Genomic DNA, 41,672 nt, shown 5'->3' on the forward strand with positions numbered 1-41,672 from the left:
GTTAGTATGTGTCATTGAGAGTTACCTTTTTTGTTTTGATTAAGATTCGATACCTTTATCAAAACGGGTAACTCTCACTTTTGCAAGTGGTGTGTAAGATTTGATCGGAGCTAATACAACTTAAGCTATTGTTTTTATGGTGCCGACACCAAGAATCGAACTCGGGACCTTCTGATTACAAAGCACATAACCATATATAAGTATATTTAATAATCAGTTGCTTGCAATGCTTGCCCAAACCAAAATCAACCTCAGAGTGCTTTATCTCACTGTTGTTTGTGGAAAAATTTGACACAAAATTGTCACATCACATTTTTTGTTATACAAAATCACTATTCAGAAAGTTGAGTTAGCTACAAAAATTGCAACCAAGGGATTATGAGACGCAACCACAAAACAATTTATTAATATATAACAATTAGTTACACCGATTTCTGCATTTAAAACCTATCTCACACAGCGTGAATTTGCATCATTTATGGCGCACCATGACACAAATTTGTCACAATATCTACAACTTTAGACTTATAACTCATTGCTCGATATACTGTAAAATCCTAGATCAATCTACATCCAATTCTACAAAAGAAAAATAAAGAATTCTAACTGATAATACCTGGGTCTAATGGGATATTTAAAATGAACCAAACGTTAGTCAAAAATAGTCCATCTTCGTTAATTGCGAAGCCATATTCTGTTTCAACGTCGAAATTAGGTGCCGTAACAAAATTATACACTGACAAATTTATATGCAATGAAAAAGCAATATTAAGAATACATAGTCAAATTTGTGAAAAACTTGGGACATTGCACCCAAGTTCTAATGGCTTGCAATACATTGTTAGTTTCACGGATAGGACTCACTTTGAGCATAATGACTTTCAATATTTAAACAATACCATTAATCATAGTGAAAAATGTACAGAGCGTTTGATACTTAACTGGGCCATCAGTCATAAAATAGGCGACATACCCAATGAATTATCTGTAATTGTCAGATTGTCTAATCCAGTAAATCCTTTACTGGTAATCCAAGCAGCTCTTTCTAAATCTCCTAGCGAACTAGATAATTTTGAATTTGAGCATGGATCATCAGTTTCAGTATCCATAACAGGTGCAACACAAATGTTCGCTGAAGAAATTTTCTCGATAATTGGGAAATGGATAGAAGGTTGCATACAACCGCAACCATTTATAACCTTCAATAGGTTTCTAAGAAAGCATCATGGAAAAATCGAATTTTTGAATTATTGGTTATTCCCAATACTCTGTATTACTGCGTATTTTCTCTTTTTGAAAGAACAGTCAATAGAAAATATGATTCCACTCTTACTGCTTGGCATTATAGGACATGAATATCTAAGAAGGCTTGCATCTTCTCTTAATTCAAGAGTAGATCGATGGAATAGAACTAGTTCTTCATTTAGCATATTTGATTTAACTGGTGGCGATGCAAATCAACAAACAAAGTTTATTGCAGATTCGAAAAATAGTACTATCAAACTAATAATAGCCAACACCATTTCGTTTATATTAAGCGTTCTTGCTGGTTATACTGTATTTTTACTAACCCAAGTATAAGGCTTTAGTCGATTCCGACCTTAATACATCTCAATTATAAAGAAATAGCATTTATAAAATGACTTGAGAAGTATCTTTTACTTGATGTAAATTGAAAAGAAACTGTTACCCGGGTGCGCCGGTCGGCCCGGCGCAAGGCCATGTCCGGACTTGACGGGCATGCTGGCCGATCCCGCGCTACTACCGTGTTTAAACCCCTTAGTCCATCCTGCTAAACAAATCTGACTTGCTTGTTCCTATTCTCTTTCATGCAATCAAAAGAGGTTGTTTATTACCCCTCAATCTATTATGCTTTATACCCCGGTTAAGGAAAAATAAATAATGTCTGATTTTAAAATACAACCAATCCCTCCTTTAACTCCTGAAGAAGCTGTGCGATATGTTGCGATTATCGATAAAGCTGTCGAAAATTTTCGCGGACAAGCTGATGAGCTTGAAAATGCTATTGGCATGCTAATGATTGGGCGCATCTATGGTTGGAGAGTATTAGTAATTGTTCATAATAAACGCACTATAAAGAAATATGAAACAATTCTTGATATAAACATACGCGAAATGTTTCCTCCTGAAGGTCCTCTTGCTCATAAGTCACTTGGTTACAAAATTGCTTCTAAACTTAGTAACTTCTGGAAGGCTGTGAGTGGTGATATAAAAATTGATAATCGCCGGGAGATCGGATCAGAATAAAGGGTAACAAATACCCTTGACAAGGATAATCAATACCCTTTATATTAAGGGGTATGAAAAATCCTTTTGCAATACCTGTTACCCAAGATAATGCCAGTGCTAATGCGCTGATGGCGGCGCCAGCCGCCAGCGCAGCATGCACTGGCGCTTTAGTGTGCGATGTTCAGGCACCATCAGATACCAATCACACTACTGATTACCCCCGTACGGTAATACGGGGGGAAAGTCCAATCGAAGAAAGAAATAAATCTCAAGCAGCTTTAACAGATTGGCTAAATATTTCATTTCCTTTTCGTCCTGAAAATAATAATCCAAAAGATTTTTTTATTGCTTTTAGCGAAGCAACTAGCTGTGTTTTTGGAGGCATGACTGATCAAGAGCGCGGATTACACGGTTGGAAACATTCCTTTAAATTTGATCATGGTTGCGTCATTTTTGCTTATGGCGGTCAAAACAATTCTGCTTTCTTATCGCTGTCCGGCGAAGGGTGCGCGTTTATTTCTAACTGGCAATCTTTTGCTTCATATCTTGAAAATAAGCTGCATGCGCGTATAACCCGCTGGGACGGGGCAGTTGATGACTTTCTCGGCAATCATTCAGTAGACCATGCTGTTGAACTTTATAAAAGTGGCGGCTTCAAGCAAGGCGGCAGAAATCCTAAACCACGGCAACATGGAAACTGGATTACTGCCGACGATTTGGGACGCACGTTTGAAGTTGGCAATCGCAAAAATGGCAAACTTATCCGGATTTATGAGAAAGGCAAACAACTTGGTGCTCCATCAAGCCCTTGGGTTCGGTGGGAAGTTGAATTTCATGCAAAAGATCGCGTAATCCCATTCGATGTTTTATTGCATCCGGGTGAATATGTGGCTGGTGCTTACCCTTGTATGTCTTGGGTATCTGGACGTGCTCTTCGTATCCATACCGTCAAAGAACAAGACCGCATAACTTACGAACGCTCTGTACAGGTTGCCTCAACCGCCTACGGCGCCCTTTTCAATGTAATGCTTCAACGTGAAGGTAGCGCTGAACGTGTTGTCGAGAGGCTGAAACGACAAGCCATACCAAAACGCCTTGCATTTACAGATTATTTTTTACGAACACAAGGTGATACCGATGAATTTTGAAGTTGACGATTTGGATTGGGCAATGGGTGAGCTGGCAAATCTTTTTGCAAATTCAAAGCGCACGGGAATTTACCCACACGAACTTGATTATTATCTCTTTCACAATGCTTGGGGCGCACTTTGCATACAACCTTTTAAGATTCGTTTCAGTTGTAGACAAAATTTATTTCAAATGCTAACCGAGCCATATTGGAAAACAGATGACGTCACCGGAACCGTCATAAAACTCACAAACTCATCAATTCGTTACGACCTATGAAAACCCTTTCTCTTGCTGAAGCTGCAGAACTTTTAAAGATGCACGCTGAAGAAGTGCGCAGACGTGCCAAAGCCGGAAAAATCCCGGGTGCAAAACTCGGCAAGAGTTGGGTATTTATTCTCGAAGACCTTGTCGAATACATCAGATCACATTATGCTGATACTTGGCAAGCGTTGCGAGTGGTTGCAAATAAGGAGGACAAATCATGCCACTCTACAAACGCGGTAAAACGTGGTGGATCTCATTCACCACATCGACAGGAGAGCGAATTAGATGCTCTGCTGCAACAAGTGATAAAACCCAAGCGCAAGAATACCACGATAAGCTAAAAGCTGAATCATGGCGAATATCTAAGCTGGGTGATAAGCCACAATTCACTTGGGATGAAGCTGCTTACAAATGGTTAATGGAAACATCGCATAAAGCCTCACATAAGCAAGACATCAACCAAGTTGCATGGGTACATCAGTTTTTTAAAGGTCGATCATTATGCGAATTAACGCGTGAAACCATCGCAGAATTAGGTGAAATAAAGTGTTCAGAAACATCTCCCTCTACTGCTAATCGTTATCTTGCGATGATACGTGCTATTTTGAGACGTGCCGCTAATGATTGGGAATGGATTGAGAAAGCGCCATTTATCCGACTCTACAAAGAGCCTAAACGTCGAATTCGTTGGATTAGTCCAGAGCAGGTAACTATTTTACTCAAAGAATTACCTGAGCATTTAGTAGATATAGTTAAGTTCTCTTTATCAACTGGTTTGCGTAAACGTAATGTAACGGACTTGGAATGGTCGCAGATTGATCTTCACCGTAAAGTTGCTTGGATTCATGCAGATCAAGCTAAAGGAAGAAAGAATATTCATGTTTCGCTGAATGATACAGCTCTTGAAGTATTAAACAAACAAATAGGTAAACACTCAGTCAGAGTTTTTACTTATCAGGGAAAACCTATCATTCAAACTAATACAAGAGCATGGCGTAAAGCTTTAATTAGGGCTGGTATTGAAAATTTCCGTTGGCATGATCTACGGCACACCTGGGCAAGTTGGTTAGCTCAAAAAGGTGTTCCGTTGAATGTAATTCAAGAGATGGGAGCCTGGGAATCAACTGAAATGGTAAAACGCTATGCTCACTTAGCTCCAGAGCAATTCAGGAAACATGCTATTGTTGTAGATGAACTCCTGAATGACACAATTGTGACACAATGTGAAAATCAGGAGTTTAAAAATGCTACTTAAGCTATTGTTTTTATGGTGCCGACACCAAGAATCGAACTCGGGACCTTCTGATTACAAATCAGCTGCTCTACCATCTGAGCTATGCCGGCTAGTTGTTAGGTTAAATGAGTGAGTTGCTTTATTTTACCAGACGCAATTTGGTTTTTGATTTTTTACCGGCTGCTTTATTTTTTGCCGCAGACAATCCTGCCTTATCATCTCTCTCAGTTTTTTTTTGTTGCTGCGTCATATCATGTTGCACTTCAGAAAATGCAATACCCTGGTTAACTTCTTTTGCAAAAATTCCTTTAACAGCATCAGTAGGAAAAATTATTTCTTTTGCAACACCACCAAACCTCGCTGAGAAGCTTATTATATCATTACCAATTACAAGATTGTGCACCGCTCCATGATCAATATTAAAAATGATTTCATCATTCTTAACACTATCAGCAGGTATGCTCATTTCAGGACTTACCTTAACAGACAATAATGGCGTATAACCGCATTCATTACACCATTCATAGATGGATCGAATCAGGTATGGCTTTGTCGATGGGAGTTTCATTTACGCATGACCTTTTCGGATGCAGACAACGCATCGATAAAAAGAGGTCTGCTAAATAATCGCTCAGAATATTTTAATAGTGCGGCAGCCTGTTTGGGCAATTTAATTCCGTAATGCTCAAGTCGCCACAATAACGGCGCAATAGCGACATCCAACATTGAAAATTCGTCACCCAGCATAAATTTTTGCTTCTCAAATATGGGAGCAATCAGCGTCAGGTTTTCTGCAATGGCAACACGTGCTTTCTCTATTGCTTTAGCATCTGCACTTTCAATTTCATCAATATAGCAAAACAGTTCCTGTTCAAAGCGATACAGCAACAATCTGGCGCGTGCACGCATTACCGGATCGGCTGGCATCAACTGCGGATGTGGAAAACGATCGTCAATATATTCATTAATGATATTGGATTCGTATAGAACCAGATCCCGCTCTACCAGAATCGGTGCTTTTCCATATGGACTCATTACTGCAAGATCTTCAGGCTTGTTATTTGGATCAACATCAATTACTTCAAAGTCCATATCCTTTTCGTGTAAAACGATGCGGCAGCGATGGCTATAAGGACAGGTAATTGTTGAGTACAAAGTCATCATAATTATATTTTCCCCATGCTTATACTTGAGATATGAAAAGCTTATCAATCAATGTATGTCTTTCCAATATTCTCGATACAAGGCATAGGTCAACCCCAGCATGCCAAACAGGAATATCATAACCATGATGCCCAAGCGCTTACGATCATTTGCGCCGGGTTCACCGAGATAAACCAGATAATTCACCAAATCAGCAACATACTGATCATATTCAGACACGGTCATCAAGCCCGGTTTAGCCAACTCCAAACTTTTTACTTCTTTACCATCAACGGTCTGCACAACAAGCTTTTGTTCACCCTGTAGTTCATAAAGCACGTGCGGCATGGCTGCACGATCAAAAACAAGATTATTCCAGCCTGGCACTGTTGTATCATCACGATAAAAAGCGCGCAGGTATGTATACAACCAATCCGCACCTCTTGAACGTGCAATCACCGACAAATCTGGTGGTGCCACACCAAACCATTCTTCACCTTCATTTTTACGCATGGCTGATAGCATCAACTCGCCTGCCTTTTGGTCTGTTAAAACCAATTTATCGAGTACTTCGGCTTCGCTATCCAAACCGATATCGCGATGACGGTTGTAGCGCATAAAACTAGCGCCATGGCATGTCAGGCAATAGTTTACAAAGGATTCGGCACCACGCTGTAATGCCTCATTATCTGTTGTATCAATAGGCGCCGCATCTAGTGGCATCCCAGGCTCTGCAGCGAACAAACTCATTGGAGCCATAAACAAGACAAGTAGAAATATTTTTATTTTATTCATTTGGTTACTCTTTTAGGCTCAGGTTTTGTTTTATCTATTTTGCTGTACCAAGGCATTAAAATAAAGAACGCAAAATAAATAACTGAAAAGATTTGCGCTAACAGGGTATATAGCGGTGTAGGCGATTGCGTGCCCAACCATCCTAGGACAAAAAAGCTGATAACAAAAAGCGTTAAAGCAAATTTAAAAATCGGGCCTTTATAACGAATGGATTTAACAGGACTCCTGTCAAGCCACGGCAAGAAACAGAAAACAGCAACACCGGCAACCATTAAAATCACACCCCACAATTTCGCATCAACCCAAAGGAAGTTTACTGTGACTGCTCGCAGCATTGAATAATAAGGGGTGAAATACCACACTGGCGCGATATGATCCGGTGTTTTTAATGTGTCAGCCGGAATGAAATTATTGTGTTCCAAGAAATACCCACCCATTTCCGGTGCAAAGAAAATGATTCCGCAAAACACAATCAAAAATATAACAACGCCAAAAATATCCTTCACGGTGTAATAAGGATGAAACGGGATCCCATCAACTGGTATTTTTGTTTGCGGATTTTTATTTTCTTTAATTTCGATACCGTCCGGGTTATTTGAACCGACTTCATGTAAAGCAATAATATGTACAAACACCAGAACCACAATTAAAACTGGCAGCGTCACAACATGGTAGGCAAAGAAGCGGTTAAGCGCCGCATCCGAAAGCATAAAGTCACCTAATATCCAGTTATGGAGTGTTTCACCAATAAAAGGAATGGCTTCAAACATACTTACAATCACTTGCGCGCCCCAGTATGACATTTGTCCCCAAGGCAAAATATAACCAGTGAATGCCAGACTCATCAAAACAAAAAATATGCCCATACCGATTAACCATAAAAGCTCGCGTGGTTTTCGATAAGAACCGTACATCATGCCACGAAACATGTGCAAATATACAACCACAAAGAACATGGATGCACCGGTAGAATGCATATAACGAATCAGCCAGCCGTAATCAACATCACGCATGATATATTCCACTGAAGCAAAAGCCAGACTTGAATCCGGCTTATAACTCATGGTAAGAAAAATACCAGTAACCAACTGATTTACAAGCACCAGGAGTGCCAATGAACCAAAGAAATACCAGAAATTAAAATTCTTTGGTGCGTAATATTCAGTAAAATGCTCTTTCCAGGTAGACACCAGCGGAAAGCGTTTGTCTATCCATTCAAGAAACGTATTGTTTTGCTTGTTCATTTATGCAGTTTCCTTGCTTTCTGCCCCAATTAAAAGGACGTTATCACTTAAATAAACATGAGGTGGAACTACCAAATTTGTTGGCGCAGGCACACTCTTGTAAACGCGGCCTGCCAGATCAAATTTAGAGCCATGGCAAGGACAGAAAAAACCACCTAACCAATCAGATCCCAGGTCTTCAGGCGCGATATCTTTCCTAAAAACTGGAGAACATCCCAAGTGCGTACAAATACCCTCCACAACCAGAATTTCAGATTTGATTGAACGCGTTCTGTTTTTTGCGTAATCAGGCTGCTGCTCTTTTTCTGAATTCGGATCAGCCAGTTGAGGTTCCAGTTTCTCAAGTGTAGCCAGCATTTGAGGTGTCCGGTCCAGAATCCACACTACACGCCCACGCCATTCAACCATGAGCAGCATACCCGGTTCAAGTTTGGATATATCAACTTCAACCGGTGCGCCTGCAGCCTTGGCACGCTCACTTGGCATCATGCTCAGAACAAAGGGCGCCACAATACCAACTCCCGCAACCCCACCTGCTACAGAAGTCGCAGCAACCAGGAACTTTCTTCTTCCACTCATCTCATTATTAATGCTGAAACTATCTGCCATATTTTAAAATTCCATCAATTATTTTTTTCATGCAATATCAGTTACATGTATATGCAAAACCGTTAAAAAACTTCTATCCGGCACTTTTTTCAGGAGTGTCATTCTCACTCAAAGTCTTAAAAAATGTACTCGATCCGCCAGATACTCTGATTCAATATAAAGCTGTCTGTCTTAGCCGTCTGTCTTAAGAAATTCGAGAAACGAAGCTCTAACAACTCAAGCATATGTTTTTTCTCAATAAACATATGGAATTAAAGTGTGTTTACGCGCGCGCTCTCGACACATTAAAACATCGCTTTTGATTTGTTATTATTTTTAGACAGCCCCTTGGATAAATGGGCCGCATTATACCATAAGCATGACAGGGATATACTAAAAAAACTTTTTCTAATAAAGTATCGTTCCATTTTAAATCGAAACAGCGAGGTGCTATACAGAGTCGGTATTGCCGTACACTGTCGCTCAACTTCAAAACAGGTACAACCCCCTTTTGCGGTACTCAGAACCGATAAATATGACAGAATAACTTATATAAAATTACCGAATCTTGCCATGACACTGTTTATATTTCTTGCCTGAGCCGCATGGGCAAGGCTGGTTGCGTCCAATCTTGTCTCCCTGACGCACAAAGGGCTGCAATGCTGTCTCGTCAGAATCCTTACCGCCATCCATACCGCCAGACACATTATCGTGATGATATTCCACTTTATCAGGTGACTTGAGTGTTTCCGTGACAGCCTCAACCTGCTGCTCATTTTTAATTTGAACGGTTAATAATATTCTGGTTACTTCCGCCTTTATTTCTTCGAGCATATTGGTAAACAGCTCAAATGCCTCACGCTTATATTCCTGCTTTGGATTTTTTTGGGCGTAACCACGCAAGTGTATGCCTTGCCGCAAGTGGTCCAATGCTGCCAGATGTTCACGCCAATGCGCATCAATAATCTGCAACATCAGCGCACGCTCATATTGATGCATAATATCAGCACCGATCTGATCCACCTTACCTTGATAGTGCTGCGCCGCGATTTCTATGATTCGATCACATAACGTTTCTTCGTGCAAATCCGATTCTTCGTCCAGCCACTTCTGAACGGGCAAATGCAGTTGATATTCGGACGCCAACGCTTTCTCCAATCCTGGCACATCCCATTGTTCTTCGACGCTTTGCGGTGGGATATGCAGATTAAAAAGACTGGTCAACACGCTCTCACGAACAGCAGTAATGGTTTCTGTAATATCATGTTCCGCTTCCAACAATTCATTACGCTGCTGATATATAACGTTACGCTGATCATTAGCCACATCATCATAATCCAGCAGCTGTTTCCGTATATCAAAATTTCGCGCCTCAACCTTTCGCTGCGCGTTTTCTATCGCACGTGTAACCCAAGGATGCTCAATGGCTTCTCCCTCAGGCATTTTAAGACGCGTCATGATATTGGCAACACGATCAGACGCAAAAATGCGCAGCAGAGGATCCTCCAGTGAAAGATAAAAACGGCTTGATCCGGCATCACCCTGCCTGCCCGAACGGCCACGCAACTGATTATCTACACGACGCGACTCATGGCGCTCTGTACCAATGATATGCAACCCCCCTTTTTGCAGGACTTCATCATGCATCACCTGCCATTTTTCGAGGATCGTCTTGATACGTTTTTCTTTTTCGGCATCGCTCAATTTTTCATCACGCCGCATGCCTTCAATTTCTGGCTCAGGATTACCACCCAACACAATATCCGTACCCCGCCCGGCCATATTGGTCGCAATGGTGACCATTTTTGGGCGTCCAGCCTGAACAATAATATTGGCCTCGCTAGCATGCTGTTTGGCGTTCAGTACCTGGTGCGGTAGTTTTGCACGATCCAGCAACTTAGATAACAAGACGTTGTTTTCAATAGATGTCGTACCTACGAGGACAGGCTGACCCTTCTCATAACACTCTCTGATTCCTTCGATAATGGCGTTATTTTTTTCATCCATGGTACGAAAAACCTGATCCATACGATCATCACGTATCATAGGACGATGCGTTGGAACAATCACAGTCTCTAGACCGTAAATTTGCTGAAATTCTGCAGCTTCGGTATCCGCCGTGCCAGTCATGCCCGCCAATTTATGATACATGCGGAAATAGTTCTGAAAAGTAATTGAAGCCAGAGTCTGGTTCTCCTTCTGAATGGCAACACCCTCTTTTGCTTCAACCGCTTGATGCAACCCATCAGACCAGCGTCGACCGGCCATCAGACGCCCCGTAAATTCATCGACAATGACAACTTCGCCGTCTTGTAACACGTAATGCTGATCCAGGAAATACAGAGCATGCGCACGCAGACCTGCAGTCAAATGATGAATCAAACTCACATTTGCCGGATCATACAGACTGGTACCCGATTTGAGCAAACCCGCTTCCGCCAGAAGCTTCTCAGCATGCTCAAAACCTTCTTCACTCAATGTCACCTGATGCGCTTTTTCATCAACACTATAATCACCCGGGCTGTCTTCTTTTTCCTGGCGGGTTAATTTTGGTATTAGTTTGTTGATACGAACATAGATCTCCGTATCACCCTCAGCCTGGCCCGAAATAATAAGCGGCGTTCGCGCCTCGTCAATCAAAATAGAATCCACCTCATCCACGATCGCAAAGTTGAGATGGCGCTGTACGCGCTCAGCCTGATGTGTCACCATATTGTCACGCAAATAATCAAAGCCGTATTCATTATTGGTGCCATAGGTAATATCTGCTGCATAAGCAGCCTGTTTATCTTCACGCGGCATTTGACCGTAGATGACGCCGACACTGATCCCCAAAAATTCATAGATCTTGCCCATCCAACCAGCGTCACGCTTTGCCAAATAATCATTGACAGTCACTACATGAACACCATGACCTGACAAAGCATTCAGATATGCAGGCAAAGTCGCCATGAGCGTTTTACCTTCACCTGTACGCATTTCCGAAATCTTACCATCATGCAAAACCATTCCGCCAATCAACTGCACATCAAAATGGCGCATGTTGAGTACGCGTTTACCCACCTCGCGCACCACAGCGAATGCCTCAGGCAGTATTGCATCCAACGTTTCTCCACCATCAATACGCTGCTTAAATTCGTCTGTCTTGGCGCGTAACTCAGCATCCGTCAACAGCTCGATTTCAGCTTCAAGTGAATTAATCGCATCAACAGTTTTAGAGTACTGCTTGACTATGCGGTCATTACGACTTCCAAAGACTTTTTTGAGTAGATTACTTAGCATAACAATGAAATAAAATTAATATTCGGAAAAAACAAAGAGTGAGACATTTGCCTCACTCTATATAAATCTGTGAAAGAAAAGCAACGGTTAGAACAATATACTAATGCATTCAATCGGTACCTTACGATAATCAACACTGGACGCCAATTGATTACCTGGTCACATTTATAATCAATCAGCCCGGTTTTTTTAGAAATCGAGATGGATTTTGCGGCACATCTTTATGCCTTATTTCGAAATGCAAATGCGGCCCTGTTGAACGCCCGGTACTGCCAACTTCCGCGATTTTCTGCCCTTGTGTAACAACCTGGCCGACTTCAACATGCAACCTTGAGGCATGCGCATAACGGCTTAAGATATCATCGCCATGGTCAATTTCGACCATCTTACCATACACAGAATGCCTGTCGGAATAAACAACGACCCCGCCGGCTGCTGCATGAATAGGCGTCCCTATTTTCGCCGCAAAATCTACGCCTTCATGAAAAGCGCGTTTTCCTGTAAAAGGATCAAATCGGAATCCAAAGCCCGAAGAATACCAGTCGGTTTCAACCGGCATGACCGTAGGCAACACGCGTTGTGACAACCGCTCACTGCGAAACAGCACCTCCATTGCGCCGAGCTTATCCGTTCGCTCATCCAGCATCATGGATAACTCATGCAGTTTTCGGTCAAGTTCATTTATTGAAACAACATCGGCGTGCAAATCCTCATATGCGCCACCTTGTCCTGGCGGCTGATCCAGCATGAAATCTTCAAGCTCCAGACCGGATGATTCCAGCAACTGAACCCCCAGAGCGTCAAGACGCATCAACTGCGCTTGCATTTGCCCCAGTTTGGTTGCCATCATATTCAAGTTGTCATGTAACTGCGATTGTATCTTTTGATGTCTTTTTTCCTGTGGATTGACCAACAATGCTTTTAGAAACGGCGCATCTATTCGATCCGCATAACGTAGCGACAAAAAATTCAAACCTAAAGCCATTGACAGCACAGCCATTAGTAATACAACTGTAAATAATGTAAGATGTACCTTAGTTAACACAATTTTTTTTGCTTGTGCAGATCGGCTGGAAATCAAAATAATATTCATAGTGTTAATTCTGGATATTTTTTAAAATAACCATGACCTCTCAGAATATAAAAAAATATCTTCGTACCCTAGGTAGAAATCCTGAATACACAGATTTGTTTAATCAGGTAACGCAATTAAATAAAATGCAACAAATGCTAACGACATCAACCGTTATTCCGATTCATCTCATTAAACATTGCCAACTTGGCCAGATAACGCGCGGCCGGTTAACACTACTGGCTGAAAATGCATCCGTTGCAGCAAAACTCAAACACATTTCACCGTCGATCTTGCAAAAAATACAAAATCTAGGATGGGAAATTACAGCAATCAAAATTTTGGTGCAGAAACCAGGCCATACCAGTTCTACTGCTATATCACATCCGGTGAAAACATTTCATTTAAAAAAAACAAAAATCAGCAATGCGGGCATTGAATGCCTAAATCGCCTGACCCTTACATTACCGGATTCGGAACTCAAAAACAGCATCCAACGACTTCTTAAGAATCACGCCTAAGATTTTATTGCATAATCGAGTTGATGCGATCACCAAGTGCACCTGCCTCACTTACCAAACAATTAACCCCATTCATAACCCCAATTCTAAAATAATTCAAAATCAATGTCATATTGTTTTTATAGGCTATCAGTATTCATTATCGCCGCAACTTGCTGACAAGCTGGCATCTATGCAAAAAAACACTACCGTCAGTATCACTGCATCGCGCCACCGCGCGAACATTTTCGGGAAAAATTTTTTGGCTCACTTAATCAAATCATATTATCTAAAAATGAATGCATCGATTACGGTCATTTTCTTGAGTTCGGCTCGATTTTTGCAATCAATTTTCATGCCAAATTAACTGTCTCGTATATAATCGGCACAATATTTCATAGAATTCTGGCTGCAGAATTCTCAACACACAGGCAACACGCCACTTACACATGCCGTTTTGCTGAGCTTATGTTAATTGTATCGCAACTTCTTAGTCATTTTTCCATCCAATCGATTTTATAAAAACCATCTTATCTATGAATGTTTTTTATGAAGAGTCAGGAAGTTTCAAAGTAGGCGCCATCCTGGCTGACAACACTACGTCGCTGCAAGTGGAAGCAGCACATGGCAAGCGCTCTAAAATCAAAGCAGCATCCGTTCTGCTGCGCTTTGACACACCAACCTTATCCGAGTTTATGAATCAGGCACAAAAAGTAGCGGATGAATTGGACCCCGATTTCCTTTGGGAATGTTGTGGGCAAGACACCGAATTCGAGAGTGACACGCTTGCTGCTGACTATTTCGGACATACTCCCAATCCGGTGGAGGCAGCTGCAACAATAATCTTGTTACATAATGCGCCAATGTATTTTTACAAAAAAGGCAAAGGCCGCTATAAAGCTGCACCGCCAGATGCGCTCAAGGCTGCAATTGCCAGTCAGGAAAAAAAACGCCAGCAGGCTGAACTTAAAGCACGTTACGTAGAACAACTTTGCAGTGCCGTCTTGCCGGAAGAATTCAAATCCATTACTTCCAATTTACTCTACAATCCGGACAAAAACACTATTGAGTGGAAAGCGCTTTACGATGCATGCGTGCGGATGAAGCTGTCGGTACCCAGGTTGCTGGAAAAATGCGGGGCCATCACTTCGTCACATGATTATCATTTTAATCAGTTTCTCTGGGAACATTTTCCCAACGGGATAGATTTTAGCGAAATTAACAGACAACAGGATTTAAATGAATCTCATGATCTGCCCATCGCCGAAGCTGCTGCTTTCAGTATTGATGATGCGTCCACCACAGAAATTGATGATGCCTTTTCGATTACACCTTTAAAACTAGGTAGTTTCCGCATCGGCATTCATATTGCAGCGCCTGCATTGGGTATTCAACCGGATTCTCCACTGGATATGACCGCAGCCAAACGTCTGTCAACAGTCTATGTACCCGGTAGAAAGATTACCATGTTGCCGGATACCGCCATTGATCACTACACACTCAGTGAAAATCGAATGTGTCCGGCTGTTTCGCTATATCTGGACGTTGCTGATGACTACACGGTCACGCATATTGAAAGCCGAATCGAAAAGATAAATATTGCAGAAAACCTGCGCCATGATACGCTGGAAACCTATTTTAATGAAAACACGCTGAATGAAAATGATTTAAAGCATCCTTTCATAGAAGAATTACGTATCTTATGGCATTTTGCCTGCAAAATGGAAACCATCCGTGGCAAGGCCAGCGACAGCAAAAACGACAAGATTGATTATACTTTTGATGTCAGCGATGACCATGTCGCGATCAGGGAACGCAGACGCGGATCACCCATAGATAAGGTCGTTTCCGAACTCATGATTTACGCTAACACAGAATGGGGCAAGCAGCTTGCAAACGCAAATATTGCGGGGATATATCGCAACCAGGGTAATGGCAAAGTCAAAATGAGCACTTCACCTGCACCACACCAAGGGTTGGGCGTTGCACAATATGCGTGGATCAGTTCACCCATGCGCCGTTACGTCGATCTGATCAACCAACGACAACTGATCGCGATGATACGTAACGAAACACCACCATACACACGCGAAAACGACAGTCTGTTGATCGCCATGCGGGATTTTGAAATCGCGCATGGCTTTTATAGTGATTTCCAGCGCGCCATGGAGCATTACTGGTGTTTACGCTGGTTGATACAAGAGAACATCCAGACCATAAATGCGCAAGTTATCAAAGAGAACCTTGTCAAGTTTGATCATATGCCACTGGTCATGCGCGTACCGTCGCTGCCCAACATGGCCCCGGATGCTTATGTGAAACTGGAAATTTTGGATATTGATCTTTTGGATCGAAGTCTGCAGGTAAAATTTGTCCAGAAACTGGAATCATAACACTACGCAATATGCGTTAAAAACACGTTAATCAGCCTTATTACTTTGTGATTTTATGTGACAATTTTTCAGTTGTTGCCTAAAATATTATAATTTTATATTCTCAACTTAACATCAGGGTTTCAATCTTTGTCGGTCGCCATCAACATACGGAACGAATTATCTGCTGTCACTTACGAAGACAGGCAAACCCGACGTTTGTTTGGCGCCATGCTTTTTTCACTGATATTGCATCTCACTATCCTGTTTGGCGTAACATTTCAGTTTCCAGAAGCCGATTTTGACAGAATAGCCACATCACTGGAAGTCGTTCTGGTTAACAACAAAACTCAGCTAGCGCCCACTGACACACAATTACTTGCACAAGATAGTCTTGACGGCGGGGGCAATATCGACGAAGACCGGCGCGCCAAAACACCCTTTCCGATACTACCCAAAAGCAAGCCGTTCAGAGACAACCAGGCTACAGAAGAAAAAGTCAAGCAATTGGAGCAGGTAGCGCAAAAACTGATGACCGCCATGCAAAAAGAAGCGATCATCCCGCAGACCGACACAGCCCGGGATCAACCCGAGAAACAGCTCGTTAGAGAGGATCCGGAAGCAATCGATTTATTGCAGCGCAGCCTCGACATTGCACGCTTGAAAGCGCAAATTGCCGAAGATCATGATGCTTATCAAAAACGGCCCAAGAGAACATTTGTCGGTGCGCGCACGACAGAATACCGCTTTGCTCGTTACGTCGAAGACTGGCGTCTCAAAGTGGAACGCATTGGCAATTTAAATTATCCTGAAGATGCCAAAAGAGAAAAACTCTATGGCAACCTGCAACTGACTGTCGGCATTCGTGCCGATGGCAGCCTCGAATCAATTGGCATTAACCGTTCATCCGGTTTCAAGATTCTTGATGATGCAGCCATACGGATTGTCAGACTCGCCGGCAAGAACGGATTTGCACCATTTCCGCCGGATATCAGTCGTGACACGGATATCCTGCATATCACCCGCACTTGGGTATTCGCTCGTTCGGATACACTCATGAGTCAGTAACCGTCTACTACATTTTTATCAATTGCACATGACAGATCGCTACGCCGTCATTGGAAACCCCATCGCCCACAGTAAATCGCCATTGATCCATAGTGCATTTGCCCAGCAGACCCGACAAAATATGCGATACGATGCCATTCTCGCTCCACTGGACGGGTTTAAAACAGCAGCAGACACTTTTCACCACCAAGGCGGTAAAGGCATAAATGTCACCATTCCGTTCAAGCTGGAAGCGCATAAACTGGCGACCAGTCTGACTGAACGCGCCGATATCGCGCAGGCTGTGAATACGTTAAAATTCGTAGAAGATCAGATTCTGGGTGACAATACCGACGGCGCCGGACTAGTTCGGGACATTGCTGTCAACCTGAGCACACCGATTACTGAAAAACGCATTCTGCTTATGGGCGCGGGTGGTGCTGCGCGTGGCGCTATATTGCCCTTGTTGCAGCAAAAACCTGCCATACTTGCCATCGCCAACCGCACGCCGCAGAAAGCCGTATTACTCAAAAAGCAATTCATTCAACATGGCCAGTTAGATGCCGGCGAGTATATGTACTTTGCAGGCGCAAGCTTTGACATCGTTATCAATGCCACATCCGCAAGTCTCAATGACGCGCTGCCGACTTTACCGCCGGATATCTTTGCAGCAGACGCGCTCGCCTACGACATGATGTACAGTGCAGAACCCACCCGCTTTCTCAGATACGCCGGGCAACAAGGCGTGTGCAATCTGGCCGACGGCATCGGCATGCTGGTCGAACAGGCTGCCGAGTCGTTTTATCTATGGCGCGGAATCAGACCGGAAACAAAAGACATCATTTCACGTTTTAAAAAACCAGATTCTTAATCACTACGGTCGATAAAAACATATCTGCTTGTTCAACCAGCTCCTATTATTTTTAAATCATATCTCTCTGTGCTTTAAATCATAATGATTGACCCATCATTTTGATAAGCGTAGAGTGCACAATTGAAAATGTAGAATTTCAATGTTGTTTAATACTACGCATTGTGCTCATTTTTTCATTTTCACGCGCTCTTCCATCCATTTTCAAGGAGGGTTCTGTAATGACTGAATATCATGTGCTCCCCGCACAGCGCTTGTCCGGCGCCGTGTATGTTTTCAAACCCGCACCCGCCAAACGCGTCACACTCGAATCACCCGCAATCGAAATCATGACTGATCTACGTCATAGCCATGTAGCAACCATTGATCCAAAAGCCAACATTGAGCTGGCGAATGTTTACATGAAACAGCGCGGTGTGCGCTCACTGTTTGTACACAATGGCGATCGCATGCTGCAAGGCGTCATCACCGCCACCGATATACTCGGAGAAAAACCCATGCGTTTTAACCAGGATCGCCATATCAAACACAGCGAAATTCTGGTCTCAGATATCATGACACCGCTGAAAAATCTGGAAGCAATTTCCATTGACGAAGTACGGCGCGCCAAGGTCGGCCATATCATCGCCACCCTGCGTGATGCCGGACGGCAACACACGCTGGTACTGGATCGAAACAGTGAAGGCAGCGCATTCATCTGCGGCATATTCTCATTGACGCAAATCGAGAAACAATTGGGGCAAGCCATTCCACTCACCGAAGTCGCCAAAACTTTCGCAGAAATTGAAGCAACGGTGGTATCACATTAACTTGAGTTTTGCGCTGCTTGAGAATAGAAAAGAGAATTATCAGGAAATATATCCAAAACAACTTTTCCACAGTTCGCGTAATTTATGCTCAGACAATCATCTCCTATACCAGACCATCGTTTTATCAACCGGATTGATTAAATCAATCCGGTTGTCAGGCAGCGTTAAATTGCCTCTTCAAAATGCCCTGATCACGCTGTACAGACGCACTTTACAACAGCACTGGTTTAGCGGTGGATTTACCGGCTTTAGCAGACTTAAGATCGTCTTTAACGCTTCCTCGCAACGATAATCGCATCAGGTGAAATCAAATATGAAGCGGGCAAACTTGAAACATGTTCCAGATACCTGGCTATGGATGAATCCAGATACTTCGGTTGCTCCAATGCACTTCTAAAAATCCAGGTGCCGATACCGTAGGTTTTTTTGATGATGAAACCATGATCGTTTAATAATTTCTTTAATTTCACGGGCGTTAAATCCAGATCGATTGCGGCGCCGCTCATTCGGCCGAGAACAGCTCTCAGACTCCATGGATTGCGATGATTATTGATAATCAGATAACCGCCTTTCTGCAGCAACCTGTTGAGCGCCGCAAGCACTTCCTCGCGAAGCGCGTGTTGCGCATTGCCAAAAAAGCGGAAAGCAGTAATCAGATTGACGGGTTCAATATCAAGTATATCCCGGGTAATATCGGCGTTGAAGAATGCCGTGTGCGGACATTTTTCTTTTGCCTTTTCCAACATGCCTGCCGAGATGTCGACCCCGTAAGCGCGTTGCGACAACGGCGCAACAATGCTTGTGATGCGCGCCGTACCGCATGCAAAATCGAGATAGGCCGGTATTGAATTCGGAAAAAGAACAGGAATAATGTTTGCTAACAAGTCCTTTTCAATTCGGGTCATATAGGCACTGATCGGCTCTTGCGCAAGCAACTCATCGTAATTCTCTCCCCTTTGTTGGTGGCTTTCACGATAATCCATAATTAATTCCGTCCAGTTAAGTTGGTGTAGGCATTGACCGGTCAGGCTGGTTTACGTTATTTGCGTCCATTTTTCAATACATAGTCAGCCAAATCAGTAATGATTCTTTTCGTACGATCAATGATACTGATGGAATAACCGTGCTGAGACTTCAGTTTATGAAAAAGTACTAAATGAAATAAAATCAAATCAACCAGCCGGGATTCCGGTATGCCAATACATGAAACTATTGGCTTGATAAACGATACATCTTCAGTTTTTCTGTCTTGCTCAATGATTGACAATAGCAACCGAAAATTAAACTGACAACCTGAAACCAGTAAAGTAGTCAAATCAAACCCGGCATACTGCACGGCTGCATAATCTTCCCAATCGAAAAGAATAAAACTTTTTTTGGCCAGCCCGATATTATTGATTGTCAAATCACCATGCTGTGCAATCATGGGTAATTTCCGGATCATTTCGTCCCATTGCTGTTGCACACTGACTTTCTGTATGTTCCGCTGCAAATCCTCAGGTAATCCGGCCACTGCCTGTTGATAAAACGCAAATTGCTTTTCGCAATAATACTGATTGCCCAGATGCGAACGGTCATTTCCACCCAGAAAATGCTGCAGCGGCTGCCTGAATTCCGGTTTTGCCTGCAGAATATCTGTTAACAAAACTGCACTATGCTCAATCCCCTCAATCACCAGAAGAACCCGGTTTTGTTTTTTATCCACCTGATAATGCAATGCTTCAGGAATCATGCCCGGATAAAAGTGCGCAACATGCGATATCGCAACATACTCTTTATGCAGTCTTTTTTCGAGATCGTCCGATTTTTCAGCCATTTTAACAAAGAAGGACGGTCCGTCAGCAAAAATGACATGGATTAGCAAGGGGTGTTTGATGTGTATATTCATTGTGTAGTCCGCGTTCCGGCCGGGTACATCACAATGCATAAAAATAAAATCAATAGCCTGCTGTATCATTTTTTGGCCCGGATCAACCGGTGATGAAAAGATGCGCATATCAAACCCGACCAGATGAGTATCCAGCGCCACCAGAATCCGGGGTGCCTGTATACCTTTACAGGCACCCCGTACATATGAGACAGCAGCGAGCGGTAAGCATAGCGCTTGTCAGAAATCAGTCCTGCAAATGCGCTGACATCCGGAAAAATGAAATAACTCTCTATACCGTGAAAATTGGCCTGGCTGAGTTCGCGCCTGTATTGCCAGTTAAAAACGCAAAATTGTCTGGTGTCGGCTCTAATCAGCAGATTGACCAAAGCAGCCATAAAACGAGCCGGTGTTTTATAACTGATTGCGTTATCAGCGAGAATCACCAGACTGCCTTGTGTAGATAACCGGTTAAATAATGCCGCCAGCATTTTCCTGCGGGTTTGCAAATGAAAAGCCTGTCTGGAATTCACCCCTGAAGCATCAGCCACCTGATCAAAAATAATCAAGTCATAACTGTCCCGGATTTTTTGATGATTGATTGTAAAAAACCGATCAAGAAAATCCCCTGTTTTTGCCTCGCAATCTCCTGAAACAGTGATGGTAATATCGATGCTATCGACCTTGTCTGCATTTTCCGGCAGCAACTGTAATTGCTCGGCATCCTGCACCCGCGTTGTTATAATCAGTACCGGGCCATCATTGGCGGCAAAAAGCCTGATGCATTTAGAGTAAGTCTCGTTCATTGCTGCAGTCTGCACATAAATTGAACAGGGTGTTGACCACCCCGTTCATCAGGATTTGTTTGAAAATTCAGTCAGTATTGCTAGCACCAGCCGTCATCCTCCATTTGCCCCCCGCGCGCTCCGTCACGCGACTGCCAAATGACTGCTCAATGCTGCACGTACATCGGGTATCTTTCCGTCACTGGCCAGATCAATCAACAACTTGAGATAATACGGGGAACGGTACAATTCAAGCTGCGCAGAATCCTTTAACTGATGCCATAAATGCTGGGCATTATCCGGGCTGTACACCACCAGAAAATTTTGTACCTGCTCTGAAGTTAATGGCTGGATTTCCACCTGCGGCACGCGCGGCAGCTCTTTGGTGGTCAATTTGTTGCCATAGTCGTGTGTACGGCCACTGAAAATGACGCGCACGCTGGGATGGTGCAGCGCCAGATCATTAAGAAAACTCTTCCAGGCCGCCAACGTCTTATCAAAAGTCTGGGTTAGCGGCTGATCTAGCGCACGATGCTCGCCCGGCGCAATGAATTCGGAGGTGCCTTGAATGATAATTTCCAGATGATGATCAATCGCTGTAAGTCCAGCATCAGGACGCCGGTCAAGCGCGGCTGATCGAATGCTTAACAAGTCTTTCCTTGCTTTTTTTCAAAGCGCAATATTTCCCGCAGCTTGTCAGCTTCGTAGCCATTCGGCTGTACGTTCTTTCGAACATTATCAAACACTTCGAGAGCGGCTTTCACCCATGCCAGACGCGCCGCACGCATCAAGTCGTGATTGCCTGCAATGACACGATAGGGATTCAAATCATTCAGCCGCTCGTGAGCACGGCGTTGCCAGTGCTCAGGCAGCGTTTTGGCCAGTACATTGCCTAAACCGCTGAAAAATACCACATCAACTAACTGTTTCTTCCAACTCATGACATGCCTTTGTTCTGATCAGCATGCATTATGCATGAGTCAGACAAGGCTTAAAAGTATTGAAGCACCTTGTAGCAGACTCGAATCAAAGCCGGGCAACCAGGCGTATATCTTGCCCTACCATTCGAACATCTTCTATTTTTAGTGAAATTTTATGATCAAGACAGGTCAATTCAGGTAATTGAAGCATATCTTTTGCGCTGCCACCCAGTAAACTCGGTGCCATATAAATGATGAGCTCATCGACCAATCCAGCGTGCATCAATGCGCCATTGAGTCCGCTGCCGGCTTCAACCATAATTTCATTAAATTCCAGATCGGCCAGTGTTGCCAGCATCTGGTTCAGATCAATTCTACCCTGATCTGTTTGTTTGCAGACAATCACCCGTGCACCCATTTTTTCCAGTACATTGATTTTCCCGGTATCTGCAGACACGGTTGTAAAAATAAATGCTTGTTCACCCTGAAGCACGAGCGCATCGGGTGGAATCTCCAGACGGTTATCGATAATGATTTTTTTTGGTTGCCGGGATGTGAAAATATGGCGAACGGACAAGCGCGCATTATCGGCCAGTATGGTGCCGATGCCGGTCATCATACCGCACGAACGCGCACGCCAGCGGTGACCGTCGATACGCGCGGCCTCACCGGTAATCCACTGGCTTTGACCATTGTTCAGTGCGGTTTTACCATCAAGGCTTGCCGCGACTTTTAGACGCACCCAGGGTCTTTGGGAGCGCATGCGGTTTATGAAACCGATGTTGAGTGCTTGCGCCTGTTCTGACAACAGTCCTGTCTGAACTGAAACACCTGCTTGTTTCAGTGCTGCGCCGCCATTACCCAACACCTGCGGATTGGGGTCTTCCATAGCGATGACAACGCGGGAGACACCCGCCTTAATGAGTGCATCAGCACAGGGGGGCGTGCGTCCGTGATGACTACAGGGCTCTAACGTAACATAAACCGTCGCACCCCGCACCGCATCACCGGCCTGGACCAATGCATTAATTTCCGCATGGGCTTGTCCTGCCTTTTCATGCCAGCCACTGCCGACAATTTGATCATTGCATGTAATGACACAGCCGACGCGCGGATTAGGGGATGTGGTGTTAAGTCCTTTTTCTGCCAATTGCAGCGCATGAGACATGAAGGTGTAATCAGCTAGAGAAAACATGGCGGCTTCTCGCATGAGCAATCATCAATACTAATACTGCACCTTATGTTACTGGTCTTTGGGTGATTGCGGTTTCCGGGTTTGCTTTTTTTCCTTGGCCACCTGTTCGTCCCGGGTTTCATCGGCAACATTGACTTCATTGACTTCGCGAATTGCATCACGGAAATCATCGACGTCCTGAAAGCTTTTATAAACGGATGCAAACCGGATATAGGCGACTTTATCGAGTTTGTGAAGCTCATGCATCACGCTCTCACCAATGCTTCTCGAGGACACTTCGCGTTCCCCCAGGCTCAAAAATTTATGCACGATACGGTCAATCGCGGCATCGACATAATCGGTGGGAACCGGGCGTTTATGCAACGCCCGTTTAAACCCGGTCAATAACTTGTTGCGGTCAAACTCTGCGCGCGTACCATCGTGTTTAACGACCTGGGGCAGGCGCAGCTCCACTGTTTCATATGTTGTAAAACGTTTGTCACAAGCCGGGCAACGCCGCCTGCGGCGGATACGTGTGCCCTCTTCACTCACGCGGGAATCAATCACATTGGTATCATCCGCGTTACAGAAAGGACATTTCATAATCGAGTGATCTCGCGTGAATGCGGCTTGTTTTATTCAGCTAATGCAAAATTCAGTCGAAATTATTTGCCGTAAACAGGAAATTTCTTACACAACGCCATTGCTTCTGCTGCTACGCGTTTTACAACTGTTAAATCATTGGGTGACTCCAGCACATCGGCAATCATATTGGCCAGTTGTTCCGATTCGATTTCCTTGAATCCTCTGGTTGTCATAGCAGGCGATCCTATTCGAATGCCGCTGGTAACAAACGGTTTTTGGGGATCATTCGGTATGGCATTTTTATTTACGGTAATATGGGCGTGTTCAAGCGCGGCCTCTGCTTCCTTTCCTGTCAGGTTAATCGCCTGCAGATCAACGAGAAACATATGGCAATCCGTTTTGCCGGATACGATACGTAATCCGCGCTGATTCAGCACTTTGGCCATCACGCGCGCATTTTCGATTACCTGCTCCTGATACTTCTTGAATTCTTTACTGCCGGCTTCCTTGAAAGCGACCGCTTTTGCAGCAATTACATGCATCAACGGTCCACCCTGAGTTTGCGGGAAAATTGCTGAATTCAGTGCTTTTTCATGTTCCGGTTTAGCAATGATGAAGCCGCCACGGGGACCACGTAGTGTTTTATGTGTGGTACTGGTCACGAAATCAGCTATTCCGACTGGATTTGGATAATACCCGGCAGCAATCAACCCCGCGTAATGCGCCATATCCACAAACAGATAAGCACCCACCGAATCTGCGATTTTACGGAAACGCTTCCAGTCGATAACGCGTGCATAGGCTGATGCACCCGCCACTATCATTTTTGGCTTATGCTCATGCGCCAGTTTTTCAACCTGATCATAATCCAGTTCTTCGGTTTCCGGGTGCAGTCCATATGAAACCGAATGAAAAATCTTGCCACTCATGTTCACTGTTGCCCCATGCGTCAAATGCCCGCCATGTGCCAGCGACATACCCAGCAGCGTATCACCTGGTTTTAACGCAGAAAGATAAACAGCCGCATTAGCCTGTGAGCCGGAGTGTGGCTGAACATTGACGTATTCAGCACCAAACAGCGTCTTGAGTCGATCAATTGCCAGTTGCTCAACGGTATCGACAAAGTTACAGCCACCATAATAACGCTTACCGGGATAGCCTTCGGCGTATTTATTTGTGAGCACGGAACCTTGTGCCTGCATGACCGCCGGACTGGCATAGTTTTCTGACGCGATTAATTCAATATATTCTTCTTGCCGTTGAACCTCGCCTTTCATGGCTTGCCATAAATCCGGATCAACGATCTCTATTGTTTGATTCTGCGAAAACATGGTGTTATCAGACCTTTAAAATTTTATGAAACTGGAAAACTGCATATATTACCATTATTAGCTGCGCGCAGAATATAAGATATGTGATGGCCTGATTGATTGCAGCGTGAACACATGCCGGTTGCGGTAAAGAAGAAAATGGTGAAATATTTTCGCCAAATGTCATCTTAAGCGCAAATAATCGGCATCCGTAATGCTTGACCAGTCTTTAGCTTTTTCGAGAAATTCCCGCTGACTTGCGATGACTTCCATAGCGAGTTGCGATTGCTCTGCCACTTCATCCAGCAATTCGTCATTTGCTTTTTTGAACAACGTCAGAACATCTTCCGGCAGAGTGCGAATTTTGATATTGTTTTGCTTCTTCATTTCTTCCCAGGCAATCGCATTGCGGTAGAAAGATTCCGATAACATATCGAAAGACACTTCTTTGGCCGCTATCGCAATAATCTTTTTCAGATCCTCCGGCAGCGCATCAAATTGTTGTTTATTGATAAAAACATGCAGTTCCGCGCCCGGTTCATGCCAACCTGTATAGTAATAGGGGGCTATTTTATGAAAACCCATTTTGACATCATTTGCGGGCCCCACCCATTCAACTGCATCAATCGTACCACGCTCAAGTGCGGTGTAAAGTTCCCCTGGCGGAATACTGATCGGGTTCATTCCAGCTCTACCAACCACTTCACCTGCATGTCCGGGCATGCGGATTTTGAGTCCTTTCAGATCCTGAACGGATTTAATTTCTTTTTTGAACCATCCACCCATTTGAATATGCGTGTTACCTGCGGGAAACGCGACAACATTATGACGCACATAGACTTTATTCAACAATTCGAGTCCGCCACCGTAATAATACCAGGCGTTCATTTCAGTCGGGTTCATGCCAAATGGCGTGGTGGTAAAAAATGTTGTGGCGGGATCTTTACCCTTGTAGTAGTAAGATGCGCTATGCCCCATTTCGTATGCACCAGAACGTACCATATCCAAAATAGACAGTGGGGCTTTATGCCGACCCGGCGCATCTACTGTGATACTAAAACGTCCACCGGACATCACTTCCACATTCCTGGCAAAGCGCGCCGCCGCATTGTGCAGCATAGGCGTTCCTTCAGGCCAGGACATAGCCAGCCGCCATTTATAAGTCTGCTTCTGTGCCAGCACCGTTTGCGTGGACAACCCATAAAGCAGTAGAGCTAACAATACAAACAGTCGCGCGATTATTTCACTTTGAAAAGCTAATGAGGTAACGTTTATATGCTTTACGGCCTTAATGAGAAGTTTCCCAAGTCTGGGCAGCCAGTCAACAAGCCATTGAAATATATTAGAAAAAGTAGACACAAGGCAACAACAGGTAAAATCGTAATGTTTATGCATGATAAACAAACATGGAGTCTGTTGTTAACGAAACAGTGGCAGCGCGGATAGTTTACCGACGTTTCAAGCTTCTACTGCCTCTTCTTCAAAAAAGAGTTCAACTTTATCGTTACAATCAATATCCACAGTAACCTTGCCGCCACTAACCAGACGACCAAATAATAGTTCATCCGCTAATGCGCTACGAATGGTATCCTGAATGAGGCGTTCCATCGGCCGCGCACCCATAAGCGGATCAAATCCGTTTTTGGCAAGAAATCGGCGTAAATTCTCAGTAAAAGTGGCTTCAACCTTCTTCTCTTGCAACTGCGCTTCAAGCTGCATCAGAAATTTATCTGTGACACGCATAATCACTTCTACATTCAAAGTTGAGAATGAGATGATTGCATCCAGACGATTTCTGAATTCCGGTGTAAACAGTCGCTTGATATCCGCCATCTCATCACCAGCCTGCGCTGATTTTGTAAAACCAATTGTCGCTTTAGTAAGTGATTCGGCACCGGCATTGGTCGTCATGATAATGATCACATTGCGAAAGTCAGATTTGCGGCCATTGTTATCCGTCAAGGTACCGTAATCCAGAACTTGCAGCAAGATATTAAAAACATCCGGATGAGCTTTTTCGATTTCATCCAGCAACAGAACGGAATATGGATGCTTGACTACTGTCTCTGTCAGAAGACCACCCTGATCGAACCCGACATAGCCCGGAGGAGCGCCGATCAAACGAGATACTGCATGCCGCTCCATGTATTCAGACATATCAAATCGATGCAACTGAATACCCAGCGCATAAGCAAGCTGTCGCGCAACTTCAGTTTTTCCAACGCCCGTAGGGCCCGAGAAAAGAAATGAACCAACAGGTTTTCGCGGATTACCCAACCCGCTCCTAGACATTTTAATCGCTGCACACAATGAGCTGATTGCCTTATCTTGTCCAAATACCACTGATTTCATATCGCGCTCCAGTGTTTTCAACCGATTGCGGTCATTACTGGATATACTCTGAGGCGGTATACGTGCAATCTTAGCAACTATGTTTTCAATTTCGGTTTTACCAATAATTTTTCGTTTCTTTGATTTAGGTAAAATTCGCTGTGCCGCGCCCGCTTCATCTATTACATCAATTGCTTTATCCGGTAGATGCCTATCATTAATAAAGCGTTCAGATAATTCAGCAGCCGAACTTAACGCGCTCGCAGTATATTTGACATTATGATGCGATTCATAACGTGACTTTAAGCCCCGCAAGATTGCAACTGTTTCACTCACACTGGGTTCATTTACATCAATCTGTTGAAAACGCCTTGACAATGCATGGTCTTTCTCGAAAATACCACGATACTCTGTATAAGTTGTTGCACCAATGCATCGCAACTGCCCGGAGCTCAACACCGGTTTAAGAAGATTGGATGCATCCAGTACACCACCTGAAGCAGCACCCGCTCCAATCAGGGTATGAATCTCATCGACAAAAAGAATCGTTTCATGATTCTCCGTTAGCTGCTTGAGCACCGTCTTTAATCGCTGCTCAAAATCACCACGATATTTTGTCCCGGCTAACAGTGCACCCATATCCAAAGCATAAACTTGGTGGTTTAAGAGCAGTTCGGGCACAATGCCGTCTACAATCCGTTTAGCGAGCCCTTCTGCAATGGCCGTTTTACCCACACCTGCCTCACCTACCAGTAATGGATTATTTTTACGTCTACGACACAAGGTTTGAATAACACGCTCAATTTCCTGCTCACGCCCAACCAAAGGGTCAATTTTGTTGGTCAGCGCGAGCACGTTCAAGTTTACTGTATAGTTTTCCAGCATGTTATTCCCGGTCAATGCTTGCTCCTGCTGCGTCTGCTCCTGCTCGCTATCGCTGATAGCTTTGTTTTCATTTTCCTGAGGCACTTTTCGAATATTATGAGAAATGTAATTCACAACATCCAGTCGCGACACCCCCTTCTGCTGCAAGTAATAGACTGCATGAGAATCTTTCTCCCCAAAGATTGCAACAAGTACATTTGCGCCAGTAACTTCTTTCTTACCCGACGATTGAACATGCAAAATAGCCCGTTGAATGACACGCTGAAACCCCAAAGTTGGTTGTGTATCAACTTCTGTGTCACTGCTGATTATGGGTGTATGCCGGGAAATATGATCTAAAAGAACTGCACGCAAATCTTCCAGGTCAACCAGGCATGCATTTAAAACTTCCACTGCACTGGCGTTATCCAACATAGCCAGCAATAAGTGCTCTACCGTAATAAACTCATGGCGCTTTTGCCGTGACTCGACAAACGCCATATGTAAACTCACTTCCAAATCCGGAGCAATCATCTCAATTCTCCTCCATCACACATCTTAACGGATGTTGATTATTCCGCGCGAATTCAACAACCTGATTTACCTTGGTACTGGCGATATCACTTGGGTACACCCCGCAAACAGCAGCACCTTCCGTATGAACTTTTAACATTATTTGAACCGCTTGCTCCTGATCCATCGAAAAAAACATTTTTAACACCTCGACCACGAAATCCATGGGTGTGAAATCATCATTTAGTAATAATATCTTATACATTGGAGGAACTTTCAGTTCACTCTTATCTTTTGTAAGTATAACGGTTTCTAAATCTTTTTCCGTCATGTCAAACTTCCTTACAATTTTAATCAGTAAAAGTTAATCAGCCAATATCGCTGAGTATAGTCCTTCACTGACATAGTTGACGATTACGACAATTTTTTCAAGTGCCTTAACGCAAGAAACGGCAATAAATCTGCGTAATTTTATAAAAATACTGTAACCGCTTGACTTTAACCCCAGATTTGCGTAAAACTTTAGGTGGCGTTTGGCTTCAAGTTCTCTGCGGTACCCTAATTTAGCCGTTTGTGGTCTTGAAATTCAAATAGTATTAGGGTTTCCGGCCCAGTTTCTTAAAATTATAGGAAGTAGAAATGGCAACAGGTACAGTAAAATGGTTTAATGATTCAAAAGGTTTTGGTTTTATAACGCCCGATGATGGTAGTGAAGATTTGTTTGCGCACTTTTCAGCAATTAACATGTCCGGGTTTAAAACGCTCAAAGAGGGTCAAAAAGTAAGTTTTGACGTAACTCAAGGACCTAAAGGAAAACAAGCCGCAAATATTCAATCTGCATAACTATAACTATAACTGTTCGTTTTTATAAGAGTACTGGCGCAGAATAAACACACTTAGTCAGACCACAAGATTAAAACGTTAAATCAATAAAAACATTAACTTCCCCCTTGACTGACACTTCCAGCATGGGGGAAGTTTTATATACTGAGTCGTTTATTCAATCGTATTTATCTACCTCGAATTTAATTTAAACGCGCTATGAGCGCTTCACCAAATTTCGAGCAGGACACTTTTTGTGCACCAGGCATTTGTCGCGCAAAATCGTAAGTAACAATTTTATCTTGTATCGTACTTTCCATCGCGCGGATTATCATATCAGCTGCTTCAGCCCAACCCAAATGACGCAACATCATTTCTGCAGATAAAATAATTGAACCTGGATTTACTTGATCCTTGCCTGCATACTTAGGAGCGGTCCCGTGTGTTGCTTCAAAAATAGCCACGGAATCACTTAAATTAGCTCCAGGTGCTATGCCTATGCCGCCAACCTGGGCCGCCAAAGCATCTGAAATATAGTCACCATTTAAGTTCATCGTAGTAACCACATCATATTCTTCCGGGCGTAACAGAATTTGCTGTAAAAAAGCATCTGCTATCACATCTTTTATTATAACACCACCCTTTGCCTCCGGCAGTTTCATCCATGGACCACCATCCAGTAGTTCTGCCCCGAATTCTTTCGCTGCCAGCGCATAGCCCCAGTTTTTAAAAGCACCTTCGGTGAATTTCATAATATTACCTTTATGCACCAAGGTCACCGATTTCTGCTTATTATCGATAGCATGTTGGATCGCCTTTCTAACAAGACGTTCCGTGCCTTCTTTTGAGATTGGTTTAATACCGATGCCGGAAGTATCTGGAAAGCGAATATTGTTTACGCCCATTTCCTTTATAAGGAAATCAATTACTTTCCTGGAATCTGCTGATTCTGCCTCCCATTCAACACCAGCATAAATATCCTCAGAATTTTCACGAAAAATAACCATATCCGTTTTCTCTGGGTCTTTTAATGGACTTGGTACGCCCTTGAAATATCTTACCGGCCTCAAACAAATATAGAGATCCAACCGCTGCCGCAATGCCACATTTATAGATCGAATACCGCCTCCAACAGGTGTTGTCAACGGCCCTTTGATAGAAACCACGAATTCTTTTGCAGCTTCTAATGTTTCATCCGGAAGCCAAATATCCTGTCCGTAAATACGGGTTGATTTTTCACCGGCATAAATCTCCATCCAGGCTATTTTGCGTTCATTATTGTATGCCTGAGCAACGGCTGCATTAACAACCTTTTGCATAACCGGTGTAATATCAATGCCAATACCATCACCTTCTATATACGGAATAATAGGGTTATTTGGCACTTTGAGTGACAAATCTTGATTAACCTGAATTTTTTCACCATCACCAGGTATTGTTATATGCTGATACATTGTATCTCCAAAAATTACAATTCATTACATTCTAAAATTTTTCAAGCCATGTCGACCAATCAATTCCCACGTATTAGCTAATAGTTGAAAAGGCATGAGGTTTGCAGTCTCAGCATCAAAAAAGAATTCCAACGTGCTTATTTACATTCTGAAACTGGAATTTTATCTCAGTACATAAAATCAAATTACTCAGCCCGGATTCGCAGCGTCATAGTATCATTGGCTTGAATAACATCAATCTTGCGCAAAAAATTTTGCCCGAGCAAAGCAACATCGCCATGCAAGCCAACAGATACGTGCAACCCGTTAATCTCGATACCACCTGCTTCAATAATTTGATCGAATACCATTTCTCCCTGGACCACACCGCCAGCTGTTGCAAAACTTGCCGGCTTTCCTTTTGGCAAGTTTGCTATCCGTGCAAACTCTGTACCTACCGATACGACGCTTGCCCCCGTATCAACAAGGAATTTGATGGGATATCCATTAATAGAACCGTGTACATAATAGTGGCCATCCCATGATCTTGGAATAACCACCTCTCCTTGTTTAAGATCAATTTTAGCAACCGAAACTCTCGGTTCTATTCTATTATCAAAATAGATGTAAGCAGTAACAAAAATTGTTATCCAGATTATCAGTACACTGAGGAACCCTTGAACCATAAAACCACACTTACCTACTTTCAAATGATATAAAAATGTATCTCAATTAAGCTAAAGCAATCAATCTAACACTGAAGAAACCAATTCCATCGCTTAGATTTTATATTATCTATTATAAAACATTATAGTATTTGTATTTCCAATTCAATTTACCAAACACCCCATGAATCTACATCTTTTTATTCCATCTCTGTTTTGGTCTGACCGGGCATGCCCAGAAATTTATCACGACCTCCCAATGCGTTCATTAGAAGTACTTTTATCAAAATCTAAAGTATCCATCAGCCCGGCATCTGACCTGAACACTTGGCTTTGCCAAATATTCAATATAGAAAAACAACTCGACTGGCCGGTAGCGCCCATTATGCTGCACGCTGACTGTCCCGAGCAAACTGCCGCAACAAATAAAGATTACTGGTTACGCGCAGATCCTGTTCACCTGCGCATAGAACAGAATCATATTATGCTGGCCGATCACCATATTTTCGACCTTTCAAAAGAAGAAGCAATACAGTTTGCCAACGAGATTAATCGATACTTAAGTGATGACGAACTGTCTCTCATACCGTTTCATCCGTATCGATGGTATATACGCTTGGCAAATATCCCTGAGATATACACGCAAACATTAAGTTCGGCGACCTGCAAAAACATTAACTATCTTTTACCGACTGGAAAAGACAGCATGAAGTGGCATAGAATTTTTAATGAAATACAAATGCTGCTATTTGAGCACCCACTTAATCAAGCTCGCGCAGCACGTGATCAAGTTGCAGTTAATAGTATTTGGTTTTGGGGGGGTGGTCGCATACCACAAGACGTTCATTCTTCTTACTCACAAGTATGGAGCGACGAGAATCTATCACAAGCCTTAGCCGAGATCAGCAATACTACTCACAACAAATTACCAGAAAATATCGACCACTGGATACAAACAAACACCTCGGAAAATCAACTTGTTATATTGGATAATTTATTAAATGAAGACAAATATAACAATGCATACAAATGGCGTGAAAATTTAAAAGAATTGGAGAGAATCTGGTTTATGCCGTTATATACAGCACTCAAAAATAACCAAATTAATAAACTCAGAATTTCAACCACCAATGAAAATGTCACCTATGATTTCGTAATAACACGAAACAACCTCTGGAAATTCTGGGCAACTATAAAACCATTATCCTATTATGCCGTTAATCAAAAATGATATTTACGTTGAGTCCTTACAGCATTAACTATATTCCACTATCTCATTTATGCTAAACACAATAAAGCCTTATTTTTCTTTCAGCGTTGCTTTATTAGTGGCAACAATTTTGGTAATAGTTGATTTTTATTTCAATGACATTGCTATATTCTGGATTGCAGTACTTTGGATTCTTCTTTTTTCTACCATCCTGGTGATGCTCGGACAACTCATTCATGCAGAAAAAGAGATTCAAAACTACGCTACTCAGTTAACATCCAATAAAGAAAGACTGACAAATGAAATCAAACATCGACTATGGGCAGAAAAAACAACTGCCGAAACCAAAGCAAAATCCCAGATCATAGATGAAAACATCCCTGTTTTGCTGGCTTATTTTAATACCGAGCAACGTTGCCGCTATCATAATCGTATTTTTCGCCGATGGTTTGGTCTGAAACCGGATCAAATTGATGGTTCTCTCTTGCAAGAATTTGCAAACAAAGAGTTTTCTTCCAGTATTCAGAACCATATTGAAGACATTTTAGCTGGTAAAACAATTCATAAAGAACGCGTTATGAAATCTGCAAAAGGATTTCCTTACATCTTTACTGAGCAATACGTTCCTCATCAGGATAACAAAGGCAAGATTATTGGCTTTTATACGCTGCATACACCTTGCGCACAAGATAACAAGCGCTTCACATCGAGAAATGATCAAAAAGCCAAGCCTGCGCTTGAAATCGCTAGTATGAGCACAACAAAAAAGTCTACTAATGATCATTCTCAAACAGGTATTACAGCTGATCGAATTGCTCAAGCTATAAAAGGAGGGGAATTTAATCTTTATTGTCAGAGAATTCTTGCTCTAGACCCAAATTCCTTACTACCGGATCATTATGAAATTTTGATCCGCATGGCCGAAGAAGAAAATAATCTGATGCCTCCTGGTTCATTTCTGCCACTCGTCGATCAGTTTGGCATGATGCCAGAGCTCGATCGATGGGTTGTGAGTCATATTATCAAGTGTTTAACTACGTTCCTTAATGGAAGTAGATCAGTATTTTGCCTGAATGTTGCCAAAGACACTTTATGTGATAAAACTTTCATCAGCTTTGTTCAGGATAGATTACAAAAATCGAAAATACCTGCACACTTACTGTGCTTTGAAATCGAAGAACTCGATGCCGAGTCTCATCTGATTGAAACAGTCTTTTTCTCAACCAAAATTCGTGAACTCGGCTGCCTAGTAACATTATGCAGCTTTGGTCAAAACACGGCCTCAATGAATTTATTGAAAAAATTAAGAATTGACTATCTAAAAATTGACGGGGGCATCATTTGTAACATGCTCAACAATGATGAAGATCACATGCGCGTTGAAGGAATTAATCAAATCGCTCGCAAACTAAACATTAAAACGATTGCTGAACTTGTTGAAAATGATGAAACAGCAGTTAAATTACGTGAAATTGGAATTAATTTTGCACAGGGGTTCGGTATCGCCAGACCATGTCCGCTGGATAATCTGGATACGCTATCTAAAAAAGCCGACAATCCTGAATGAAAACATAATTAAGCGAATAAAGCGACAATAACTCTACGAAATCATTGTCGCTTTAACTACATGATATAGATAAATAATCAGAGCGCTTTGACCATACTTTCCACAACTTTCTTAGCATCACCAAAAATCATCATCGTCTTGTCCATATAGAACAGGTCGTTATCGAGTCCTGCATAGCCCACACCCATACTGCGCTTGACAACCATGACGGTGCGCGCTTTATGCGCCTCCAAAATTGGCATGCCATAAATAGGGCTGCCTTGTACATTAGCAGCCGGATTCACAACATCATTTGCACCCAGCACCAGGACCACGTCGGTATTGGAAAAATCACTGTTAATTTCGTCCATTTCCAAAACCTGTTCGTAGGGTATTTCTGCTTCCGCTAATAAAACATTCATATGTCCGGGCATACGTCCTGCTACCGGATGAATGGCAAACCGCACATTGACACCTTTTTCATGCAACATTTCAGCCAATTCCTTAACGGCATGTTGCGCCCTTGCAACAGCGAGCCCATAACCGGGAATAATAATGACGCTGTCTGCATTGCCCATCAGGAATGCTGCATCATCTGCGCTACCGCTTCGATATGTTTTTTGAGCACCATCATCCGCAACTACGGCACCGCCATCACTCCCAAATCCACCCAGAATAACAGACAAAAACGGCCGGTTCATCGCTTTACACATAATATACGAGAGAATCGCACCAGAGCTACCGACGAGTGAACCTGCAATAATAAGCATTGGATTTCCTAAAGAAAAGCCAATACCTGCTGCAGCCCAACCCGAATAAGAGTTCAGCATTGAGATGACGACAGGCATATCAGCGCCACCGATAGGGATAATAATCAAGAACCCAAGTAAAAAAGCGATTGCCGTCATCGCAATAAAAGCTGTCCAGTTGGTTGTTTCACTGAAGAAAAACCACAGGCCAAAGCCAATCATAACAATTGCCAATAGCAAATTAAGCATATGTTGTCCGCTAAAGACAATAGGTGTACCGCTCATACGACCAGACAGCTTAAGAAACGCGATTACTGAGCCAGACCAGGTCATCGCACCAATGAACGTCCCGAGAAACAATTCCAGTTTGCTACCGGCAGGCAAGACTGCCGGCAAACCAAACGAAACAGGATTATTAATCGCTGCAATTGCAATAAATACAGCAGCCAACCCAACCAGTGAATGCATAAATGCGACCAGTTCAGGCATAGCAGTCATCTGTACGCGTTTGGCTATGAGTGTACCGATAACACCGCCAATTGCGATACAACCAATAATCAACATCCAGTTCTCGGTCAGTGTCATCGTAGTAGCGACGGCAATAATCATACCGACAATACCAAACATATTTCCGCGGCGCGCAGATTCCGGGGAGCTTAAGCCTTTTAGCGCCAGTATAAAAAATACTGAGGCAACTAAATATGCGAGTGCTACCATATTTGCTGACATTTACGTACTTCCTTTTTTATCTTTTTTCTTGAACATTTCCAGCATCCGTTGACTTACCAGAAATCCACCAAACACATTTACTGCCGCCAGTGTCACGGCAACAGCACCAAGCCATACACCCCAGTCCATATCCGAAGGACCTGCAGCCAGCATTGCGCCAACAATGATAATACTTGAAATTGCATTCGTCACAGACATCAACGGCGTATGCAGGGCAGGCGTAACATTCCACACTACATGGTAGCCGACAAAAATTGCCAGAACAAAAATTGTCAGATTGATAATAAGTGGATCAATGTCCCCTATCATATACACTCCTTTTAAATTCGTTAACTGTATGCCTTATGTATTAAACATAGGAATCGCGACTCATCGTGTAACAGCTATACTTGCACACCCACTCAACTATTGCGCGTGGCTTACCACACCACCATCACTACAAACCAATGTTCCGGTGACAATTTCATCCTCACGGTTTATGTTTAACTTACCGCTTTCGGCATCAATAATCAGATTCAGGAAATTCATCAAATTTCGCGCGTATAACGTACTCGAATCGGCTGCGACCAGCCCGGGAATATTGGCGACACCAACCAAATGCACGCCGTGCTTGACAACCGTTTTGTCCAGTTCGGATATCGGGCAATTACCACCCGCTTCAACAGCCATATCCACGATAACAGAACCAGGCTTCATTGCTTTCACAGTTTCTTCTTTGATTAATACAGGTGCCGGACGGCCTGGAATCAATGCGGTCGTAATAATGACATCTGCAACACTTGCTCTTTCGTGAACCAGTTCACCCTGACGGCGTTTATAGTCTTCAGACATTTCGGCTGCATAACCACCCGCTGTTTCAGCATTTGCCTTTTCTTCATCAGTGAGCGGCACTTCCACAAATTTAGCCCCCAGGCTTTCAACCTGTTCTTTAGCAGCAGGACGCACATCAAAAGCCTCGACAACTGCACCCAGCCTTTTTGCGGTCGCAATAGCCTGCAACCCTGCCACACCGGCACCAAGCACCAGAACACGCGCTGCTTTAACTGTTCCGGCCGCTGTCATTAACATCGGAAAAAAACGTTGATAGATATCAGCAGCCATAATCACAGCCTTGTAGCCCGCAATATTTGCCTGGGATGACAACACGTCCATATTTTGGGCACGTGAAATCCTCGGCAGTTTTTCCATTGCGAATGCAGTTAAACCATGTTTGGCGAGCAATTCAATCCCGTCAACTTTATGTGGCGCCAGAAGGCCCAATAACACAACATCTTTACGCATCATGGCCAATTCATCAGCATCGGGGCCACGAACCTTGAGAACTACTTCAGACTGACTGTACAACGTTGCCGCATCAGCAACGATGTTAGCACCAGCCGCTTCAAATTCCGCATCAGGTATACTTGCGCCAGCACCTGCGCCTGACTGTACCGATACAACATGGGTGCCCTTAGCAGTATATTTTTTAACTGTCTCCGGTGTAGCTGCGACACGCGTTTCTCCCCCGCGAATCTCTGCGGGAATGCCTATATGCATTGATGATCTCCCTTATCTTGTCAACAAGCTTGCAAACAAAAACTTTTTTCTTTTATAAATAACATTGAACTCTTTTCGTAGAGGTCGAATTATAAATCAATTTACACTTCACGTAATAGATTACTGGAACAAGTAATGAATTTGATACACTTTTACAACAACTTCTAGATTCAGACTAGACCATTGACGCTGTACGAATGCCCGTTGACATGATCTAGATGTCAACCAACACACCTTGCGATGCATCACACGCGCGCTGAAAAGCCAAAGCTGAAACAGCCAGATCCCCCAATGCCAAACCACGGAATACAAATGCAGTTCGCTCATTTGCCCGCTTGCGCCCCACAATCTTTCCAGTAACCAAACCGGTCAAATCTCCTGATATCAAACCCGGCCGCACCAATGGATTTGACATTTCAGCTTCCTGTTCTATGTCGTCAATAATAATGCGATCAAAAGCGGTCATGCCTTCGGCGTACCAGGGCGCAGCCAGATCAGTCATGGTCACAAAAGCACCATGTTTTAACCATCGCACATCCAGAAAAGGTTCCAATTCAGGTGAAATAGTCACCGATGTCACAATCAAATCAGCGTCACAAACAGCTTCTTGGGCTGTTTTACTTGGGACCGCATTCAGTCCCATACTATTTGCACTCTGACACAATATATCCCGATTTTTGACACCACGCCCATACGCGCGAATTTCTTTTAACGGAAATAAATCAGCGAAAACCTTTAAATGGCTATGTGCTTGCACACCACACCCAATAAATGCAGCTACGCTCGAATTGATGTTAGCTAAACGCTTAGCAGCTACAGCACTTAGTCCAGCCGTACGCACTGCAGTTACCCAGCCACCATCCAAAATAGCAAGTGGCAGACCAGAATCACTGTCAAGCAATGTCACCAAAGCATAAATGCTTTTCAAACCTCGATGCGAGTTTTTTGGATTTAATAGTAATGTTTTAACCGCCAGAATCTGCGGATCGTCAGCAGCTGCCAATGTTGCCATCATATATCGACCGTCAGGTGGCGTAATCACTGCTTTAGGCGCATTCCAAACTTGTGCGCAAACACGTCCATGGATCAGGTTTTCAATGCTTTCGATAACTTCTGTAGTCGTCAGCTGCAGTTGATTCAACACTTTTTGTGATAAAAAACGAATATGTACAGACATTTTGGCAATCAGGAATTGAACATGCGCTACATTAGGACGCCATCTTCAGAATAATCGAATCGACTGACTCATTTTAATAGCATACATGAGTCGATGAACAGTTTATTTGAAAATCCTGTTATCCCCAATTAAATAAATCCACTTTCTCTCGCGTAACAAAGTACTTCTCGTGCCTTTGCAAATTGTTTTTTTAAATGTAAAAAATAAAATGCAACGCTAAACAGCCATTCGGCTGGGCTTTGCTTTTTTTCTCCGGCTTTGCTTGTCTTGACTCGTTTTTCCAAGACTAAAAGCATTCATTTTGAATTTAAAAAGAGGATATTTCTATTTTGCATCAATAGTAACAGGATTGTCGCGCAGAATGACGCCAGAGCACAAGAACTGTTACGAATTCCGATTGCTATATACAGATGATTGATCCAAAATTGCAGCAAAACTGGAAGAGCTAATTGCCAAGGTAACAGCGCGATCCGCTGAAATAAATTCTCTTAGTTAAATTTAATCTCCCAGTTGATCGTTTTTGTATTAGGCATTTTTTTATTTTTTCAACCCTCGCTCCCAGTCAGTTCCTGCTCAAATAATATTCAGGCAGCTCTGAATCAATTTGAACCAAGAGCTCGAGATTCTCGATTATTTTCGGACACTGAATTTAAAATTTCATGTGCCTTGTTATAGCCAAATTCTATCATTTCTGATGCACGATCAAACTCTAGCGTTCCACAAGCATTTCTGGCAATTTCAATTGTATAGTCTGGTGGATATGCTGCAAGTTTCTGCCTGGCAATAGTACTCTGCATTGCATCGTATGCCTGGTTTACAATATCATAGGCATCAAAATTCAAAACATCTTTCTGAATACTTCTTTGTTGCAAACTTTTAATAAAGCTACTAATCCTTTCGTGAAATTTTGTTGAATCATCCGAGTAGACCATTTGCCCGTGATCTACAGCATGATTGCTATTTAATGCGCCGCTTAGATTAACAGCGATTGTCATATCTGTATGATCGCCAAATGTAGGGGCGATGGGAACTGGATTCAGGACGCTGCCATCAATCAGATTGATGCCTTGGTAACTATAGGGTGTAAACAACATGGGCAATGAAATTGATGCGCGAATAGCATCAAAAAGTTTGCCGGAATTTATCCAGACTTCTTTTTCATTTTGAATATCAGTCGCAACAGCAGTAAAACAAATTGGAAGATCTTCAATTAATTCGTTTCCGACAAGATTGACCAATGTATTGACAATTTTATCACCCTTAAAAAAACCCGATCTATTCCACGAAACATCAAGCAAGCTTAAAATATCAATCTTCGTAACTGCCTTAACCCAGTCCTCAAATTCACTTAGCTTTCCAGCGGCATAAATTCCGCCGATAAGCGCGCCCATGGAGCAACCGGAAATAGATTTAATTACGAAACCATTTTCTTCGAGCCAGTGAATAACGCCGATATGCGCTAACCCGCGCGCACCCCCACTTCCTAAGACAAGAGATATGGTTTTCATTGGCAAAACTGATCCTTTAATAAATACTAAACAGCAATTATATAGTTTTGATATCAGCATCCTTAGCAGGTCGTTGAAAAATATTTTCGGAGCAACCCCGCGCATAACAAAACAAGTAAAAAAAGAAGTGCTCGTCTCTTGGATTCGTATAATAAATCACCACTGTCTCATTAGGTTCTGGTCAATTCTAACCGAACGCTTTAATTTGAAACATTTCATATTTAACCGGAGACATTCCGCTATTAGCTGTGTATAACCGGTCATTGTTGTAGTAGCGAATATAATCCGCAGCATCTTGTTTCGTATGTTCTCGTGCAGGCTACGCCACTTTTAAAATCCAGTCATGCTTCAAGCCACCAAAGTTAGCAATTTCAGATAACCTGCCTTATTAATCGGTATGGAAGCAAGCGTACCTATCACTTTACCTTGGTGCTTAATGACTACGCCAACATGTTTATCCAAATGGGTAACAACGCCAAGACAAACTTCATTCTGAATCAATGTGCTATCCATATTTAGACTCCTCAGTCAAGATTGGCACATTACCAACTGCACTTACCGGACAGGACACTCACGGTGCAATACAAAGCTCCTATTAGGTCACAAGCATTGGGCCCGATAATACTCGAGGAATACCTTGACCAGATCGACAGGTCAACGCAAAGGCGCCACCTCGCCAATCCCAGCACGAGCCAGACCAAGTCAGGCGTTTCATGCAATATAAATTGAGTATCCCAACACGCACCTACGCCGCTCATTGAAGCTCTGACGCCATAGCAATAATCATCTTGCCAGCCTACTCTGCATTTCACTGATTATCAAAGGTCTTCATCTCTTTACTGACAGCTAACCTGTCAAACAAGCGACTCAAACCGTTCCCCCTCGCCAAGTAGCAGGGTCTCTGTTTCAGACTACTACGGAAACTCCGTCAGCTAATCGTTCATTGGGATCACATTCCCTTGTCATTACGATAAACCTTTCCCATTTCACAAGCCAGACTCAAACGTATTGGTGAGGCTGCCGATCGCAGTCTTTGTTCTTGCTTGCTGCAAGTCGATACAAATGTTACGGTCTGGCTCTATTCTCCTCGTAACACCCTGCATGCCACCATTCGTTTGCAATCTGCATTTGGAAGCAAACCCTTAACTGTGATTCGCCTCAGTCCGTATACACCTGTTAAGCCGTGTATGTGGTGTTCTGGTCTAATGGAAATGGACACATTGATGAGAGACAATGTTATTGTCACTGATCGAGGTTTTTATGAAAGAAAAGAAAGTTTGCAAACGATATGCGCAGTCGTTTAAAGAAGAAGCGGTTGCATTAATTACGGAACAAAGCTACAGCGT

Annotated in this window: 40 protein-coding genes, 1 tRNA gene and 1 pseudogene; 14 read left to right on the forward strand and 28 right to left on the reverse strand. The window is 43.1% G+C overall.

Going from position 1 to position 41,672, the window contains the following annotated elements; genetic code table 11:
- Positions 1-639: 639 nt before the first annotated feature.
- The 6 genes from C8R11_RS14485 to C8R11_RS16560 all read left to right on the forward strand — a co-directional run bounded on the left by C8R11_RS14485 (position 640) and on the right by C8R11_RS16560 (position 4,900).
- Entirely contained in the window at positions 640-1,581 is a 942-nt protein-coding gene (locus tag C8R11_RS14485) for a hypothetical protein (RefSeq protein ID WP_107796320.1), read from the forward strand.
- Between the two features lie 321 nt (positions 1,582-1,902).
- Positions 1,903-2,268 (forward strand): hypothetical protein, encoded by a 366-nt coding sequence (locus tag C8R11_RS14490; protein ID WP_107796321.1) that lies wholly within the window; start codon positions 1,903-1,905, stop codon positions 2,266-2,268.
- Between the two features lie 53 nt (positions 2,269-2,321).
- Positions 2,322-3,398, forward strand: coding sequence for a replication initiation factor domain-containing protein (locus C8R11_RS14495; RefSeq protein ID WP_107796322.1), 1,077 nt, complete (start codon positions 2,322-2,324; stop codon positions 3,396-3,398).
- Positions 3,388-3,657 carry a hypothetical protein gene (locus tag C8R11_RS14500; RefSeq protein ID WP_107796323.1) on the forward strand — a complete coding sequence of 90 codons (270 nt, stop codon included), beginning with the start codon at positions 3,388-3,390 and terminating at the stop codon, positions 3,655-3,657. The genes C8R11_RS14495 and C8R11_RS14500 overlap by 11 nt, the downstream gene beginning before the upstream one ends.
- A complete protein-coding gene (locus C8R11_RS14505) occupies positions 3,654-3,986 on the forward strand; it encodes a helix-turn-helix domain-containing protein (protein ID WP_107796324.1) in 333 nt (110 codons plus the stop codon). Before C8R11_RS14500 ends, C8R11_RS14505 begins: the two co-directional genes overlap by 4 nt.
- The gene (locus tag C8R11_RS16560) at positions 3,896-4,900 is read left to right on the forward strand and encodes a tyrosine-type recombinase/integrase (RefSeq protein ID WP_244907712.1); all 1,005 of its coding nucleotides are present in this window, start codon (positions 3,896-3,898) and stop codon (positions 4,898-4,900) included. The genes C8R11_RS14505 and C8R11_RS16560 overlap by 91 nt, the downstream gene beginning before the upstream one ends.
- Positions 4,901-4,913: 13 nt before the next feature.
- Here the strand turns inward: C8R11_RS16560 and C8R11_RS14515 are convergent.
- The 8 genes from C8R11_RS14515 to C8R11_RS14550 all read right to left on the reverse strand — a co-directional run bounded on the left by C8R11_RS14515 (position 4,914) and on the right by C8R11_RS14550 (position 13,024).
- Positions 4,914-4,989, reverse strand: a tRNA-Thr gene (locus C8R11_RS14515).
- Between the two features lie 29 nt (positions 4,990-5,018).
- A complete protein-coding gene (locus C8R11_RS14520; protein ID WP_107796325.1) occupies positions 5,019-5,447 on the reverse strand; it encodes a ClpXP protease specificity-enhancing factor in 429 nt (142 codons plus the stop codon).
- Entirely contained in the window at positions 5,444-6,043 is a 600-nt protein-coding gene (locus C8R11_RS14525) for a glutathione S-transferase N-terminal domain-containing protein (RefSeq protein ID WP_107796326.1), read from the reverse strand. The genes C8R11_RS14520 and C8R11_RS14525 overlap by 4 nt, the downstream gene beginning before the upstream one ends.
- Positions 6,044-6,091: 48 nt before the next feature.
- On the reverse strand, positions 6,092-6,817 hold the full coding sequence (locus C8R11_RS14530) for a cytochrome c1 (protein ID WP_107796327.1): 726 nt from the start codon (positions 6,815-6,817) through the stop codon (positions 6,092-6,094).
- Positions 6,814-8,061: a cytochrome b gene (locus tag C8R11_RS14535; RefSeq protein WP_107796328.1), complete on the reverse strand. Its 1,248-nt coding sequence runs from the start codon at positions 8,059-8,061 to the stop codon at positions 6,814-6,816. Before C8R11_RS14535 ends, C8R11_RS14530 begins: the two co-directional genes overlap by 4 nt.
- Positions 8,062-8,670 carry a ubiquinol-cytochrome c reductase iron-sulfur subunit gene (gene petA, locus C8R11_RS14540; protein WP_090700100.1) on the reverse strand — a complete coding sequence of 203 codons (609 nt, stop codon included), beginning with the start codon at positions 8,668-8,670 and terminating at the stop codon, positions 8,062-8,064.
- 537 nt (positions 8,671-9,207) lie between these two features.
- Positions 9,208-11,931: a preprotein translocase subunit SecA gene (gene secA, locus C8R11_RS14545; protein WP_107796329.1), complete on the reverse strand. Its 2,724-nt coding sequence runs from the start codon at positions 11,929-11,931 to the stop codon at positions 9,208-9,210.
- 175 nt (positions 11,932-12,106) lie between these two features.
- The gene (locus tag C8R11_RS14550; RefSeq protein ID WP_107796330.1) at positions 12,107-13,024 is read right to left on the reverse strand and encodes a M23 family metallopeptidase; all 918 of its coding nucleotides are present in this window, start codon (positions 13,022-13,024) and stop codon (positions 12,107-12,109) included.
- A 32-nt stretch (positions 13,025-13,056) separates the two neighbouring features.
- Here C8R11_RS14550 and C8R11_RS14555 point away from each other — a divergent pair, with 32 nt between their 5' ends.
- From C8R11_RS14555 to C8R11_RS14575, 5 genes are all read left to right on the forward strand, one after another.
- Positions 13,057-13,524, forward strand: a complete 468-nt coding sequence (locus C8R11_RS14555) for a DciA family protein (RefSeq protein WP_107796331.1) — start codon at positions 13,057-13,059, stop codon at positions 13,522-13,524.
- Positions 13,525-14,039: 515 nt separating this feature from the next.
- Entirely contained in the window at positions 14,040-15,896 is a 1,857-nt protein-coding gene (locus C8R11_RS14560) for a ribonuclease catalytic domain-containing protein (RefSeq protein ID WP_107796332.1), read from the forward strand.
- Between the two features lie 210 nt (positions 15,897-16,106).
- Positions 16,107-16,943 (forward strand): energy transducer TonB, encoded by an 837-nt coding sequence (locus C8R11_RS14565; RefSeq protein ID WP_107796350.1) that lies wholly within the window; start codon positions 16,107-16,109, stop codon positions 16,941-16,943.
- 28 nt (positions 16,944-16,971) lie between these two features.
- A complete protein-coding gene (aroE, locus tag C8R11_RS14570; RefSeq protein WP_107796333.1) occupies positions 16,972-17,793 on the forward strand; it encodes a shikimate dehydrogenase in 822 nt (273 codons plus the stop codon).
- A 221-nt stretch (positions 17,794-18,014) separates the two neighbouring features.
- Positions 18,015-18,602, forward strand: a complete 588-nt coding sequence (locus tag C8R11_RS14575) for a CBS domain-containing protein (RefSeq protein ID WP_107796334.1) — start codon at positions 18,015-18,017, stop codon at positions 18,600-18,602.
- 269 nt (positions 18,603-18,871) lie between these two features.
- On the opposite strand, the gene C8R11_RS14580 is transcribed toward C8R11_RS14575, so the two are convergent.
- From C8R11_RS14580 to clpS, 11 genes are all read right to left on the reverse strand, one after another.
- Positions 18,872-19,585, reverse strand: a complete 714-nt coding sequence (locus C8R11_RS14580; RefSeq protein ID WP_107796335.1) for a class I SAM-dependent DNA methyltransferase — start codon at positions 19,583-19,585, stop codon at positions 18,872-18,874.
- Positions 19,586-19,641: 56 nt separating this feature from the next.
- Positions 19,642-20,631: a phosphotransferase gene (locus C8R11_RS14585; protein ID WP_219908617.1), complete on the reverse strand. Its 990-nt coding sequence runs from the start codon at positions 20,629-20,631 to the stop codon at positions 19,642-19,644.
- A complete protein-coding gene (locus tag C8R11_RS14590; RefSeq protein WP_107796337.1) occupies positions 20,556-21,275 on the reverse strand; it encodes a hypothetical protein in 720 nt (239 codons plus the stop codon). The genes C8R11_RS14585 and C8R11_RS14590 overlap by 76 nt, the downstream gene beginning before the upstream one ends.
- Before the next feature lie 123 nt (positions 21,276-21,398).
- Positions 21,399-21,905 carry a hypothetical protein gene (locus tag C8R11_RS14595; protein ID WP_107796338.1) on the reverse strand — a complete coding sequence of 169 codons (507 nt, stop codon included), beginning with the start codon at positions 21,903-21,905 and terminating at the stop codon, positions 21,399-21,401.
- Positions 21,899-22,195, reverse strand: coding sequence for a metallophosphoesterase family protein (locus C8R11_RS14600; RefSeq protein ID WP_107796339.1), 297 nt, complete (start codon positions 22,193-22,195; stop codon positions 21,899-21,901). Before C8R11_RS14600 ends, C8R11_RS14595 begins: the two co-directional genes overlap by 7 nt.
- Before the next feature lie 85 nt (positions 22,196-22,280).
- Positions 22,281-23,369 carry a bifunctional diaminohydroxyphosphoribosylaminopyrimidine deaminase/5-amino-6-(5-phosphoribosylamino)uracil reductase RibD gene (gene ribD / locus C8R11_RS14605; protein WP_107796351.1) on the reverse strand — a complete coding sequence of 363 codons (1,089 nt, stop codon included), beginning with the start codon at positions 23,367-23,369 and terminating at the stop codon, positions 22,281-22,283.
- A 48-nt stretch (positions 23,370-23,417) separates the two neighbouring features.
- Positions 23,418-23,951, reverse strand: a complete 534-nt coding sequence (gene nrdR, locus C8R11_RS14610) for a transcriptional regulator NrdR (RefSeq protein ID WP_244907710.1) — start codon at positions 23,949-23,951, stop codon at positions 23,418-23,420.
- Positions 23,952-24,013: 62 nt separating this feature from the next.
- Positions 24,014-25,264 carry a serine hydroxymethyltransferase gene (glyA, locus tag C8R11_RS14615; RefSeq protein WP_107796340.1) on the reverse strand — a complete coding sequence of 417 codons (1,251 nt, stop codon included), beginning with the start codon at positions 25,262-25,264 and terminating at the stop codon, positions 24,014-24,016.
- A gap of 162 nt (positions 25,265-25,426) precedes the next feature.
- On the reverse strand, positions 25,427-26,638 hold the full coding sequence (locus C8R11_RS14620; protein ID WP_107796341.1) for a TRAP transporter substrate-binding protein: 1,212 nt from the start codon (positions 26,636-26,638) through the stop codon (positions 25,427-25,429).
- A 63-nt stretch (positions 26,639-26,701) separates the two neighbouring features.
- Positions 26,702-28,972 carry an ATP-dependent Clp protease ATP-binding subunit ClpA gene (gene clpA, locus C8R11_RS14625; protein WP_107796342.1) on the reverse strand — a complete coding sequence of 757 codons (2,271 nt, stop codon included), beginning with the start codon at positions 28,970-28,972 and terminating at the stop codon, positions 26,702-26,704.
- A gap of 1 nt (position 28,973) precedes the next feature.
- Positions 28,974-29,282 (reverse strand): ATP-dependent Clp protease adapter ClpS, encoded by a 309-nt coding sequence (clpS, locus tag C8R11_RS14630; protein ID WP_090700139.1) that lies wholly within the window; start codon positions 29,280-29,282, stop codon positions 28,974-28,976.
- Between the two features lie 308 nt (positions 29,283-29,590).
- On the opposite strand from clpS, the gene C8R11_RS14635 reads away from it, so the two are divergent.
- A complete protein-coding gene (locus C8R11_RS14635) occupies positions 29,591-29,794 on the forward strand; it encodes a cold-shock protein (RefSeq protein WP_090700141.1) in 204 nt (67 codons plus the stop codon).
- Positions 29,795-29,976: 182 nt separating this feature from the next.
- Here the strand turns inward: C8R11_RS14635 and icd are convergent, their stop codons facing one another.
- The gene (gene icd, locus C8R11_RS14640) at positions 29,977-31,227 is read right to left on the reverse strand and encodes an NADP-dependent isocitrate dehydrogenase (RefSeq protein ID WP_107796343.1); all 1,251 of its coding nucleotides are present in this window, start codon (positions 31,225-31,227) and stop codon (positions 29,977-29,979) included.
- Positions 31,228-31,412: 185 nt separating this feature from the next.
- Complete coding sequence (locus C8R11_RS14645; RefSeq protein WP_107796344.1) at positions 31,413-31,892, reverse strand: retropepsin-like aspartic protease family protein; 480 nt, start codon at positions 31,890-31,892, stop codon at positions 31,413-31,415.
- Between the two features lie 163 nt (positions 31,893-32,055).
- Between C8R11_RS14645 and C8R11_RS14650 the strand changes: the two genes are divergently transcribed.
- Both C8R11_RS14650 and C8R11_RS14655 read left to right on the forward strand, forming a co-directional pair.
- Complete coding sequence (locus C8R11_RS14650) at positions 32,056-33,102, forward strand: phosphoglycerate mutase (protein WP_107796345.1); 1,047 nt, start codon at positions 32,056-32,058, stop codon at positions 33,100-33,102.
- A 49-nt stretch (positions 33,103-33,151) separates the two neighbouring features.
- Positions 33,152-34,648 carry a sensor domain-containing phosphodiesterase gene (locus C8R11_RS14655; RefSeq protein WP_107796346.1) on the forward strand — a complete coding sequence of 499 codons (1,497 nt, stop codon included), beginning with the start codon at positions 33,152-33,154 and terminating at the stop codon, positions 34,646-34,648.
- A gap of 77 nt (positions 34,649-34,725) precedes the next feature.
- Here C8R11_RS14655 and C8R11_RS14660 read toward each other — a convergent pair whose 3' ends face one another.
- The 7 genes and pseudogenes from C8R11_RS14660 to C8R11_RS16305 form a co-directional block, all read right to left on the reverse strand.
- Complete coding sequence (locus tag C8R11_RS14660) at positions 34,726-36,105, reverse strand: NAD(P)(+) transhydrogenase (Re/Si-specific) subunit beta (RefSeq protein ID WP_090700153.1); 1,380 nt, start codon at positions 36,103-36,105, stop codon at positions 34,726-34,728.
- Entirely contained in the window at positions 36,106-36,414 is a 309-nt protein-coding gene (locus C8R11_RS14665; RefSeq protein WP_090700155.1) for an NAD(P) transhydrogenase subunit alpha part 2, read from the reverse strand.
- 96 nt (positions 36,415-36,510) lie between these two features.
- Positions 36,511-37,641: a Re/Si-specific NAD(P)(+) transhydrogenase subunit alpha gene (locus C8R11_RS14670; protein ID WP_090700157.1), complete on the reverse strand. Its 1,131-nt coding sequence runs from the start codon at positions 37,639-37,641 to the stop codon at positions 36,511-36,513.
- A 214-nt stretch (positions 37,642-37,855) separates the two neighbouring features.
- Complete coding sequence (locus tag C8R11_RS14675) at positions 37,856-38,818, reverse strand: ornithine cyclodeaminase family protein (RefSeq protein ID WP_107796347.1); 963 nt, start codon at positions 38,816-38,818, stop codon at positions 37,856-37,858.
- 599 nt (positions 38,819-39,417) lie between these two features.
- Positions 39,418-40,326, reverse strand: a complete 909-nt coding sequence (locus tag C8R11_RS14680; RefSeq protein ID WP_107796348.1) for a patatin-like phospholipase family protein — start codon at positions 40,324-40,326, stop codon at positions 39,418-39,420.
- Between the two features lie 187 nt (positions 40,327-40,513).
- Positions 40,514-40,627 (reverse strand): annotated as a pseudogene (locus C8R11_RS17185) (IS3 family transposase); the annotation flags it as partial.
- Positions 40,628-40,674: 47 nt separating this feature from the next.
- The gene (locus tag C8R11_RS16305; protein WP_181258277.1) at positions 40,675-40,839 is read right to left on the reverse strand and encodes a hypothetical protein; all 165 of its coding nucleotides are present in this window, start codon (positions 40,837-40,839) and stop codon (positions 40,675-40,677) included.
- Positions 40,840-41,672 lie beyond the last annotated feature (833 nt).

The sequence above is a fragment of the Nitrosomonas aestuarii genome (genome assembly GCF_003046585.1).
GTDB classification, from domain to species: Bacteria; Pseudomonadota; Gammaproteobacteria; order Burkholderiales; family Nitrosomonadaceae; genus Nitrosomonas; species Nitrosomonas aestuarii.

Coding starts and splice junctions, on each gene's coding strand:
- C8R11_RS14485 (WP_107796320.1), top strand. CDS start 640: ATGAACCAAACGTTAGTCAAAAATAGTCCATCTTCGTTAATTGCGAAG.
- C8R11_RS14490 (WP_107796321.1), top strand. CDS start 1,903: ATGTCTGATTTTAAAATACAACCAATCCCTCCTTTAACTCCTGAAGAA.
- C8R11_RS14495 (WP_107796322.1), top strand. CDS start 2,322: ATGAAAAATCCTTTTGCAATACCTGTTACCCAAGATAATGCCAGTGCT.
- C8R11_RS14500 (WP_107796323.1), top strand. CDS start 3,388: ATGAATTTTGAAGTTGACGATTTGGATTGGGCAATGGGTGAGCTGGCA.
- C8R11_RS14505 (WP_107796324.1), top strand. CDS start 3,654: ATGAAAACCCTTTCTCTTGCTGAAGCTGCAGAACTTTTAAAGATGCAC.
- C8R11_RS14520 (WP_107796325.1), bottom strand. CDS start 5,447: ATGAAACTCCCATCGACAAAGCCATACCTGATTCGATCCATCTATGAA.
- C8R11_RS14525 (WP_107796326.1), bottom strand. CDS start 6,043: ATGATGACTTTGTACTCAACAATTACCTGTCCTTATAGCCATCGCTGC.
- C8R11_RS14530 (WP_107796327.1), bottom strand. CDS start 6,817: ATGAATAAAATAAAAATATTTCTACTTGTCTTGTTTATGGCTCCAATG.
- C8R11_RS14535 (WP_107796328.1), bottom strand. CDS start 8,061: ATGAACAAGCAAAACAATACGTTTCTTGAATGGATAGACAAACGCTTT.
- petA (WP_090700100.1), bottom strand. CDS start 8,670: ATGGCAGATAGTTTCAGCATTAATAATGAGATGAGTGGAAGAAGAAAG.
- secA (WP_107796329.1), bottom strand. CDS start 11,931: ATGCTAAGTAATCTACTCAAAAAAGTCTTTGGAAGTCGTAATGACCGC.
- C8R11_RS14550 (WP_107796330.1), bottom strand. CDS start 13,024: ATGAATATTATTTTGATTTCCAGCCGATCTGCACAAGCAAAAAAAATT.
- C8R11_RS14555 (WP_107796331.1), top strand. CDS start 13,057: ATGACCTCTCAGAATATAAAAAAATATCTTCGTACCCTAGGTAGAAAT.
- C8R11_RS14560 (WP_107796332.1), top strand. CDS start 14,040: ATGAATGTTTTTTATGAAGAGTCAGGAAGTTTCAAAGTAGGCGCCATC.
- C8R11_RS14565 (WP_107796350.1), top strand. CDS start 16,107: ATGCTTTTTTCACTGATATTGCATCTCACTATCCTGTTTGGCGTAACA.
- aroE (WP_107796333.1), top strand. CDS start 16,972: ATGACAGATCGCTACGCCGTCATTGGAAACCCCATCGCCCACAGTAAA.
- C8R11_RS14575 (WP_107796334.1), top strand. CDS start 18,015: ATGACTGAATATCATGTGCTCCCCGCACAGCGCTTGTCCGGCGCCGTG.
- C8R11_RS14580 (WP_107796335.1), bottom strand. CDS start 19,585: ATGGATTATCGTGAAAGCCACCAACAAAGGGGAGAGAATTACGATGAG.
- C8R11_RS14590 (WP_107796337.1), bottom strand. CDS start 21,275: ATGAACGAGACTTACTCTAAATGCATCAGGCTTTTTGCCGCCAATGAT.
- C8R11_RS14600 (WP_107796339.1), bottom strand. CDS start 22,195: ATGAGTTGGAAGAAACAGTTAGTTGATGTGGTATTTTTCAGCGGTTTA.
- ribD (WP_107796351.1), bottom strand. CDS start 23,369: ATGTTTTCTCTAGCTGATTACACCTTCATGTCTCATGCGCTGCAATTG.
- nrdR (WP_244907710.1), bottom strand. CDS start 23,951: ATGAAATGTCCTTTCTGTAACGCGGATGATACCAATGTGATTGATTCC.
- glyA (WP_107796340.1), bottom strand. CDS start 25,264: ATGTTTTCGCAGAATCAAACAATAGAGATCGTTGATCCGGATTTATGG.
- C8R11_RS14620 (WP_107796341.1), bottom strand. CDS start 26,638: ATGCATAAACATTACGATTTTACCTGTTGTTGCCTTGTGTCTACTTTT.
- clpA (WP_107796342.1), bottom strand. CDS start 28,972: ATGATTGCTCCGGATTTGGAAGTGAGTTTACATATGGCGTTTGTCGAG.
- clpS (WP_090700139.1), bottom strand. CDS start 29,282: ATGACGGAAAAAGATTTAGAAACCGTTATACTTACAAAAGATAAGAGT.
- C8R11_RS14635 (WP_090700141.1), top strand. CDS start 29,591: ATGGCAACAGGTACAGTAAAATGGTTTAATGATTCAAAAGGTTTTGGT.
- icd (WP_107796343.1), bottom strand. CDS start 31,227: ATGTATCAGCATATAACAATACCTGGTGATGGTGAAAAAATTCAGGTT.
- C8R11_RS14645 (WP_107796344.1), bottom strand. CDS start 31,892: ATGGTTCAAGGGTTCCTCAGTGTACTGATAATCTGGATAACAATTTTT.
- C8R11_RS14650 (WP_107796345.1), top strand. CDS start 32,056: ATGAATCTACATCTTTTTATTCCATCTCTGTTTTGGTCTGACCGGGCA.
- C8R11_RS14655 (WP_107796346.1), top strand. CDS start 33,152: ATGCTAAACACAATAAAGCCTTATTTTTCTTTCAGCGTTGCTTTATTA.
- C8R11_RS14660 (WP_090700153.1), bottom strand. CDS start 36,105: ATGTCAGCAAATATGGTAGCACTCGCATATTTAGTTGCCTCAGTATTT.
- C8R11_RS14665 (WP_090700155.1), bottom strand. CDS start 36,414: ATGATAGGGGACATTGATCCACTTATTATCAATCTGACAATTTTTGTT.
- C8R11_RS14670 (WP_090700157.1), bottom strand. CDS start 37,641: ATGCATATAGGCATTCCCGCAGAGATTCGCGGGGGAGAAACGCGTGTC.
- C8R11_RS14675 (WP_107796347.1), bottom strand. CDS start 38,818: ATGTCTGTACATATTCGTTTTTTATCACAAAAAGTGTTGAATCAACTG.
- C8R11_RS14680 (WP_107796348.1), bottom strand. CDS start 40,326: ATGAAAACCATATCTCTTGTCTTAGGAAGTGGGGGTGCGCGCGGGTTA.
- C8R11_RS16305 (WP_181258277.1), bottom strand. CDS start 40,839: ATGGATAGCACATTGATTCAGAATGAAGTTTGTCTTGGCGTTGTTACC.